The 57671-nt window shown below is 64.4% G+C and carries 55 protein-coding genes and 1 tRNA gene (1 of these 56 running past the window's edge); 39 read left to right on the forward strand and 17 right to left on the reverse strand.

Translation table 11 applies throughout. The annotated features are described in order from the left end of the window. Nucleotides 1-341 precede the first annotated feature (341 nt). From RMP10_RS17715 to RMP10_RS17725, 3 genes are all read right to left on the reverse strand, one after another. Entirely contained in the window at nt 342-884 is a 543-nt protein-coding gene (locus RMP10_RS17715; RefSeq protein ID WP_310571476.1) for a hypothetical protein, read from the reverse strand. Nucleotides 885-1040: 156 nt separating this feature from the next. Beyond that, nucleotides 1041-1301, reverse strand: coding sequence for a hypothetical protein (locus RMP10_RS17720; protein WP_310571477.1), 261 nt, complete (start codon nt 1299-1301; stop codon nt 1041-1043). A gap of 73 nt (nt 1302-1374) precedes the next feature. Then, nucleotides 1375-1989, reverse strand: a complete 615-nt coding sequence (locus RMP10_RS17725) for a hypothetical protein (RefSeq protein ID WP_310571478.1) — start codon at nt 1987-1989, stop codon at nt 1375-1377. Between the two features lie 649 nt (nt 1990-2638). Here RMP10_RS17725 and RMP10_RS17730 point away from each other — a divergent pair. Then, on the forward strand, nt 2639-2851 hold the full coding sequence (locus tag RMP10_RS17730) for a hypothetical protein (RefSeq protein WP_310571479.1): 213 nt from the start codon (nt 2639-2641) through the stop codon (nt 2849-2851). Nucleotides 2852-3327: 476 nt separating this feature from the next. On the opposite strand, the gene RMP10_RS17735 is transcribed toward RMP10_RS17730, so the two are convergent. Together RMP10_RS17735 and RMP10_RS17740 are read right to left on the reverse strand one after the other, a co-directional pair. Continuing rightward, nucleotides 3328-4566, reverse strand: coding sequence for a hypothetical protein (locus RMP10_RS17735; protein ID WP_310571480.1), 1239 nt, complete (start codon nt 4564-4566; stop codon nt 3328-3330). Nucleotides 4567-4606: 40 nt separating this feature from the next. Then, nucleotides 4607-6187 carry a DUF4852 domain-containing protein gene (locus RMP10_RS17740; RefSeq protein WP_310571481.1) on the reverse strand — a complete coding sequence of 527 codons (1581 nt, stop codon included), beginning with the start codon at nt 6185-6187 and terminating at the stop codon, nt 4607-4609. A 191-nt stretch (nt 6188-6378) separates the two neighbouring features. Between RMP10_RS17740 and RMP10_RS17745 the strand changes: the two genes are divergently transcribed. The 6 genes from RMP10_RS17745 to RMP10_RS17770 all read left to right on the forward strand — a co-directional run bounded on the left by RMP10_RS17745 (nt 6379) and on the right by RMP10_RS17770 (nt 13266). Further along, nucleotides 6379-6921, forward strand: coding sequence for an ECF-type sigma factor (locus RMP10_RS17745; RefSeq protein WP_310571482.1), 543 nt, complete (start codon nt 6379-6381; stop codon nt 6919-6921). After that, complete coding sequence (locus RMP10_RS17750) at nt 6888-9578, forward strand: serine/threonine-protein kinase (protein ID WP_310571483.1); 2691 nt, start codon at nt 6888-6890, stop codon at nt 9576-9578. The genes RMP10_RS17745 and RMP10_RS17750 overlap by 34 nt, the downstream gene beginning before the upstream one ends. 444 nt (nt 9579-10022) lie before the next feature. After that, nucleotides 10023-10406 (forward strand): hypothetical protein, encoded by a 384-nt coding sequence (locus RMP10_RS17755; RefSeq protein ID WP_310571484.1) that lies wholly within the window; start codon nt 10023-10025, stop codon nt 10404-10406. A gap of 38 nt (nt 10407-10444) precedes the next feature. Beyond that, on the forward strand, nt 10445-10906 hold the full coding sequence (locus RMP10_RS17760) for a hypothetical protein (protein ID WP_310571485.1): 462 nt from the start codon (nt 10445-10447) through the stop codon (nt 10904-10906). A gap of 221 nt (nt 10907-11127) precedes the next feature. Next, the gene (locus RMP10_RS17765; protein ID WP_310571486.1) at nt 11128-11853 is read left to right on the forward strand and encodes a PEP-CTERM sorting domain-containing protein; all 726 of its coding nucleotides are present in this window, start codon (nt 11128-11130) and stop codon (nt 11851-11853) included. A 51-nt stretch (nt 11854-11904) separates the two neighbouring features. Then, nucleotides 11905-13266: a S8 family serine peptidase gene (locus tag RMP10_RS17770; RefSeq protein ID WP_310571487.1), complete on the forward strand. Its 1362-nt coding sequence runs from the start codon at nt 11905-11907 to the stop codon at nt 13264-13266. 191 nt (nt 13267-13457) lie between these two features. Here RMP10_RS17770 and RMP10_RS17775 read toward each other — a convergent pair whose 3' ends face one another. After that, nucleotides 13458-13685 (reverse strand): hypothetical protein, encoded by a 228-nt coding sequence (locus RMP10_RS17775; protein WP_310571488.1) that lies wholly within the window; start codon nt 13683-13685, stop codon nt 13458-13460. A 283-nt stretch (nt 13686-13968) separates the two neighbouring features. On the opposite strand from RMP10_RS17775, the gene RMP10_RS17780 reads away from it, so the two are divergent. The 7 genes from RMP10_RS17780 (at nt 13969) to RMP10_RS17810 (ending at nt 19442) form a co-directional block, all read left to right on the forward strand. Then, nucleotides 13969-14340, forward strand: a complete 372-nt coding sequence (locus tag RMP10_RS17780; RefSeq protein WP_310571489.1) for a hypothetical protein — start codon at nt 13969-13971, stop codon at nt 14338-14340. Between the two features lie 146 nt (nt 14341-14486). Continuing rightward, the gene (locus RMP10_RS17785; protein ID WP_310571490.1) at nt 14487-14771 is read left to right on the forward strand and encodes a hypothetical protein; all 285 of its coding nucleotides are present in this window, start codon (nt 14487-14489) and stop codon (nt 14769-14771) included. Between the two features lie 553 nt (nt 14772-15324). Continuing rightward, nucleotides 15325-16596: a di-heme oxidoredictase family protein gene (locus RMP10_RS17790; protein WP_310571491.1), complete on the forward strand. Its 1272-nt coding sequence runs from the start codon at nt 15325-15327 to the stop codon at nt 16594-16596. Next, the gene (locus tag RMP10_RS17795; protein ID WP_310571492.1) at nt 16593-17093 is read left to right on the forward strand and encodes a ubiquinol-cytochrome c reductase iron-sulfur subunit; all 501 of its coding nucleotides are present in this window, start codon (nt 16593-16595) and stop codon (nt 17091-17093) included. Before RMP10_RS17790 ends, RMP10_RS17795 begins: the two co-directional genes overlap by 4 nt. Then, a complete protein-coding gene (locus RMP10_RS17800) occupies nt 17093-18352 on the forward strand; it encodes a hypothetical protein (protein ID WP_310571493.1) in 1260 nt (419 codons plus the stop codon). The genes RMP10_RS17795 and RMP10_RS17800 overlap by 1 nt, the downstream gene beginning before the upstream one ends. Before the next feature lie 17 nt (nt 18353-18369). Further along, nucleotides 18370-18846: a metal-dependent transcriptional regulator gene (locus RMP10_RS17805; protein ID WP_310571495.1), complete on the forward strand. Its 477-nt coding sequence runs from the start codon at nt 18370-18372 to the stop codon at nt 18844-18846. Nucleotides 18847-18965: 119 nt separating this feature from the next. Beyond that, on the forward strand, nt 18966-19442 hold the full coding sequence (locus RMP10_RS17810) for an isoprenylcysteine carboxylmethyltransferase family protein (protein ID WP_310571496.1): 477 nt from the start codon (nt 18966-18968) through the stop codon (nt 19440-19442). 82 nt (nt 19443-19524) lie between these two features. Here the strand turns inward: RMP10_RS17810 and RMP10_RS17815 are convergent, their stop codons facing one another. Genes RMP10_RS17815 through RMP10_RS17825 form a run of 3 tightly spaced genes read right to left on the reverse strand, consistent with a single transcriptional unit; the run spans nt 19525 to nt 21226 of the window. Next, a complete protein-coding gene (locus tag RMP10_RS17815; RefSeq protein WP_310571497.1) occupies nt 19525-19863 on the reverse strand; it encodes a YnfA family protein in 339 nt (112 codons plus the stop codon). A 50-nt stretch (nt 19864-19913) separates the two neighbouring features. Further along, entirely contained in the window at nt 19914-20726 is an 813-nt protein-coding gene (locus RMP10_RS17820) for a cation diffusion facilitator family transporter (RefSeq protein ID WP_310571498.1), read from the reverse strand. Next, complete coding sequence (locus RMP10_RS17825) at nt 20723-21226, reverse strand: metalloregulator ArsR/SmtB family transcription factor (protein ID WP_310571499.1); 504 nt, start codon at nt 21224-21226, stop codon at nt 20723-20725. Before RMP10_RS17825 ends, RMP10_RS17820 begins: the two co-directional genes overlap by 4 nt. Nucleotides 21227-21360: 134 nt before the next feature. Between RMP10_RS17825 and RMP10_RS17830 the strand changes: the two genes are divergently transcribed. From RMP10_RS17830 to RMP10_RS17860, 7 genes are all read left to right on the forward strand, one after another. After that, nucleotides 21361-21771: a hypothetical protein gene (locus RMP10_RS17830; protein WP_310571500.1), complete on the forward strand. Its 411-nt coding sequence runs from the start codon at nt 21361-21363 to the stop codon at nt 21769-21771. Between the two features lie 187 nt (nt 21772-21958). Beyond that, entirely contained in the window at nt 21959-23326 is a 1368-nt protein-coding gene (locus tag RMP10_RS17835; protein ID WP_310571501.1) for a TolC family protein, read from the forward strand. 3 nt (nt 23327-23329) lie between these two features. Continuing rightward, entirely contained in the window at nt 23330-24613 is a 1284-nt protein-coding gene (locus tag RMP10_RS17840; RefSeq protein WP_310571502.1) for an efflux RND transporter periplasmic adaptor subunit, read from the forward strand. A gap of 1 nt (nt 24614) precedes the next feature. Continuing rightward, complete coding sequence (locus tag RMP10_RS17845) at nt 24615-27860, forward strand: CusA/CzcA family heavy metal efflux RND transporter (protein WP_310571503.1); 3246 nt, start codon at nt 24615-24617, stop codon at nt 27858-27860. Beyond that, nucleotides 27857-28132: a heavy metal-associated domain-containing protein gene (locus tag RMP10_RS17850; protein WP_310571504.1), complete on the forward strand. Its 276-nt coding sequence runs from the start codon at nt 27857-27859 to the stop codon at nt 28130-28132. Before RMP10_RS17845 ends, RMP10_RS17850 begins: the two co-directional genes overlap by 4 nt. Continuing rightward, nucleotides 28129-29130: a HEAT repeat domain-containing protein gene (locus RMP10_RS17855; RefSeq protein ID WP_310571505.1), complete on the forward strand. Its 1002-nt coding sequence runs from the start codon at nt 28129-28131 to the stop codon at nt 29128-29130. Before RMP10_RS17850 ends, RMP10_RS17855 begins: the two co-directional genes overlap by 4 nt. Before the next feature lie 23 nt (nt 29131-29153). Next, complete coding sequence (locus tag RMP10_RS17860) at nt 29154-31586, forward strand: heavy metal translocating P-type ATPase (protein ID WP_310571506.1); 2433 nt, start codon at nt 29154-29156, stop codon at nt 31584-31586. A gap of 297 nt (nt 31587-31883) precedes the next feature. Here RMP10_RS17860 and RMP10_RS17865 read toward each other — a convergent pair whose 3' ends face one another. After that, the gene (locus tag RMP10_RS17865) at nt 31884-33854 is read right to left on the reverse strand and encodes an ATP-binding protein (protein WP_310571507.1); all 1971 of its coding nucleotides are present in this window, start codon (nt 33852-33854) and stop codon (nt 31884-31886) included. Nucleotides 33855-34122: 268 nt separating this feature from the next. Between RMP10_RS17865 and RMP10_RS17870 the strand changes: the two genes are divergently transcribed. Further along, entirely contained in the window at nt 34123-34599 is a 477-nt protein-coding gene (locus tag RMP10_RS17870) for a hypothetical protein (RefSeq protein WP_310571508.1), read from the forward strand. 575 nt (nt 34600-35174) lie between these two features. On the opposite strand, the gene RMP10_RS17875 is transcribed toward RMP10_RS17870, so the two are convergent. From RMP10_RS17875 to RMP10_RS17885, 3 genes are all read right to left on the reverse strand, one after another. Further along, nucleotides 35175-35705, reverse strand: coding sequence for a toll/interleukin-1 receptor domain-containing protein (locus RMP10_RS17875; RefSeq protein WP_310571509.1), 531 nt, complete (start codon nt 35703-35705; stop codon nt 35175-35177). A 99-nt stretch (nt 35706-35804) separates the two neighbouring features. Then, nucleotides 35805-36278: a TIR domain-containing protein gene (locus tag RMP10_RS17880; protein ID WP_310571510.1), complete on the reverse strand. Its 474-nt coding sequence runs from the start codon at nt 36276-36278 to the stop codon at nt 35805-35807. Nucleotides 36279-36339: 61 nt separating this feature from the next. Then, complete coding sequence (locus RMP10_RS17885) at nt 36340-37812, reverse strand: SIR2 family protein (RefSeq protein ID WP_310571511.1); 1473 nt, start codon at nt 37810-37812, stop codon at nt 36340-36342. 1470 nt (nt 37813-39282) lie between these two features. Between RMP10_RS17885 and RMP10_RS17890 the strand changes: the two genes are divergently transcribed. From RMP10_RS17890 to RMP10_RS17905, 4 genes are all read left to right on the forward strand, one after another. After that, nucleotides 39283-41583, forward strand: a complete 2301-nt coding sequence (locus RMP10_RS17890) for a hypothetical protein (RefSeq protein ID WP_310571512.1) — start codon at nt 39283-39285, stop codon at nt 41581-41583. A gap of 186 nt (nt 41584-41769) precedes the next feature. Next, nucleotides 41770-42408 carry a hypothetical protein gene (locus RMP10_RS17895; protein WP_310571513.1) on the forward strand — a complete coding sequence of 213 codons (639 nt, stop codon included), beginning with the start codon at nt 41770-41772 and terminating at the stop codon, nt 42406-42408. Nucleotides 42409-42764: 356 nt separating this feature from the next. Next, nucleotides 42765-43616, forward strand: a complete 852-nt coding sequence (locus RMP10_RS17900) for an HD domain-containing protein (RefSeq protein ID WP_310571514.1) — start codon at nt 42765-42767, stop codon at nt 43614-43616. 1 nt (nt 43617) lies between these two features. Further along, a complete protein-coding gene (locus RMP10_RS17905) occupies nt 43618-43938 on the forward strand; it encodes a hypothetical protein (protein WP_310571515.1) in 321 nt (106 codons plus the stop codon). 59 nt (nt 43939-43997) lie between these two features. Here the strand turns inward: RMP10_RS17905 and RMP10_RS17910 are convergent, their stop codons facing one another. Then, on the reverse strand, nt 43998-44156 hold the full coding sequence (locus RMP10_RS17910) for a hypothetical protein (protein WP_310571516.1): 159 nt from the start codon (nt 44154-44156) through the stop codon (nt 43998-44000). 1674 nt (nt 44157-45830) lie between these two features. Here RMP10_RS17910 and RMP10_RS17915 point away from each other — a divergent pair. The 3 genes from RMP10_RS17915 to RMP10_RS17925 all read left to right on the forward strand — a co-directional run bounded on the left by RMP10_RS17915 (nt 45831) and on the right by RMP10_RS17925 (nt 47921). Continuing rightward, nucleotides 45831-46172, forward strand: coding sequence for a hypothetical protein (locus RMP10_RS17915; RefSeq protein WP_310571517.1), 342 nt, complete (start codon nt 45831-45833; stop codon nt 46170-46172). Nucleotides 46173-46191: 19 nt separating this feature from the next. Continuing rightward, the gene (locus tag RMP10_RS17920) at nt 46192-47679 is read left to right on the forward strand and encodes a hypothetical protein (RefSeq protein WP_310571518.1); all 1488 of its coding nucleotides are present in this window, start codon (nt 46192-46194) and stop codon (nt 47677-47679) included. Between the two features lie 169 nt (nt 47680-47848). Next, a tRNA-Thr gene (locus tag RMP10_RS17925) sits at nt 47849-47921 on the forward strand. A 158-nt stretch (nt 47922-48079) separates the two neighbouring features. Here RMP10_RS17925 and RMP10_RS17930 read toward each other — a convergent pair. The 3 genes from RMP10_RS17930 to RMP10_RS23455 form a co-directional block, all read right to left on the reverse strand. Further along, a complete protein-coding gene (locus RMP10_RS17930) occupies nt 48080-49579 on the reverse strand; it encodes an ATP-binding protein (protein ID WP_310571519.1) in 1500 nt (499 codons plus the stop codon). A gap of 614 nt (nt 49580-50193) precedes the next feature. Further along, nucleotides 50194-50763 carry a serine hydrolase gene (locus tag RMP10_RS23450; RefSeq protein ID WP_345785826.1) on the reverse strand — a complete coding sequence of 190 codons (570 nt, stop codon included), beginning with the start codon at nt 50761-50763 and terminating at the stop codon, nt 50194-50196. Between the two features lie 17 nt (nt 50764-50780). Continuing rightward, nucleotides 50781-51356 (reverse strand): serine hydrolase domain-containing protein, encoded by a 576-nt coding sequence (locus RMP10_RS23455; protein WP_345785824.1) that lies wholly within the window; start codon nt 51354-51356, stop codon nt 50781-50783. Nucleotides 51357-51592: 236 nt separating this feature from the next. Here RMP10_RS23455 and RMP10_RS17940 point away from each other — a divergent pair, with 236 nt between their 5' ends. The 10 genes from RMP10_RS17940 to rpoB form a co-directional block, all read left to right on the forward strand. After that, nucleotides 51593-51964 (forward strand): metal-sensitive transcriptional regulator, encoded by a 372-nt coding sequence (locus RMP10_RS17940; RefSeq protein ID WP_310571520.1) that lies wholly within the window; start codon nt 51593-51595, stop codon nt 51962-51964. Further along, on the forward strand, nt 51964-53262 hold the full coding sequence (locus RMP10_RS17945; protein ID WP_310571521.1) for an amidohydrolase family protein: 1299 nt from the start codon (nt 51964-51966) through the stop codon (nt 53260-53262). Before RMP10_RS17940 ends, RMP10_RS17945 begins: the two co-directional genes overlap by 1 nt. Before the next feature lie 226 nt (nt 53263-53488). After that, nucleotides 53489-53641: a 50S ribosomal protein L33 gene (rpmG, locus tag RMP10_RS17950; RefSeq protein ID WP_309671425.1), complete on the forward strand. Its 153-nt coding sequence runs from the start codon at nt 53489-53491 to the stop codon at nt 53639-53641. Nucleotides 53642-53643: 2 nt separating this feature from the next. Next, nucleotides 53644-53877, forward strand: a complete 234-nt coding sequence (gene secE / locus RMP10_RS17955; RefSeq protein WP_171225359.1) for a preprotein translocase subunit SecE — start codon at nt 53644-53646, stop codon at nt 53875-53877. Nucleotides 53878-53885: 8 nt separating this feature from the next. Continuing rightward, complete coding sequence (gene nusG, locus RMP10_RS17960; protein ID WP_310571522.1) at nt 53886-54443, forward strand: transcription termination/antitermination protein NusG; 558 nt, start codon at nt 53886-53888, stop codon at nt 54441-54443. Between the two features lie 100 nt (nt 54444-54543). Further along, nucleotides 54544-54966, forward strand: a complete 423-nt coding sequence (rplK, locus tag RMP10_RS17965) for a 50S ribosomal protein L11 (RefSeq protein WP_171225357.1) — start codon at nt 54544-54546, stop codon at nt 54964-54966. Nucleotides 54967-54971: 5 nt separating this feature from the next. Further along, nucleotides 54972-55661, forward strand: coding sequence for a 50S ribosomal protein L1 (rplA, locus tag RMP10_RS17970; protein ID WP_309671423.1), 690 nt, complete (start codon nt 54972-54974; stop codon nt 55659-55661). 15 nt (nt 55662-55676) lie between these two features. Continuing rightward, nucleotides 55677-56180, forward strand: a complete 504-nt coding sequence (gene rplJ, locus RMP10_RS17975) for a 50S ribosomal protein L10 (protein ID WP_310571523.1) — start codon at nt 55677-55679, stop codon at nt 56178-56180. Nucleotides 56181-56246: 66 nt separating this feature from the next. Further along, complete coding sequence (gene rplL, locus RMP10_RS17980) at nt 56247-56630, forward strand: 50S ribosomal protein L7/L12 (RefSeq protein ID WP_206044686.1); 384 nt, start codon at nt 56247-56249, stop codon at nt 56628-56630. Nucleotides 56631-56798: 168 nt separating this feature from the next. Further along, nucleotides 56799-57671 carry the beginning of a DNA-directed RNA polymerase subunit beta gene (rpoB, locus tag RMP10_RS17985; RefSeq protein ID WP_310571595.1) on the forward strand. 3687 nt of this gene lie beyond the right edge of the window, so only the first 873 of its 4560 coding nucleotides appear in the window; its start codon is at nt 56799-56801; its stop codon lies beyond the right edge, outside the window.

The raw sequence follows: 57671 nt of genomic DNA on the forward strand, positions 1-57671 counted from the left end.
CATGATCGTGATGCACGTCGGTCGCGGCAGCGGCCTCCTTACCGCGTTCAATGGCTGCGTTGTGCACCATGGTCTCAGCGTTGAGGCCATGCGGTGGCTCGAGCGCCACGGCTACCTGCCGGGATCGGATCTCGATCTCGCCGCGTAGTGCGGTGACGTGCTAGCTGCGATCCCCCCGTGCCAGCTGATCGGTACGGGGGGTTCGCTCTGGCGTCAGCTAGACTCGCTTCGTCGCGCCATCCAGGCTTGGTATTACCTGGCGCGCGCCGGACGTGCAGGTGGTAAGCCCTTCGAGAAACGCCATGATCGGGGGGCGATCACGCGGAAGGAGTTGGCGCGATTCAGGCCCGCACCCCCACACCGTCATGACAGGCGTCGGGCGGGGACAGCGTGGGCTGTGCGCGCGCCACACGCTTCGTCAGTGTCTTCACTCGCGACTCGAGGTCCGCGCGAATCTCCGCAAGGCACTCCAGCTCAGCGTCCGTGTACAGCGTCCCATCGCGGCGGGGCTCGCCATCACACCCGCGCAACACCGCATCGAGCTGGCGTCGCAGCCGGACCAGCTCGAACGCGGGGCGCTCGCGTCCGAGCTTATCCACCTGCCCGGCGATGTACCGTTCGTATCGTGCCGTCAGCACGCGCAAGCGATTTTCGGCCGCGATCCGACGCACAGAGCGCGTGATACTCGCGTCGAGGCGCCTGCCGTGTTGCCGGCGGTGTACAGCTGTCCCTGATCCGGGGCCCGTGGGGAACGCAGCCTCTTCGGTGCGTTTCGTCTGTTCGGCGGCATCTATCGCATCGATTTCGGCCGCAAGCTTCGCGATTTTGGCCGCCAGCTTGATCGCATTGTGGTCGGTGGCGTACTGGGTCTGGTTGTCTAGCATGGTGGGGGCGCATGCTGCCTCGGCAGCGGTGACATGCGCAGCCTACCAGTCCCGCGCGCATCCGCCCACACATCGCACACACCCCCAAAAAACGCCGAGGGGCCCCCGAATTCCGCAGAGACCCCGCCACCCCTCTCCCGGTCTCTCAGGCCGGCCCTACAGTTTCGCGAGCTGCTGGAGCGCCCAGGCGGTCAGCTCCGGTGGCGCCCCCGCGCTGGCGACCACCAGGGTGAGCGCCTGCCGTCGGGGCGCCACCGGCAGGGCTAGAACATCCGCCTCGTACGCGGCTCTCAGGATCGGGATCTGGGTGGCGTCGTAACGGAAGTCCCGCCCGGCCGAGGCCGCGTACGCCTGCCGATGGGCGGTGCGGATCAGGTCGGCGGCGAGCTGTTCCGACGAGTCGTCTGGTCCGGTCATGTCCAGAATGTAGGGCGCCAGGCCAGACCCCGCCAATGGCCCGCCCAGCGTCGGTGGGTACCACGGGCTGATGCTATTGGTATCTGACGCGACCCACCCGCCATCCCGTATCCCACAATGTGATCTCTACAGCGCCGGTCTTCTGCTCATCCCACTTCCATCCAAGCGGCTCCGCCCACGGCCCCATCAGAGCCCGCCACGTGAATGTCGCCAAGTAGTGCTGCGCATCGATGCGCCGGATTCCAGTCACCTCTCCCATCACTGGTCGTTCGACACAAACGTATAGCCAATTCACCTCGCCACTGGGCGTGCGATCCACGAGCGGGCCGCATTCATTCGCCGCGTACGGGGGTGGGTGGAACCGTGGCAGGGCCTTCGCCTTCGCTGTGTACGTCAGGACGCATGATGGTTTGCCGTCGATGACAGTGTCCTTGTCGGCCAGAAACCCTTCGCGATACATCACGGCGTAGAGGCGGGCGATGTAGTCGTCGCGCCACTGTGGTTTCTCCGCGGCCACCACTGGCTTGCAACGGCCAAAAAGAGCCCCAAGCTTGGGCATGTTCTCATAGCTGCCGGGCTTTGCAAGATCGGCGGCTACCTGCGTGAGCACCCAGGCACGAGTCGGTGGAGCCTGCGCGGGGACCACAGCGGGGGCGGCGATGGCGAGGACAGCGAGGGACGCGAACATGCGCGCAACAGATTGCATAAAACTCCGATTGGGGTTGTCCGAGTGGGGCCGATTGCGCGCCGCAATACCCACGTCGGCGCGCGATATTCTTCTCACGTGGCGAGACAAACCGTTGCGGCGGGATATCCTGAGGTGGCCAGGGCTCCCAGCGACAGAGGCCGTCCCGCCAGACGTTCAGCTCCTCGCGCCAAGGCGGCGTCCAGTGGGAGGTCCTGTAGCTCCGCCCAGAGCACGCCGGCGCGCGAGTCGACGTCGGTCGGCATGTCCGGCGCGGGCCACTGGACCCTGAAGTAGCGGCGGCGCGTAGTTAGCAGAGGTCAGCATTCCGGGGTTGCAGGGCGCAGGGCAGGACATCGCGCCGGTAGGCAGAAAGACCCGCCGAGACCGGGGTTAGCATGGGGTTAACGGAGGGTTCATTCCCGGCCCCGACCGTCACGCTCCCAGAGGGGAAGCGCAATACAGCGCTAGCCTTCCAAGCTTGATGTCGCGGGTTCGAGTCCCGTCTCCCGCTCTGTGAAGATTGTCGATTCAGCATCGTGCGAACCGCCGGCTCCGATCTCATCGGGCCGGCGGTTTGTCGCTTGACGAGACTGGGAGCGCATTAACGCATTGAAGGAGGCCGGATCCTCGCGTCTTCAGCGTCCCCGCTATGCTAGCCTGTCCACGCGCTGCCGGCTGGCTCGCCACCGCGCTCCGCACGCCCATCGCGATGATCGCCGCCACCCTTGCCTTCGCAGCCGGTGGATCAGACAGCACCGGTCCACGGCAGGTCGGTTGCGGCACCATTCCCGCCGGTACTGTGACCGCCACGGTGGACGGTGAGCCCTTCACCGCCTCGCTGCTCGCCCAAGCCACTAGCTAGTACATCACCGAGAACGGCCCCAACGTGGTGCAACGCACCGGCGGCGAATGTCGGTCTGCCGCTGTCGCTAGTCGACAAATCCTGATCACCCTCGATCGGCTCATTCCGATCACGGCGGGAACACACCAGCTCGACTCGGCCGCCCAAGGAATATCCGCTGGCTCCGGCTACACCGGCATCGGGCAGTTGTCGGTCGCACCGAATCAGTGGTACACGAATCTGAGTGACGCAGCTGGTCCGGGTTCCGGATCGGTCACGTCCACGATGATTTCGGCGACGCGCATCGGTGGCACCTTCCAACTGGTCAGCGTCGACAACAGCGCCAACGCGGCGAGCGCGCGCCATCCCCTCTCACGTGCATCGCCTCCGCACAGGGCTTTGTCTCGGGACCGATCTCGTCCGGTCTCGGCTTCGATCGCTTTTTGTCCGACTTTGCATATCCGGGGGTGCGTACGACTAATCGGTCACGCCCGGCGCTACCGCACCGGCGGCTTCTTCTTCTTCTTTCCCGACAGCGCGTCCAGAATTCCCTTCGCCGCCTTGTTGGCGGCGTCGCTGCCGGCCGCCTTCACCGCATCACCGGCTGACGGCGTCACATCAGCGATCTGCACCGCGAACTCGCGTCCGGTGCGGACCTGTCGGCTAGGGGTGATTTCGAGCTGCACCAGAGTGGCGTTCCACGTAAACGACGTGCCGCGCTCGGCTCGCCCAGCATCAAAACGCGTCACATTGAACGTGGCGTTGCGCGATTCGCCGGGACGCAGGGCGAACTGCGGATCGGCCGCTTGGCCGGTCACCACGCCGATACCGCTCGCACTCACGTCGTGCGTGCCGGCGCGCCCGAAATAGTAGCGGTTGCCGAGGTTGTCGATCGCGCCACTCGACGTGCCCTTGTAGCCGATAATGATTGGATCATTCGACATGTTGCGTACACGGACATTCAAGCGCACGCCGTGGTAGCGCCCGTTGCCAATATCGCCGGCGCTCATCTGCACGATGTCCACCCGCACGGGTCCACTGGCGTAGCACCGCGCGACTCCCGCGCACACATCGATCTCGTCGGCCATGGCAACCTGCGTGGCGCCCGACATCGCGGGACCGCTCGGTGTTGGCGTCGGTGCCGCTGGCGCGCCCGCCGTCGCAACCGCCGTCGCGCTCGCGTTGCCATTGGCCATCTGCGCCGTCGCGCCCTTGCCATCGAAGCCGGTGAAGCGCAGTGCGTGTTCACGCCCAAGTCGCCACTGATTGCCGGCAATCGGGTTGATCTCGCGCAACGCGATATCCATGGCGTATGTCGTGCCCAGAATGACATTGCGAGATGCCGGACGGTACAGGAATTCCACGCGAGCGTCGGCGCGCTCGCCCGGTTGCAGTTGGAACTTCGCATCGAAGCTGTTGCTGGTTATCAGTCCGATGCCGCGGACTGATTCGGCGCTGGCCACTTCGTAGCGGTTGCCCTGGTCGTCGGTGACGACGCCGGATCCCGACAGATAGCCGAGTGTCAACGGACGCGGCGTACGGTTCTGAATGCGGATCGTGGCTGTGACCACACGGTTCGCGCCCGATACACTGGTGCGAAAGTCAGACACGACGGCCGTCAAGTTCGTGGTCTCGTAGCAGCTGGCTTGACCGGCGCACCCCGCGCTCTGCGCGCGGAGCGGCCATGCGGTGGCGACAGCGACGATCGCGGCCGCGGTGAAGAGCTGGTATCGCATGGTTCAGTCCTTGTAGGCGAGAGGGAAGGTGTGCAGTCGATCAGCGCGACTGTGTGGCGATCCACGCGGCGTCGGTCAGTTGCAGCGTCACGCGAATGCGAGGGGCGGCATTGAGGCTGCGTGACATCAGGTCCTCGTCTTCGTTCCACGTGGCGGTGAGCGCATTGTGCGGACCGCTTCGCAGGTACGCCGTCGTGCTGTCTGTGACGGGTCCCCACGCCAGCGTATAGCCGGTGCGCTGCACGGCGTTGGCCACCGGACCGTAGCGCTGCACTAACACGTTCCGGAACGTTTCGCCGTCGATGAAGGGGAACAGGCGCTCGATACGGATCGAGCGGACGATGCCGTCACGGTCGAGGAACGCGGTGGCGCACACGGCGCCGGCCTTCACCCGTCCGCGTCCGGGCATTGATGAACAGCCCATCTCGTTCACGACGATCACACTCGCGAATCCGGTATAGCCGTTGTCCTGCGCCGCACGACGCGCCGCTTTGCCGAACAGCCGTGACGCGGCACGTTCGAACAGATCGCCGTCGGTCCCCACGCCAAGTCCGGCAACATCGGTCGTCGCGATATCAAGCGCGGTAGGACGGCTTGCCGTCGGTGTGGATGCGGACAGCGCCGGTGAGAAGAGCTCGCTCTCCTGTCGATCGCGTACGTGCACCTCGACCAACTCGGCACGCACAACGCGCGCGCCAGTCACGGCGCCACTCGGATCACCTTGGCCGGTGACGCGGAACGCGATATCGGTGAGCACGCCGCGTCCCTGCGCGCGCAGCGATTCATCGAATGGTCGCGCCGCATCCTTAGGCATGTTGATGAAGCGCGCCGCGTCGGCGTTGGAGAACACGACCCGATACTCCTCACCGAAGACCTGCAACGGCAGAAACGTCCCGGGCTCGAAGAAGTGCACAGAGAAGCGCTGCTGTTCGTGGTCGTACTCCGACACATTGTCGTTCACGCGCACGCGAAACGTCTCGGTGGTGGGCAGGGCCGCGAGTCGTTGTTCCAGTCGCTGCTGCCACACTCTGGCCGAGTCGGGCCGATCGAACGCCGGGAGTTGTTGCAGTGCCGTGTTGCGAGCGGTCACACCGGCTGCATCGAAGGGCATTCGCGCCACCTTGTGCCACGTCAGCACCACCGCTTCATCGTCGAATTCCGGAGGTGCTTGCCTGAGGCGTACGCCGCTCGCGGCGGGGGAATAGCTGGCCCACTTCGCGGTCTGCCGACCGTCATCGAACTTCGTGTCGGCGGTTGCCGCGCTGGCACCGCGTTGAACGGACAGAGGGACCGTCGCCCCGCTCGGCAGATGCAGCACCAGCGCACTGTCGCTCCGGTCGATCGTGGCCTGCGCGCCGTTGGGCAGGGCCAGTGACCACGTGCCGTTCGACTGCCGCTCCATGCGCCGTCGCGTGGTCCCGGCGTACGCATCGTCGCCGTCGGTGAGCAGCACGTGGGCGCCGTACACCATCGCCTCCAGCGCCGCGGCGGCGGTGGCCCGATTCTCTGGTTGGGAAATCGTCCAGACGGTGCCGTCGTCGGGTAGCGCGCTCGCCACGTCGACAGCGGGGGCACGATCGCCGCCGCAGGCCAGCGCAATCGCACAGGCGAGCCCGACCATAGAGGCCTCATTTGGTCGAACTGGTTGCGACCCCCCCGAACGTGGTGATAGCCTCTTCATACAATTCGTCCGTGTCGGCGCCGTCGAGGCTGAGAGCAGCCAGAGCACGCTGGCGCGTACACGCGTCTCCGCTCCGCATTGCGCAGAATCCGCTCAAACCCCGTCATCCGGCCTGCATGACTCTTTCGGACGTGCACCGCGTACCTGCGAATGATCCGGATTCTCGCGCCGAGCTCGACCATCTCTTCAGCGTGACGTACGAAGAGCTGCGTCGCCTCGCCTCGAGTGTGCGGCGCAGTGATCCCCGCGCGTCGATCACACCCACCGCGCTGGTGAACGAGGCCTGGCTTAAGCTGGCCGGTTCTCCCGAGATAGCGCACACCTCGCCGATGCACTTCAAACGCATCGCCGCGCGCGCCATGCGACAGGTGCTCATCGAAGCCGCTCGGCGTCGTCAGGCCGGCAAACGCGGCGCCGACGAACTGCATGTCACCTTCGATGATGCCGTGAATGCCGTCGCGACCGACGCTGAAGGGCTGCTCGCGCTCGACGACGCCCTCACGCGTCTCGCGGCGCAGGCGCCGCGTCAGGCGCAGTTGGTGGAGAGCCGGTTTTTCGGCGGCCTGAGTGTGCCCGAAACGGCCGCCTTGCTCGATGTGAGCGAATCCACCGTGCTGCGTGAGTGGCGCTTGGCTCGCGCGTGGCTGGCGCGCGAACTGGCGGTCGACGCGTGAGCTGGGAGCGACTGCAAGCCGCCTTCGACGCCATCATCGACGCGCCCGCGCCGCAGCGCGACGCCATGGTGCGCGACGCGTCGAACGGCGATGCCGACTTCGAACGAGAACTCCGCGAACTGCTCGCCGCCGACACCATGGGCTTGCCGTTGCTGGATCGCAGCAACGCCGAGTGGGCATCGGCGCTGCTGAGTGACACCCCGTGGCCCGACGGCGAACTGCCGCAGTTCGGACCGTATCGCCTGCTACATCTGCTTGGGGAAGGCGGCATGGGCGTGGTGTATCTCGGTGAGCGTGTCGATGTGCAGCGCAAGGTGGCCGTCAAGCTGCTGCGTGACGCGTGGTTGTCGCCGGCGCGTCGCGCTCGCTTCACGACCGAGCAGCGGGCACTCGCACAGTTGGATCATCCCAACGTAGCGCGCCTCTACGACGCCGGCACTCTCGCCAACGGCACGCCGTGGTTCGTGATGGAGTACGTCGAGGGCGTGCCGTTGCACCGCTACTGCGAGGCGAACGGGTGCACGGTGTCGCAGCGGCTCCAACTCTTTCGCGCCGTCTGCAGCGCCGTGCAACACGCTCACGACCAGGCCATTATCCATCGCGATCTCAAGCCGTCGAACATTCTGGTCACGGCCGACGGTACGGTGAAGTTGCTCGACTTCGGGATCGCCAAGCAGATCGGTGACGAGCTGCGCGACACCGATCGCACGCACACCGGCCTGCGTATGATGACGCCAGCCTACGCCGCGCCTGAGCAGGTGCGCGGTGAACGCGTGGGTGTGTTTACCGACGTATACGCGCTCGGTGTCGTGTTGTACGAGCTGCTGGCGGAGCGACTGCCGCTCGACCTCTCGTCGCGCACGCCGGGACAGGCCGATGCCATGATTCTCGACACCGATCCGCAGCCGGTGTCCCGCGCCGCATCCGCGCAGCGGGCAACGAGCTCGACCTCGCTGCGGCACAGCGAATGGAACGATCTCGATGTGCTGTGCATGACGGCCATGCACAAGGATCCATCGCGTCGATATCGATCGGTCTATGCGCTGTTGCGCGATGTCGATCACTTCCTGGCCCGCGAGCCGCTCGAGGCGCACCCGGATGCACTCTCGTACCGCGTGAGCCGCTTCGTGCGTCGGCGATGGCGCGAAACAGTAGTCGTAGCGGCCTTGCTGCTGGTGGCCACCGGTGCGGCCGCGACGTACACCGTACGCGTGGGGCGCGCCCGCGATGCGGCCGTGCGCGAAGCCGAGCGTCGCACCCGCTTGCAGGAGTTCATGCTCGCGCTGTTTACCGGCGGCGACGAGGCGGGGCCGGCCGACAGTTTGCGCGTGGTCACGTTGGTGGACCGGGGCGTACAGGAAGCGCGCATGCTCGATGCCGACGCCGCCGGACAAGCCGATCTATATGCGACTCTGGGCCGGGTCTATCAGAAGCTGGGGCGCTTCGACCGCGCCGATACCATGCTGCAGGCGGCGCTCGCCGCACACACCAAGGCTCGGAATGGAGACTCGTTCACCCGCGCGGCGCTGCTGCTTACGCTGGGTGATCTCCGCATCGATCAGGCGCTGCTGCGCAGCGCTGATACCGCCCTCACGCAGGCATCCGCCCTGGTCGCGCCGCGTGTGGCGTCACGCGCCGCGGCACGCGATGACAACGCCGCGCTGCTCCACGCGCGCATTTTAGGCACGATCGGCCGACGGCAGGAAGAGCAGGGACTCTACGACTCGGCCACGGTCACACTGCAGCAGGCGGTCGCACAGTATCCCGCCAGCAACCGTGATCCGTCAGAACGGGCGTCGCTTCTGGGCGAGCTGGCGAACGTGCACTTCTATGCGGGCCGCTACGCCGAGAGCGATTCACTCAATCGCCTCGTGCTCGCGACGCAGCTCGCTCGATCGGGCGAACGGCATCCCGCGGTGGCGGAGGTGTACATCAATCTCGGCGCCACCGAATTCGAGCGCGGGCGGTTCACCGAGGCTGAGCGCTGGTACCGCAAGGCCATCGACATCGATTCCGCATTTTACGGTGCGGCGCACTTTCGCACGGCGGCGCATCTGTCGATGCTGGGTCGCTCGCTCGTGTCGCAGGAACGATACGACGAAGCCACCCACGTGTTGCAGCGGGCGTTGGCCATTCAGGCGGCAACGTTCGGTAGCGCCCATCCGCGAGTGGCCAGTGTGCTCAATGACCTCGGCAACGTGGCGCTGAAGCACCGGGCCTTCGACAGCGCCGACGCCTACTTCACGCGTATGGCGCAGGTGTACGGCGCCGCGAACGGCGACGCGCATTTCACGGTGGCCGTCGCCCTGTCCAACCGCGCCACCGTGTTCAACGAGCAGCGGCAATACGCCCGTGCGGAAGCGATCTATCGCGACGTCGTTCGTCGCTTCACGACCGCGCAGGGACCAGCGCATATGAACACCGGTATCGCCCGCATCAAGCTTGGGCGGTCGCTGGTTCGCCAGCAGCGCTGGGCCGCCGGTGCGGCGGAGTCGGAGGCCGGCTACGCGATTGTGGCCCGGCAGGCCGAACCCGGCGTGAGTTTTCTGCAGGCGGCGCGCAAGGACATCGCCGAAGCTTTGTCGGCGCTCGGTCGTCCCGCGCAAGCGGCGAAATGGATGAAGGAGTGGGAGGCCAACGCGCCACCAAAGCCGTGAGCAAGGAGTTGCCGAGGACCTCGAATTCGTCAGCGCTTCGCCTCTCACGGATGGCGCCGCCCTGTGGGGGTGCCCACACCGTGCGCAGGTCGCTCACATAGCTCAGTCGGCAGCGCACATCCTTGGTAAGGCCGGATGCTAGCTTGCGCGAGCTGTGCCCCAACGACCGGAACCGTCAATCCGACCGACTTTCTGCTGCGTTGGGTCCCGCTACCGGGCGGGATGTGAAATCCAACGGCGCACGCTTTACGTTGACAACGTAAAGGAGTGAACTACGTTCGCTGTATGGCGACCCGAACTGACTGGATTCAACGCGTCTGCTACATTGCTCTTGCGGCCGGCACGTATGTCGCTTGCAATCGATTACCGGAACTGCCCCGTAATGGGAGTGGGGTCTCTTCTGTGACGCAGGGCACATCGAAGGTTGGTACATCGAGCGATTCGGTGAGTTCGTCGGCGCCGCTGCAACTCGAAGTCGTCGGTGACGCGATCACCGCTGCGGCCGGCGCGTCGTTCACGGTGCTGGTTCGGCTTCGGAATGTCGGGCGGACGCCGGTGGAGTTGATGTTCACCAGTTCGTGTTCGTTTGGCATCGTCATCGCGACGAGCGACGGTCGGGAGCTGTCTCGTCCGGAGGCGCTTTGTCTCAGTGTCATTCGAGAACCAACGCTCGCGTCGGGCGAAGTGCTCGACGGATCGGTCGAGTATACGCTTGGTGAGCCAGGGGTCGTTTCGCTCGCGCGCGGCGCGTACCGAATCACACCGCGACTGCTGTCGATCAGCGACGTCGCGGTGACCGCGCGATCGGCTCGTCTCGACGTACGTTAGCAGTCAACCGCCACTCGTTCGACAGGAGGTCGTCGCAGATGCCATTCCATCGGTGGGTGTCGGTCGTGCTGGTCGCAGCCAGTGTGGCCTGCAGCGGTGAGGAGGTCACGAACAGCGGCGGGGCGGCTGACGCGCTCGTGGTGCAATCGCTAGCGCGCCCGGCATCCGTGACGGTTGCGTCGCCGTTCGATGTCGAGCTCACGGCGACGAACGTGACAGCCGCCCCCATCACGTTCACGCTGTCGAGTGGCTGCGCGTTCGCCTACGAGATTCGCGCGTCGGATGGGCGCGTCGTCGCGGCGCCCACTTACGCTTGTACGGCTGTTCTTCGATCCGTGACGCTTTCGCCAGGTCAAGTGCTGCGCGAGACATATCAATACCCCGCGGGCGAGGTGGGCTTTCCGCGGCTGCCGATCGGAACGTATCGGGTCGTGCCGACGGTCAACGCGGGGCCGATCCGCGGGCTCGTCACTCGCGCGGCGGATCTGACAATCCGCTAGCCTAGCGCGGGCAATGATCTGGGTTGTTGCACTGTCGCATCATCTGGTATGGCGGCCGTGCCTCAGATTGTTGGGGCAGGCAGTATTGAATTTTTTTAATGTATATGTGGGACATGGTGTTAACGGCTGAACCCGCCACTGGTCCCTAACTTGCTCGCCTCGGTCTCGCCGACGTCAGCTTTGGCGTTGCCCCCCCACCCTCCCTCCCCTCCGGAGTTTCAATGCTCTCATGTGTCGGCGCAGCCGCGCGCCGTGCTTTCGTTCTCTTTCCGTTCATCGGGACGGTTGCCGCCGCGCAAGCCACCCTCGGGGGCGTCGCGCTCCGGGGCACAGGCGTCGGTTTCAACATCGTGGACAACGCCTCGCGTTCGTCCTCGATCAACATTTCCGGATTTTCGGATGTCATCGGGCCGACCGTCAACAATCAGTCGGTCGTCATCCGCTTGAACAACCTGACTCACACGTGGGTCGGCGACCTACGGATGCGCGTGGACTTTCTGTCGGCCGCGCTGGGCACCACGACGAGTTTCGTCATGATGAATCGCCCCGGGCTCCAGACAGTCGCCGGTGGTTTCAGCGACAACTTCGTCGGCAACTACAGCTTCGGTGAGTACGACGACGCCAGCGGCCTCTTCACGACCGATCTCATCGACTTTATGGCGTTCGGCCCCAGCGCCAACGTTCCCAGCGGTAATTATTTCGCCTTCGACGGACAGGACTACAACAGCCCAGGTGAGAAGTTCAATGGACTAAATCCCAACGGAACGTGGTCGTTGCACATTGAGGACTTTGTCACTGCTGATGCGGGATCCGTCGTCAGCTGGGATCTCGCTTTCAATGTCAACGTGCCGAACACCACCGTGCCGGAGCCGTCGACCGTCGCCCTCATGGCTGTGGGTCTCATCGCGCTTGGCGGTGCAGCGGCACGTCGCCGTCGCACCGTCTGACGGTCCGTTTTCGCGACCTGATTTCCCCTCCCCCTTCTCAGCGAGAACGACATGTCCAAGATGTTTGCCCGGCGTAGCGCCGTGGCGCTCAGCACGCTGCTCGTCATCGGTTGCTCGTCCGACAATCCGGCCGTCGAGTCGATCGCCGGCGCCGATCTGCAGGCGCCGCGTCTCAGTTCCAGCCAACTCGAAGATCCGAATGGCGTGATTGTCACGGTCACTGCCATGGGAGCCGACGGCAGTGTGCCGCTCAACATTCTCGAAGAGCTTCAGCGACAGGGTGCGCAGGTGTCGTACGTCGACCCGTACAGCAAGGTCGCCGTGGTCCAGGGACTCCGCGACGAAATCGCGATTCGGGGCTTGGAGTCGGTGAAGGAAGTGTTGCCGAACCTCGGGTTCACGCTGCATACCGACCAGAGCGGCGCGAGCTTCTACGCGACGCAGCAGCAGAACCTGCCGCTCATCCGCGCGACCAATGCGTGGGCGACGTCGTTCAGCGGCGCTGGAACGAACGTCTGCATCATCGACTCCGGTGTCGATGACACGCATCCTGACCTGGTGGGCCGAGTCTCGAAGGCCATCTCGTTTCTCGACGTCGGCGACGGCGCAGCCAATGCAGACGGCAACGGTCACGGCACGCATGTTGGCAGCACCGTGTCCAGCAATGGACTCGGCATCGCGTCCGTCGCATCGGACGCCACGTTGATGAATGCCCGCGTGTTCAACGCGGCGGGCGGCGGCGCGACCACGGCCCGCATCTTGTCGGCGATCCGTTGGTGTGGCCGCGAAGGTGCCCACGTCATCAACATGAGCCTGGGCTTCGGCAACGGGCTCTCGCTCACCGATCCCACGGTTGCGCTGTTCAAGGCGGCCATCGATGAAGTACGTCTCGGAACGGACGTGGTGAATTCGGGTCCGGGTGGCGTCGTGGTCGTGGCATCGGCCGGCAACAGCAACCTCCGCTTCCCGTCGCAGTATGCCATGCCGGTGCCGGGTGGCATCGACGGTGTCATCATGGTCGGCGCCACTGCTCGTGGCAGCAACACTCGCGCGATCTACTCCAACCGCGGTCGTTCCGTCGACTTGTGGGCACCGGGAAGCAACATCCTCGCCGTGTGCTCGACCTTCACGACCAACTGCCTGGGCGGTACGATCCGTCAGCGGACGGGCGTTGTGGGTAATCCTGGTCGCTACATGGAAATTAGCGGCACCAGCATGGCGGCTCCGCACGTTGCGGCCGTTGCGGCAATTGCCTACGGCCGTCTCGGCACGACCCGCACTTCGACGCAAGGCGCCCGTATCGAAGCGTGCATGCTGACCAAGGCCCGCGTCACCGGCCAAGTGCAGATTTTGCCCGATCCGGCTGGCTCACGTGTCGACGCATTGCTCGCTGCGACCTCGCCGGACTGCTGATTCGCGGTACGTCGGTCATCGGTACGGCACGGGGCTTCGGCGATTTAGCCGAGGCCCCGTGTTTTTTGTTCGTGGCGGGTATTCGAGGATCACAGAGATATCGTCCGTATTGTGGCCGCCGGCGATCAGGCGCGCCACCCCCGCCGTGTTCTCGCGCGACCAAACAGTCCGGGTATGCGGGCATCCGCACGCTACTTCGGCGTGAGTGACCCGCTGACCTCGACGGCCGCTCCGTTCATGTCGAGGTCATGGCGCGTGCGGGCGACGGTCATGTTCACGGACATGCGCGTCGGTGCCGTGTTGACCTTCAGTTTTCCGCGAACATCGTCGGCTGACACTTGTGCCGTGTCGCCAACCGCAGGGTGACGCGATGCGCCCTGCGCCAGCGCCGATCGCGCGCCAGGCAGCCAGGCGTTCACTTTCTCGCCGAACGTTGAGCCCTGAGTCTATTAGCGTGCGGTCACGTCGACCCGCTAGCGTCCCGGTGCGTAGTCGACCTGATGACGTGCCTCGGCCGAGAGGTGCGTAAACATCGGCAAGATAGAGACGTAGTCGAACGTTCTCCTTCTAGACCGGACCGTCTATGCCTCGATTCCCTGCGCTCCGAACGGCAAGTGCCGCCGCGTAGCTCTGAGCTGGCTCTGGGCGAAGCTGAATGCGGACGTAACTGTAAACGATGTGATACTGAAGGCACGTCGAAACGTGCTCACCCGCATCGAGGATAATCTCGTCGCGTGCGCCGTACCTCGGTTGGATGCTCTCGATGCTCTGCACGACGGGCGACTTTCGATTCAGGAAGACCATTCGGCGCTATCCAAGGACAACGATGTAAGCGCGCTGGCCGCTCAATCGACCGAAGCGCAGAGCGCTCAGCGGCGCGCAATCGCGGTCGTGCCCCAGATTGTCGAGTGGCCGGCGATGCCGCTGGAGAAGGACGAGCGGCCGACCTCTGCTCCGATGGCCAATCAACGGGCTCGTCTGCGAACAATGGCGACGGAGCTTCCCCAAGGCGGATCGGTGGACAACGGCGGGCATCCAGTTGGTCATCTGTCCGAACACTGCGGTGTCCGATAGCGATCACTCGATGTCGATTGGCAACGGAGTCGAGCGGCGCATAGCAGCCGCCCGGAGCTTGAGATGCACTCTGATTTTCGGCCGTACGACGTCCGCCACAGTTTCGCGGCGCGGTATGTTGCTGCCGGAGCGGTGCTGCCGGAGCGGTGCTGCAGGTCGAGGCAAAGCAGTTGGGGCACTGCAGCGAGTCCATGGTCATCAAGCTCTATGGCCGCTTCCGCGTGAACACCGCAGCGCTGGCCAATGTGGAGTCCGTCGCCACCAGCGGCGGCGCGATCCGCCGGCCGAGCGCCGCAGCGCGCCAAGCGGCACAGCCGGGCGAGGACGGACGAGCGGCCGCGGATACCTCGGTGCCGCGCGACATGTCGGCCGCCACGCCGCGAACTGTCGAGACCACCGGGGCCAGCCTTGATCCGTCCGCATCAGGGTAGTACCTTCACCATCTACGGGTAGGGGCGGCACTCGACCAATGGTCGTCCGACCGCCGTGGAGATGTATTTAAGTCGTTGCCGCTCACATAGCTCAGTCGGCAGAGCACATCCTTGGTAAGGATGCTTTTCTCGAACTCGCCCAGCGCTCGACGCTCGGGCGAGTTTTTTGTAAGTAGCTGTGAATCAACTGGTTAGCAGGTAAATGCAACGCCGGCGGCTCTCTCGCAACATCCAGTGAGCGGCACGGAAGGCACCCGAAACGTCCGCAAGCGACACGTCGCATTTCCAAGGCATTTCCAAGCGGCGGCTGTGAGTAGCGCCCGCTTCGGACGGATCAGCCTGCTTTGGGAGCGGTGAAGCACCGGCGCGGGCTCCAGCATGATGAAGCGCCGCGAATCATCACCGACGCCGGAACGGCCAACCCCTCGCAATGCCAGACATCAGTTCGGAATTCGTCGGGCTCTTGCGATTAACTTAGGCTAACCTAAAATATATCTATTGGTCGTCGAAAACCGGCCGCTGACGTTCCTGCATGTCCACGTCGAGGTACCACGTGCGCCCACCTGTTCGCCTGTTCAAAGCCCTCGTCGTCCTTGTGTTCGCCACCACCGTGACCAGTTGCGGCGAACCACTGCTTCCTCCGCTTCCAGAGGGCGATGAGGCGCTTGAAGGCCCCATCGATGGCTTGTCGCCCCAGCAACGCGCTGCGTTCGTCCGTGGTGATCTCGAGTTCGCGCGGCGGTTTGCCCTGGCGGACGGGCTTGGCCCGCTGTTCATCGCGCAGTCGTGCGAGGCCTGCCACGTCGGCGACGGCAAAGGACATCCTCTGTTCGACATCACCCGTTTCGGCCGCACCGTAGATGGCGCATTCGATCCCATGCTCGCGCATGGTGGGCCGCAGCTTCAGAACCGCGCCATACTGAATTACCTGGCCGAGGTGCTACCGGCGGGCGTGACGGCCGTGGCCAGATTCAACCCGCCTGCCGTCAGTGGTCTCGGGCTCCTGGAGTCCGTCGACGATGCCACGATTCTCGCCATCGCCGATCCGAACGACGCGAACGGCGACGGCATCTCCGGCCGCGTCAGCTTCGTCGATTCATCGGATTTCATTGCCGACATCGTGTCGGTGGAAACGCTAGTGCGCACAGGTACTGCGACCCGTCATCTCTCCCTGAACGGCCAGTATATCGGCCGGTTTGGCAAGAAGGCACGCACGATCAATCTGCTGCACCAAACGGCATTCGCGTACTCGGAGGACATGGGGCTCACGACTGACCTGGTTCCCAAGGACGTGTTTAATCGGCAGGTCGGCGCGTTCGCCGGCGACAACGTGGCTGACCCCGAAGTGACGTCAGGCGTGCTGAATAGCGTCGTCTTCTATTTGCGCACGCTTCGGCCGCCGCCGCGTCGGCGCGCCGACAATCCCGACGTTGGGGCGGGAGGGCAACTGTTCGCTGGAGTCGGATGCGTCGGCTGCCACGTGGCCACACTCCGAACGGGCCAATCCGATATCGCCGCGTTGAGCCGGGTTGAGTTTCACCCGTACACCGACTTGCTCCTCCACGACATGGGCCCGGAGCTGGACGATGGCTACACCGAGGGAGACGCCCTGCCGGCGGAATGGCGGACCGCACCGCTCTGGGGCATCGGACTCGCTGAGCGCGCGCAGGGCGGCACCTCTTTTCTGCTGCATGACGGCCGAGCGAAAACCCTTCGTGATGCAATCCGGCTTCATGGCGGCGAGGGGTCAAAAAGTCGCGCGGCATTCGACCGATTGTCTCCCGCTGATCAGGAACGTGTACTCGCGTACCTGAGGTCACTATGAGCGACAATGCACGCAACAACCTGAACCGGCGACAGTTTCTCCAACAGGTGGAGCAGCTGTCTGATGGCGTCATTGCCGTCGCGCTGTGCGGCGCCCTCCCGGTCATGCTCAGCGCGTGTGGCGCGGCGCGCGCGGCCCGCACGCGCTACGTGCCGACCACACGCGTTGGAGATCGTCTCACGGTACCGCGGTCGGAGCTGTCTGGCGGTAGCGGCGTACTCGTTGAGATTCCCGGAACGGAACTGCCTCTGTATCTGCGAAGTGATGCGGTGACCGGCGGCTCGGAACACTTCTCGGCCGTCTCGACTCGCTGCATGCACAGGGGATGTCAGGTCGAGCCGACCGCCGACCGGTTGTCCTGCCCCTGCCACGGCAGCGAATACACGTTCGCGGGTGCTGTCCTGCAGGGCCCCACGGAGCTGCCGCTCGTGAGATATCAAGTCAGTGTGGATGCCGTGAACATCTACATCCACCTTCCGACCGCCGAGCGAGACTGATGCGCGCGAACCTCGTGATCTCACTGTTCGCCGCCACACTCGGTTTCGCCGCGCGTGGGCAGGCGCAGGCGGATTCGGTTCGCGCGGACTCCACACGCGCTCAGCCGCCAGCCCCTCCGCGTCAAGCGCCGCCGGACACGGCGCTGGTGCAAGGAGGCGTGTACAACCGACCGTTCATCACGTCGGTCGGTCGCACCAGCATCGGTGGCTACGCCGAGGCGAACACGAACTACTTCGTCGAGGATGGCGTCGGGGACGGGTTCTCGATGGAGCTCCGTCGATTCAACATCTTTCTGTTTGCGCCAGTGGGTCGACGCCTGCGGTTCCTCTCGGAGCTGGAGTTCGAGCATGGAACGCAGGAGATCGCCATCGAGACCGCGCAACTCGATTTTCAGATCGACCCTGCGTTGGTTCTGCGCGCCGGCGTCCTGCTGCCGCCGATTGGCGCGTTCAATCTCAACCACGACAGTCCGCGATGGGAATTCATCGACCGGCCACTCGTGTCCACGGAGATCATTCCGTCGACGTTGTCGGAAGTCGGCTTCGGCGCGAACGGCCGTGTTCTGGTGGCTGGGCGCGCGCGCGGCATGACGCTCACCTACGACGCGTATCTGACGAACGGGCTTGGCGACGGCGTGATCCTGAATGACGCCGGCCGAACACTGCTGTCAGCCGGCAAGCGCGACCTACAGTTTGCCGGGGACAACAACGGCTCTCCCGCACTCTCCGGACGTGTCGCACTGCAACAGCGGCGGCTTGGCGAGATCGGCGTATCCCACTATGGCGCGGTGTACAACACATTCAAATCCGAAGGTGAGACGCTCGATGCGCAGCGCCGGCTCTCGATCACCGCCGTCGACTTCAACACCGTGCTGCGGGCGATCAGCATCCGTGGTGAGTTTGCGGTCACGCGAGTCGACGTACCAGCCGATCTGGCGGAGCTGTTTGGTGCGCGGCAGTGGGGCGGGCACGTCGACGTGGTCGTCCCGGTGTGGCGGACGCGCGTGCTGGGCCTGCAGAATGCGACGCTCAGTGCCGCGCTACGACTGGAGCATGTCGACTACAACGTCGGCACGTTCAGCTCCACGGGACAACGGATCTTCGACGAGGTGACCGCCATCGTGCCGGGACTCAGCTTTCGCCCAACCGCGGGTACGGTCTTCAAGGCGAATTACCGCCGACACTGGACGCGTGATTTGCTGGGCAACCCAACGACGCGAATGGGCGGCTACCAAGTAGGATTCGCCACGTATTTCTGACATCTTGGGGAAGCGCGATGCCTCGTCCGGTGCCGGTGGTGAACGAGCTCTCCGCCGCAGCGGAAGACTGTCTCAAAGCGATCCACAAATTCGCGGGTCATGATGGCGCGGCCGCGATTCACGAACTGGCGCCGCATCTTGGCCTGGCGCGAGCAAGCGTGAGCGGGATGCTTGGACGATTGGCGGAAGCGGGACTGGCAGTCCGCCAATCAGACCACCGCGTGCAGTTGACAGCGGAGGGTCAACGGGTAGCTCTCCGCACGCTCCGCCGACACAACATTCTCTCCTGCTATCTCAGCGCGGTACTCAATTTTTCTCGTGAGGATGCAGATGACGAGGCAGAGCGACTGGAACACGCAGCTTCGGACGATGTGATCGACCGCATGGCGGCGTCACTGAGATCTGCACATCGTGATCCGTCTGGTACTTCAGTACCGGCGCCGACCGTAGCGCTCGCACAACCCCAAGGTTCGACGCTCGCGCCTGAACGCTGATGGTGGCCGAGACCAGCGCCGCGTCTTCTTCGTCTGTCGATGGCGCGCCCACCAAATGGCATCAGTTCGCGCAGTGCAAGCCCGCGCGCAATCGCTCCCGGAACTCCCATCTCACTGCAATGCGAATTCCCCCGATCCTCATGCTTTTCGGCGCCATGGCGTTGAGCGCCGCGTCTGCCGTTGCCGATCCCTTCGCTCGTCCATCGGGCGCGCTCCGACTGCTCGGCGGTCTCTTTGCCGCTGGCGGCCTGGCCGTGGCCGCCTCGGGCGTCGCAGCGTTCCGCCGGCAGCGCACGACCGTCGATCCGCGCTACCCGGAGCGCGCCACGACACTCGTCGCCGAGGGGGTCTACCGTTGGACTCGCAATCCGATGTACGTGGGTTTCGTGACCATTGCGGCCGGCGCGGCGGTGGCCTTGGGTTCGCCTCTCGCGCTGCTCGGGCCAGGAGTGCTGACCGTATACCTGGATCGCGTGCAGATCCCGGCGGAGGAGATGGCCCTGCGGGCGCGATTTGGTGCCCCGTTTGAGTCCTACGTTCGGACGGTGAACCGTTGGGCGGGTCGCCGCAGGCCCACTCGCATCGACGTCGTCTGAGGTTTCGGTGTAGCTCGACGCGGCTGTCGCAACTGACACGTTGTCGAGGTGCCGCGCGATGATTCAGCGGTGGCGCCATCCTCTATGCTGGGCGCGGCCAGTACATGATCACACCAACGCCCATGAGACAGATCGCGGCGCCCGCCACGGTGGCCGCATCTGGTTTGATCCCGTCGACTCGCCATCCCCACAGCACGGACATCACGACGAACACGCCGCCATAGGCCGCGTAGACCCGCCCAAAGTCGAAGCCCGCTGGTTGCAACGTCGGCAACACGCCGTACAGGAAGAGCAGCAGTCCGCCAAGGGCGCCGAGCCACACACTGCGGTCGTTCCGAAGCCAGAGCCAGACCAGGTAGCCACCACCAATCTCCATCAGGCCGGCTACAAGAAACAGTACGAGCGATTGAAGAATGCGCATGGCCGGAGTCTAAGGCTGAACAGAATCGAGCGCGCGATCCGCTGCTCGGCTCAACGTCCCAAGGTCAGTTCCCTTCGCGCATCCCGTACAATGCTCCACGCGGATTGCAGGAACAGCGCGGCGATAACGAATGCAACCACCAAGTCCGGCCACGGCGACGCAGTCCACGCGACGAGCGCCGCGGCGACAAGGACCGCCAAATTGCCGAGGGCGTCGTTGCGCGAGAATAGCCAGATGGCTCGTGCGTTGGCGTCGCCGGTGCGGTGCGGGATGAGCACGAGTGCCGCCGCGACGTTCACAGCGAGCGCCACGGCGCCGAGGATGCCCATCATCTCGGCCTCGGGTTGCTGCTGCACCAGCACGCGATGGATGGTGCTGCCAACGATGCCGACGCCGAGGACGCCAAGGAACAGCCCCTTCGCAAGCGCGACACGGGCTCGGCGATGTAGTGGCCACGCGAGTGCCAGTAGGCCGACGAAGCTGATCACGCCATCGCCAAGAAAGTCCAGCGCGTCGGCCTTCAGTGCCTGAGAGTCCGAGAGGAAGCCGCCGACCGCTTCGACGATTCCGTACCCGACGTTCAGCACCACGACGATCCAAAGAGCGCGCCGGTATGTGCGGTTGATCTGTGGCGGAGTAGTCGCTGGTCGCAACGTAAATCCCGCCGCCGCCGCCGCTCGCTCTGCATGCTGCAAGACCTCGGGACCCGACGTGGTCACCGTGAGCAGTCCTGTGGCGACCGACACCGTCACGGTCTCTATCCCGGGCACGGCGCGCACCGCCTTTGCCAACTTCGCCGCGTCGTCCGCGCAATCCATCCCGACCACACGGTACTTCTCACTCGACGGAACAGCCTCGTTCATCGCGACGCGGCTGTAGTGGCGGGAACGCGAGGTGATTCGCCCACGTGGATCAGCCCTTCGGAAATCAGCCGTCCTACGTGTTCATCATCGAGGCTGTAGTACGCGATCTTACCAGCCTTCCGGTAGCGCACGAGCCTCAGTTGGCGAAGCGTCCGGAGTGAGTGCGAGACAGCGGATTCCGAGACACCGGTGAGCGTCGCCAAGTCGCACACACATAGCTCCACTGCGGCCAGCGCGGTCAGAATTCGCAGACGCGTGGGGTCGCCAAGGGCCCGAAACATCTCAGCAAGCGTGGCGAGCGTGGCGCGCGCCGGCGCGAGGCGGAGGGCCCGTTCCACCTTTTCCAAGTCGACACAGGCGACCTCGCAGAGATCCGGTGCGCCGGAGATCGGCTCTGCGCCGGCAACCTCGTCTGCAGGTATGCTCTGCTCCGGCGTCGACGCGGTTGCGGTGGCCGTCGATGGGCGTCGGGTGGAGGAGCGGGATTGCGCGCCGGTCATGGAAGTCGTAAGTTCGTTGAACATCTGAACAGGTCTTCAGGTATCTGAAGGATATCGCCGACCTGGTCTGCGGGCAATCGCGGAGTTATCCGCTTCGCGCGATTGCGATTGGAAGTCCGCCACCTTCGCTGCGCATGCTTCGTACTCTACGCCGCACGTCACTGGCTCCAACGCTGCGCCGCCTCATCGCGGTGCTGTTCGGGCTGTGCCTGAGTGCCGCGTTCGCGGAGCCAATGATCGCTGACCAGTGCGACGAAGTGACGACGCAGTTGACGACCGTCGTGAGCGCGGGGAGCGGTGTCATGCAGAAGGTCGCTTTAGACGCCAACTCCGAATCCCCACGTGATGGGACAACGGTTCCGGATGGGCATACGCTGCACCTGTGTCACTGCGCTCACGCCCACGCGAGCACGCTGACGACTCGACACACCATGTCCGACCGGGTGCGGGCCGTGGTGGTGCTGATGGCAAGTCGGTCAGACCGCCGTCCCCAGAGCGTGACTGGTGAGCCGCAGCTGCGCCCTCCTCGAGTGCTGGCCGCCTAACCGCGTCAGCCTCTTCGCGCTCCTGTAGCGCCCTCGTAGCGAGCTGCTGACGCGCCTTCGCGTCCTTACCACACCCGTGCGAGTCGCACGTGGCCTGTGGTCTCGCTTCCTCGGGGAACCCATGACATCTGTACCACCAAGCGGCCACGCGTGGGTCGTTGCGAACGCCCTTTGCGCACCACGGTTTGTGCTGCGACGGCTCGCGCCACTGTTCGCGATTTCTGCGCTCTTTTCGCCCGATCCAATATCTGCTCAGCCGGCCACGGACTCGGTTCGCGTCGGTCTTGCACTGGACAGTGCCCGCGTGCGCGGCGCGCTCGAACGCCTGCGCACCTCGGCGGTCGCCAACAGTCCCGCCTTGCGTGCCGCGCGGGCCAATGTGGAGTTGGCAACGGCACGTGCGGCCGCCGCAGGCGCCATTGCCCCCGCCTTCTTTTCCGCTGGCCTCTCGGAAGCGCCGGCGAGCAATCTCGACCAGGGGAATCTCCGATTCGAGGTTGGCCGCGATCTCATGACCGGACGGCGTCGCCAAGCGGAGCAAAGACTCGCCGATATTGACGTGCAGGAGGCGAACGTCGAGGTATCGCTCGCCGAGCGCCGCGTAGACGGGCTGATTCTGCGAGACGTGCTGGGGGCGGCTGGCGCGCGTCGTATTGCCCTGCGACTCGCCGCAGAGGACGCGTTGCTCGCCGGTGCCGAAGAAGGCGTGCGCGGCCGCTTCGGTGTCGGACAGGCGAGGTATGTCGACGTACTGCGTGTTCGGACCGAACGGCTTCGAGTTCAGGCGGACCGAAGTGCCACTATCGCCGAAGCCCGCGCCTCGCGCGCCAATCTGGCCGCCGTGCTGGTAGGAAGTGAAGCGATAACCACCTTGGACGCTGCCATCGATACCATCGCCGGCGACGGACTGGATCAGGCATGGCGTTCGGTGCTGCCGGCACTGCCGTCGTTGGATTCACTGATTGCGCAGTCTGACGTGGCAAGGATGGCCGAGGTTGGCGCAGCCCGTACTGCCGCCGCCCGTGCGTTGCTACTCGCTGCGCAGCGTCCGCAGCTCAGCGCGTATGCCGGTATTCAGCGAATCGGTCAAGCGAACAATGGGCCGACACTGGGCCCCTCCTTCGGCGTCACTGTGTCGATGCCGTTCACTGCCGCGCGTAGCAACCGGCTGGCATTGGCGGCGGCGACACAGTCCAGCGCGACCGCCAGAATTGCACGAGATGCCAGTCTGAGCGAAACCCGTGGCCGTCTGGATGCGGCGCGCGAGCGATACCTCGCGGCTCGGGAGCGGCTCGAGACGTTCGACGCCGCTTTGCTCAGAGGTGCGCGGGATGAGCGCGAGAGTGCACTCGCGGCTTACCGCACCGGCAGTCTTTCGCTCATCGAACTGTTGGACTTCGAGCGTGCGTTATCGCGCGCTGAGATCGAGCGCAACCGTGCACTCATCGACGCTGCCGACGCGTGGGCGGACCTTCTTGGCGCTGACGAGCGCAGCGACCAGCGCCGCGAACAACGTCTCGACGGTGATTCCACTTCTCCGATCAACGGACGCTGACCTATGACAATTCTGATGCCACAGTCGCACAAGCGCCGCGCGCCGCGCCCGAGCGCCAACTCGCACCGTCCGCAGCAGGCCCTCACTCTTCTCCTTTTGCTCGCGCTGATGGGCAGCGCGGCGTGTAACGACGAGGCTCCCGCGTCCGCCGCACGCGCAACGTCCGCGCAAGCGGAGCCAAGCGCGCGCGAGCCATTGGCTGACGAAGCCGGCGAGGCGCACGGCGACGAGCATGGGCCGTCCGACAGGGTGACGCTGACTGAGGCTGCGTTCCGTACGGCGCAGATCGAGGTGCTCCCGGTACTTTCCGCCGCTGCGGTTGACGCGGCGAATGGACTCGAAGTGCCGGGGCAGGTGGAGCTCGATCCGCGCCGGGTAGCACTCGTTTCCTCGCGTATCGCTGGACGCCTTGAGCGTCTGTCCGTTGTCGAAGGGGACCGCGTGAGCGCCGGCCAATCCGTTGGCGCGCTGTTCAGCCCGGAGTATCTCACCGCGCAGCTCGATCTGACGCAGGCGACTCGCCGCGTGGAGGTGCTTTCCGGAACCACCGACGAGACCGGCGCGCGCGCACTTGCCGACGCCGCTCGGCGTCGCCTGCGCCTCATTGGAGCGAGCGAGGCGGAAATTGCTCGCGCGGCCGCCGGCGGCGAGCCGGCGAGCACGATGTCGCTTCGATCCTCAATCGGCGGCAGCGTGGTCGAGGCGCATGTCTTGCCCGGAGCCGCTGTCGAGGCGGGTGCCCCAGTATTCACCGTCGCGGATCTCTCGGTGATTGATGTCGTGGCCGAAGTCCCCGAGCGCAATCTTCCGCAAGTGCGGACGGGACAACGCGCCACGATCAGCATCGCCGCGTTTCCGGACTTGCGATTTGAGGGCCACGTGGAGCGACTTCGCGACGCACTCAACGCAGAGACGCGCACGTTGCAAGCGGTTATCCATGTACCGAACGGCAGCCGCCGTTTGCGGCCCGGTATGTTCGCGACCGTACGACTTGATGTGCCCGTTACACCCACCTCGCGCGGAGATGGTGCCCGTACGCTTACGATCCCGGAGAGTGCCATCGTCACGGATGGTGAGCGCCGCTTCGTCTTCGTCGAAACAGGGCTCCGGTCGTACGAGCGTCGTGAGGTCCGCACGATGCCGCTGGCTCCGCCCGGCTCGAGTACGCAGCGCACGGCGACGGTGATCGTACAGGACGGCCTTCGCGCCGGCGAGCGCGTCGTCGTCCGCGGCGCCTTCACGCTCAAGAGTGAACTCGCGAAGGCGTCGTTGAGTGATGAGCACTGAGATGAGAAAGCATTCCGAATCTCCGGGCAACGAGTCCGATTCACCGGACGGCGTCGTCGAGCGGATCGTGGCGTGGTCAGTCCAGCAGCGCCTCACCGTGCTGGTGATGGTACTGGCAGTTGCCGCGGCCGGTGTCTGGGCATTGCGGACGCTCCGCGTCGACGCGTTTCCCGATCTCACCGATGCGCAAGTGCAGGTCCTCATCGAGGCTCCTGGTTTATCGCCGGTCGAGGTTGAGCGATTGACGACGTTTCCCATCGAGGTGGCGATGAACGGCCTGCCCGACGTGACGCTCGTCCGCTCGGTCAGCAAGTACGGGTTTGCTGCTGTCACGGTGGTCTTCGAGGACGGCGTCGACATCCAGCGCGCTCGCACCCTGGTGAGCGAGCGGCTGCAAAGCGTGCGCGAAGCACTACCCACCGGTGCGGACGCCACGCTTGGCCCACTGTCGGCGGCCAACAGCGAGATCTACATGTACACCGTTGAGCATGCGGACGCCGGAAAGGCAGGTGATACACTCGATATGCGCGCGTTACGGACGCTTCAGGATCGAGTGGTTCGTCCACAGCTTCGTACCGTTTCCGGCGTGACGGAGGTCAACAGCTTCGGCGGTGAGGTGCGGCAAGCACAGGTCGTCGTGCGACCGGAGCGATTGGTCAGTTTCGGACTGACGTTGCACGATGTCGTCGAGGCCGTGGAATCCAACAATGCCGTGGCGGCCGGTGGCTACCTCGAGCACCGCGACGAGCAGTACATCCTGCGGGGACTCGGTGCCGCCGCCACCCTCGACGATCTGCGGAATACCGTTATCCGCGCCAGCAGCGCCGGTGTACCGGTGTTGATCGGTGACGTAGCCGACGTGCGGTACGGTGCCGAGCTCCGTCAGGGAGCGGTGTCACACGATGGACGCGGCGAAGTTGTCAGTGGCATTGTCATGATGCTTCGCGGCGAGAATGGACGAGAGGTCGTGGAGCGCGTTCGTGCCAGGGTTGAGGATATCAATCGTTCGCTGCCGCCGGGCGTCAAGGTGATTCCGTATTACGATCAAACGGACCTGGTCGCGGGGACGCTTCGCACCGTGCGTACGAACTTGGTTGAGGGCGGGTTGCTCGTCATCGCGGTACTCCTCCTCTTCCTCGGCAACGTGCGCGCCGCACTCCTCGTGGCCGTCACAATTCCATTGTCGCTGCTCTGCGCATTTCTTGGCATGCGTTGGCTCGGACTTTCGGCGAACCTCATGAGTTTGGGCGCCATCGACTTCGGCATGATCGTCGACGGGTCCGTGGTGATGACAGAGCACTTCGTGCGCACGCTGCACGGTGACGAAGAGGCGGGAAAGCTGCCATCCACCCGTGAAGGCATGGCCGCGCGGTTGGTGTCGGCGGCTCGCGAGGTTGCTCGCCCAATCGCGTTCGGCGTGCTGATCATCATGCTGGTTTATGTGCCTATCCTCAGTCTGCAGGGATTGGAGGCACGCATGTTCCGCCCTATGGCGATCACCGTCGCCATCGCGTTGTTCGGCAGCTTGCTGCTCGCGCTGTGCTTTATCCCCGCCGCGAGCACATGGGTGTTTCAACGCGGCGCGCGAGAATCAAAGATCGCGCAGCGAATGGAGCGCGTGCTCGACGCGCGGTATGCGCGAGCGTTGGCGGTGGTCGCCAAGCGACCCATGGCGACGGTACTCACGGCGCTATCAATCCTGGTTGCCACGCTGTTTGTCGTACCTCGACTCGGCACCGAATTCCTTCCGCAGCTCGATGAAGGATCACTCCTGATCGCCGCCACGAAGGACCCCACAATCTCGTTGTCGCGCTCAGTCGCGATGCAGGATGCGTTGGAGCGCACCGTTCGGCAGTCGCCCGAGGTCACGACGGTCGTTAGTCGCGTCGGTCGCGCCGAGATCGGCAGTGATCCGATGGGCGTGAACCAAGCCGATGTGTTTGTGATGCTCAAGCCGCGCGACCAATGGCGGCCGGGTCTGACGAAAGACTCGCTCGAACGCGAGATCACGGAACGGCTGGAGGAAGGGGTTCCCGGTATCGCCATCGGTATGACGCAGCCGATGCAGATGCGGCTCGATGAGTTGATCTCCGGGGTGCGCGCTGATCTCGCGATCAAGATTTTCGGCGACGATCCCATCGTTACGCGTGCGGTGGCGGAGCAGGTCGCTGGTGTCGTGCGGAGCGTACCAGGTGCCGACGAGGTACAAATCGAACAGACGGCGGGACAAGGCTATCTCAACGTCCGTCTCGACCGCGCCGCCATGGCGCGCTTCGGTATCCCGATGGCAGAAGTCCAAGAGGCGCTCGAAACGGCCGTAGGCGGCCGGCCGGTGTCACAGCTGGTCGAAGGCAGCTACGCCGTCGACGTGGCGGTCTACTATCCGGAAGCACTGCGCACGTCACCGGAGGCCATCGGCGCGATTACCGTTCCGGCTCCCGTTGGCGGCGCGTCCGGTGGGGCACGGATCGCGCTGTCGCAGATCGCCGACATCCGGCTCGAGAACGGCCCCGTGCAAGTAAGCCGCGAGCGAGCACAGCGCTACACGCTCGTGCAGTCGAACGTGGCCGGGCGTGACCTCGGTGGATTCGCCACCGACGTGCGGCGCGCCGTTGAAGCCGGGGTGAAGGTGCCGCCAGCGGTCTTCGTCACATACGGCGGTGCCTTCGAGAATCAGCAGCGCGCCATGGCACGACTGCAGGTGGTCGTGCCGCTTTCGATATTCCTGATTGCACTCCTCCTCTGGGCTTCACTTCGGTCGTGGTGGCTGGCGGGGTTGGTGCTCGTGAATCTCCCGTTTGCCGCGGTCGGCGGAGTGCTCGCATTGTGGTCGCGCGGGCTCCATCTCTCGGTGTCGGCGAGCATCGGCTTCATTGCGCTGTTCGGTGTGGCCGTACTCAATGGCCTCGTGCTGCTGACGACCGTACAACGCGCTCGCGCGCGCGGAGCTTCTCCGAGCGATGCTGCCATCGGTGGTGCCCGTGAGCGCCTACGGCCGGTGCTGATGACGGCGTTGGTGGCGAGCCTCGGCTTCGTGCCCGTGGCATTGTCACACGGCACCGGTGCGGAAGTTCAGCGTCCGCTTGCTACCGTGGTGATCGGTGGGCTCGTGACGTCCACCCTGCTGACCCTGCTGGTGCTGCCCACACTCTACGCGTGGATCGAAGGATGGCGTAGCCGACGCGCCGCGCGCGACGCAGACCGTGCCCTCGATCCGAACCTCGCATTCTCCGGGCGCGCCACATGATCGACGACATTTCCGAGGGGTCATCTCGCGTGCCGCCCGAACGTGGTCACTTGCACTTTCCGCTGCGTGGCCTGGCGAGCACAGGGGCAGAGCGGGCGGTCAAAGATGCGTTGGCCGGCATGAAGGGGATTCTGCGCGTCGAAGTCTCCAATGTCATGGCGGTCGCGGAAATTGAGTTTGATGAGCGCATCGTCAGCGCCGCCGAAGTGCGGGCACGACTTGCCCACGCGGGTCGTCAGCCACCGAAGTCTTTGCCGGACAAAGAGCCGTGACCACCATCTGGGCGTTGCTCACCAGCGCGATGCGCGCCGTGGCGGTGGTGTACAGCGTAGCCCTCGTCGCGGGATGTCAGGTTGATCCCGGGCACGGGGGACGCGCCAGCCGAGAATGGATCGAGCAGCTGCGGCGGGGCGATGCCAAGGGACGTGAAGACGCAGCCGTTGCGCTCGGGAACGTATTGGCCGTCAATCCAAAGCTGGAGCGACCGGTCACGGCGTTGGTCGCCGCACTCGCCGACACGATTGACGCTGTCCGTGTCGCCGCATCCTCTGCGCTCGCCCAGCCCGGAGTCATCGCCATCGACGCGCTTCCCGGGCTGGCGCAGATGCTGAACGATTCCGCGCACGCGTCTGTCAGGGCGCAGGGAGTGCGAGCCATCGGACGCTTGTTGAGTATGAGCGCGCTGGCGGAGCGCTCCAAACTGTTGGGATCTGTCGTTCCCGCTCATCGCGATGGCGACGCGGCAGTCCGTGCCGCAGTGGCGGACGCACTTGGCAGAATCACGAGCAGCGCAACGACCGACACAATCGTCAAGCAAACACTCGAGACGCTGGTGAGGGATTCGATGGCGTCCACACGACTGCGGGCCGTGGAAGCACTGGGTTCGCTACCTGCGATGGCACGGCGGGAGGCATTGCATACCGCTCTGAACGACTCGTCGGCCGCCGTTCGTCACGCTGCCGTCTTGCAAGTCAGGCGCGACACACTCGCGCTGGCGGAGATGCAGGCACAACTCGTAAACCTTCTCGCCGATTCGTCGGCGCCGGTCCGGCTCGCCGTTGTTCGCGCGCTGGGCTCGTTGTCGATGGCCAGATATCCGAACGTATCGACGGCGCTGCGCGCTCGACTTACTGATGCTGACTCCACGATTCGCACGGAAGCGTCGCATGCCCTGACGCGGTTCCATGCACAGGGCGGTCGCGATCCCTCGCACGAGCCGACGCTTCTCGAACGTTGCAAGCAGCTACCGCCGAGGACGCGCGGATGCTGAGCAAAACTCCAACCGACTCCCCGATGCAACAGACTACGCGACTCGATCTGCCGCTTGTCCTACCAGACGTGCCGGACGGCCGCGATGCATGCATTGCTCGTCTCACGTCGATGCTCGAGGCGCAGCCCGGTGTCGTGCGGGTGCACCTGCTTGACGTGGGTGACACAGAGCCAGGTGAGACGCGACCCGTCACGAGCCCAATGCTGTGTATGCACTATGACGCTGAACGTGTCACGCTCGCGGAGGTCGAAGGTCTCGCGCGCGTCGCGGGGGCATCGATCAGTGAGCAGTTCGCGCATGTGGTCCTGCCGATACATAGCATCGCGACTGAGGACGACGGCGTGCGACTCGAGTCGCTGCTCCGTGGTTCTCCGGGGGTGACGGCGGCGGCCGTGAGCATGGCAGCGCAGGTCGCGCGCGTGGAGTTCGACCGGCGCATTACGTCGCGTGCGAATATCGAAGCGGTGCTGCAAGAGACGCGCAAGCCGGATGCTCGCGAGCCCGATGGTGGCGAGCCCGATGGTGGCGAGCCCGAGGCGTCACGCACTTGGTATGCGCGCAATCGGGAGCTGGCGTGGAGCCTGATGTCGGGTGTCGCGCTCCTGGTCGGATGGTTGGTCGACCGTAGCGGAACAGCGCCGCGATGGATTGCCATCGTGCTCTTCGCGATGGCGTATGTGTTCGGCGCACGCGACAACGTCGGCCATTTCCTGGCGGATCTCAAGCGCGGCAAGTTCCACTTCAACATCGACCTGCTGATGGTGGTTGCCGCCGCCGGCGCGGCCGTGTTGGGGGAGTGGGCGGAAGGCGCGTTGCTGTTGTTCTTGTTCAGCCTCGGCCACGCACTGGAACACTACGCGCTCGGGCGGGCGAGGAAGGCCATCACCGCACTCGCGGAATTGGCACCGTCGCGCGCCACCGTGCTTCGCATGGAGAGCGGGCTGCGGCGTGAGATAGAGGTATTGATCGGCGACGTGAAGCCGGGGGATCACGTCGTCGTGAAGCCGGCTGAGCGCGTACCGGTGGATGGTACGGTGCTCGAAGGCCGCTCTGGCGTGAACCAAGCGCCGATCACCGGCGAAAGTGTGCCGGTCGACAAAGCACCCGGCGATCCGGTCTTCGCCGGCAGCGTGAACGGCGAAGGGGCGCTTGTCATCGACGTGACGGCCGCCATCGGAGATCGGACGCTGGATCGTGTCATCAAACTGGTTTCCGAGGCGCAGACACAGAAGGCGCCTACGCAGCAATTTACGGAACGGTTTGCACGCGTCTTCGTGCCGGTGGTGCTGATCGGTGATGTGCTGCTGATCGTAGTACCCCCACTTCTCGGAGTGCTCTCGTGGCCCGAAGCGTTCGCCCGCGCCATGGCGGTACTGGTGGCTGCATCGCCGTGTGCGCTGGCACTCGGCACACCGGCCGCGGTCCTTGCGGGCATCGCTCAGGCGGCCCGCAACGGCGTGTTGATCAAGGGCGGCGCACATCTTGAGGCATTGGGATCCATTCGTTCCCTCGCGCTCGACAAGACCGGTACGATCACGGTCGGTGAGCCGTCGGTGACTGACGTAGTGCCGATGGACTCGGTTGATGAGGCGTTCCTGCTGGCCAGTGCCGCGTCAGTAGAACAGCGCTCTCAGCATCCTCTGGCCAAGGCGGTCGTACGCCATGCTGCTGCACAGAAGTTGACGGTGCCGGAGGCGGGCGAGCTGACATCGGTCACTGCCCGTGGTGTACGCGCATCGGTTGATGGCGCCGTCGTGGAGATTGGCCGAGCGCTGCTGTTCGAGGATGCGGGCGTGGTCGTGCCGCCATCGGTGCGCGAGGCGGTGACGCGGCTCGAGCAGGCGGGACGCAGCACGATGATCGTACGACGCGTCGGCAACACGCCCGAGTTTCTGGGTGTCTTAGGTCTCGCTGATGAACCTCGAGCGAACGCGCGCGAGACACTCGTCGCGCTTCGGCGTGCAGGCATTCAGCGGATCATCATGCTGACCGGTGACAACGTCGGCGTCGGCAACGCCGTGGGTACCGCCGTGGGCGTTGATGAAGTGCGCGCTGGACTGCTCCCGGAAGACAAGGTGACGTCGATAAAGGAGCTGGCTGCGGCGGGGCCAGTAGCAATGGTCGGTGACGGTGTGAATGACGCGCCTGCATTGGCGCATGCCACTGTCGGCATCGCCATGGGTGGGGCAGGTACCGCCGCCGCGCTGGAGACCGCGGACGTCGCACTCATGGGCGATGACCTAAGCAGGCTCCCGTTCGCGATTGCGCTCTCGCGACAATCCAAGCGCGTTATCCGGCAGAATCTCTTCGTTTCGCTCGGCGTGATCGTCGCGCTGGTGATCGTAACCGTGAGCGGCGTCGCCGGCATCGGGCCAACGGTGATTGCTCACGAAGGCAGCACGCTGGTCGTGATCGCGAATGCGCTGCGGCTGTTGCGATTTGGTGCGAAGGGATAGGAGCGCTACTGGGTCCCGATCCAGTTTTCCTGCAACGACTGGTACAGTTGGGATGACAGGATTTGAACCTGCGACCTCCTGCTCCCGCAGCAGAGGCCCACCGATCTAGTGATGTCTGTCGAAGAGCGTAGGTCGGCGCTCGGGGCGTGAATATCAGGTAGGCAGGGAGTCTACGGACACACCGGTCGTCGAAGCGGGACAAAACGTCGCCATCGGCGTCGCCACCGGTCAGACCGCCTTTGCGGAGGACGACACGCAGGATCTCTGAGGGTCGCCGAGAATCAACGTGGCCTAGCGCTATGCCGGTGAGCTGCCGGCCGTGTCGGCTGCCGGGGGGTCGGCCGTCAGCTGCCGCAGTAGCCAGTCCAGTTCGGCCCGCGCCCGCGATATAACCTGCGCGTAAGACAGTACGGTCAAACCGGGGGGCACGTACGTGCGGTCTGAGCCCCGCTCCCACGCGCGCCCGATCACGAGAATGTCGATCCCCCCAGTGAGGGTGGCGATTAACTCGTCTCGATAGATCGTCGCCTGGGCTTCGTGGTGCCGCGTGATGTCGAGACTGGGGCGCTTGAATTCGATCAGCACATGGCTGCCCGAGACGCTCCCGAGGAGCAGTAAGTCAGGACGCTCCCGACCACGCGCTCCGCCATAGCCGCGGCCCGAGATCGCTTCGACCACGCGCCGGAGCGTCCTGTTTGACGCGAGGACTGCGTATTGTGCGCCGAGCACCCACAAGTTGTGCTCGAGCGCCGTATGCATCTCCTGCTCGCGCGTAGCTGGGTTGGCTATCAGCGCGTCGAGCCCGTCTAGAAACGCGAGCCGTTGCCGCGCCTGTTCACCCATGTGCGCCATGTCGGCGAGGCCGAACTCGGCCAACGCGGCGGCGAACGTGGCGACATCCGCTGTGCGTGCAGCATCAACAGCCTGCACGACCGCGTAATACTCGCCATGCAGCATGGCGTCGAGCGCCACGCCGGCGATGGCGTCAATACGCTCCGGGTTCTCGTCCCAGAACGTGGTGAGCACTTTACGGAGCCCGCGCTCGGCAAACTCGCGGGCGTGCTCAGGGAGGGCAGCCAGCTGCCGCCTGATCTGCTGCGAGAGCCGGCCTCGCGCGAGCTGCATCTCGTTCGCGAAGACCGTGAGTAAGGCGTTCTTTAGGTGGTCTGACGCCCACCCTCGCACGAGGGAATAGGCGCGCGTCTCCACGATGTCACCCCAATCGGCAGTGACCGAGTCGGCCAAACCGTCGGCATCCAGTTCGCCGTAGACCTTTTTGAGCAGTTTGGGTGGAATCTCGGCATCGTCGTCCAAGCCAAACGTGAGAGGCTTGCCGATTGTCTTGCCGGCAGCGCGCACCGCAATGCCCGATTGCCGCAGCGGCTTCCGGCCCTCGGACACCGTGAACTGCAGGCGCACCAGTCCCACTCCAGGCAGCTCCTCCTCGTGCTTGAACGGCGCCCCGGGGATGTCCTCGACCCCGACCGACTCGCCATTCACCGTAATGGCAAAATCGGACTGGCGTCCATACTCCAGCATCAGCAGCGGCCTGAATCGGTCAGGCGACGGCGGGTCAAACGCTTGCGAGAGTCCGGTAAGTGTGACGGTGGTTCCCCGCTCGTTTGGACTGCAGGCGCTCGTCTCGATGGGTAAGTCGATCCCTTCGAGGTCCGCCATCTCGGTGGGTGCAGTCGGGCCACTGCTACTCGCGAGGGGCGCCCCGACGAGCGACGCACCGCTGGCCCCAAGCAGATCCTCCTTGCGGATAACGAGCCGGGTGCACACGCCGCGGCATCGAGTCTCGACGGTCATCACGTCGGCGACCATCAATCCCGCAAACTTGCCAATGCCCTTCCGACCTTTCACGAGTCGATGCCGCTCGAGCGTCCGCTTACCCTTGCGGCTCTCCCGGCTCCGGGCAATCGCGAGATAGTCCTGCCGGACCTCTGCCTCGGTCATCCCCGTGCCGTCGTCCGCGATAATGACGGGGTCGCCGCTGACGGGGCCGGGCACGGTGACGCGCACGGCGCCGGCGTCCGCATCCCACGCGTTGTCGATCAGCTCCTTTAGCGCGTGCTCCGATGAGCGGTAACCCTCTCCGAGGAGGGCAGCCAACCTAGGATCAACGCGAAACCGCGCAGCATTGGGCATTCGTAGGAAGTAGGGTGAGCAGGTTGCAGAATATGCCCGCGCTCGTCGGGCCCAGCGAGCAAAGTACGGGCTGCCAGTGACATGGACCAGCAGCGGCGCGCTTCCGACTTCGCACATAACCAAGCCGCAGGACCCCCCCCCAACAGGCGTGCGCGTGACCGGTGATCTAACCCGGCGAGTCGAATAAAGACCGGTGCGAAACCGGTATGTCACCGGTTGAACACCGGTGTCAAACCCGTGACCAGAGACGGTTGAGGCGACGTATGCCGCCTCCTTGGGTTCGACCACCACCTCAACGGTCAGCGGCAGCCACCTCGCAAACCGCCTAGGCTGGTTTCGCTGCATCGAAAGGCGACGCGGCGGACCTAGACCTGAGAGGTGGGTAGTGAAGCCCGAGCAGCTGACCCGTGAATTCCTGCACGACGATGAGGCACTCGCGCTGCTCGAGCAGCGCCTACGCGCGGGCCTTCCCATCGGGGCGCGCGACATTCGCGCTCTGGGGTTCTCTCTGTGTACCGACCGATACAACGAGGTCCGGCGTGTCGCGCTGCAGGAACTTGGACTCGCGCGACGTCCGCGCATTCGCCGCTCGGCGCGCGACAGTTCTACGACGCCCCCGATGGCTTCCGGGATCTCCATGAGCCCCGTAAGCACGCAGGACTCGAAATCGGCGCCGAATCCCCAGTTAACGCCGATGCCCGATGCGGCCGTGCTTCCGACCGGCCGGAAGCCCCGCATGAGGCTCTCGTTCCGCTTTCCCCTGCTCGCAGCTCTGCGACAGTTGATCGTCGTCGTGCTGTGCACTATTCGCGAGACGGTGACGCGTCGATCCGCTGATACGCAGGCGTCAACACGCGCCTGATGCGGTCGTCTTGGAGGGCGTCCTTTGCCGACGCCGGCGCGGCGACCTCGGGCTGGGGCACAGGCAGTAGTCCGAGCGTCCGAGAATGGCACCGGCGTCCACGCCGCTGAAGGCATGCAGGACGCCGACCGGGCAGTCGAAATGCTCTCCGGAGACTACGTCTGCTGCGCCCGATGGCGGGTCAGCGTGTTCGGTGCGCTGGAACCACGCTGAGTTCAGCGACTTCTGCGCGTTTGATCGTCACCATGGACGTCGCGACGCTGTGTACGCTGTCGGCGGTCTTCAAGTGCCCGTTGGGGTGCTCGTCGCGTTCCTGCGGCCCACGCCGCATGCACGCGCACGAGCGGCTCGTCGTGCCCGTGCGCGGCCTCGAGTAGTGGCACGTCGTCGCTCGTGCTGACGTTGCCCAGCACAACCGCCGCGTTAAGCGCCAAACCGCGTCGCTTCGCACGCACCGCGGCGCTCCCCTTGAAGCGCGCGCTGAATCTTGGTGAGAAGCTCGCGCGCGCGTTGCGCGAAGCGTCGCGTATATGGCACCCGTAGACCATGGGGTGCGAGGCGCGGCCCGAAGTCGGCTACGGGGCAGCCAACCACGCAGCCAGTGACACGCTGGTCATCGTGGCGCCGGGGGCGTACACAAGCGGGTAGCCGGTAGCGCTGAGCTCCACGCGGGGGTAGATGCCGATGTACTCAGTGGGGGCATCGTGCAGACGCGTCAGTACCGGCAGGACAGCTAGCTCGTGATGCCGCTTGACGCCGTCCGCATAGCCGAGTTCCCATGGTACCCATCGCGACGCCATGCTCCTGTCGGTCGCAAGGAGGAGAAAGCGGCGGTTGCCGATGATGCGTCTCTGCAGCGCAAGCGCGGTGGTTGGGCTCGTGACCGCCGGCATGTTTGGATCGCGCCAGTCAACATACACGCTGACACCCTGGCCCCCGAGGTAAACCGTCACGGCGTCGACGAGATCGCGGTCATCGTGGCTGTGCGACAGGAAGACCGACGCCGCTGCGTTCGTGGGAGAGCGCTGCACGTTTGCTTGCGCCGCACTCCGCCACTGCGGGCTCGTACGGATGGTCTCCAGTTCACTGCGCGTGAGATAGGCCACGGTCGATGTTATACCGGTCAGTCATGATTCCATGTGACAACTCGCTTGCAGCGGAGTCGGTGCTGGCCGCCCAGCGCAGAGAGGTGACGCGGCGGCGCATCAGAAAGCCCCGCGCAGCAGACGAACACGCTGCGCCTGCTGATAAGCGGCTTCCACCCAAGTGCCCAAGTCCGCCGGATTGTCTCGCCACGTGTGGACGGGGTAACCGCCCGCGGCCAGCTTCGCGGGTACCGGACCAGCGAGGTTCGTGCTCTGCCGGGGCGCGAAGAGGTGATGGATGCGGACGCCGACCAACCCATTCCCGCGCGCGATGCTCTGCTCGATCTCGTAGTTCACGAAGCGGCGGGCGGCCGTGTGCATGCCGATGAGCACCACGGTCACCGAAGTCCCGACTAGGCCATCGTTGATCAGCTTCTTGACGGCGGCGTCGCTCGTGTTGCGCGCGCGCTCCCAGAGTGACGCATCGACGAAGCCGGCAGCCGCGTGCCCGACGATCACGTTGCTGTTCCGCACCTGATTGACGCGGAAGATGTCCTGCTGGTAGTGGAAGCTGAAGAACACGTGCCGTGCCATGCGTCGAGCCTCAGAGACGGAGAGTGATACAGCCGGTGACGAGTGCGTACATGGCGAAAGACTACGTGACGAGCGCGCGACGCACCTGATCCATGACGCGGAGCGTGGTGGCGACGAGCGTCTCGTCAGACTGTGCGGGGTCGCCGAGATCTGCGAATGCAGCTGCGAGATCGGCAGCGACGACATCGACATCTGGGAAGTAGGACGCCAGATCGCCGGTGACTTCTCGCCACAGTTCGAGAGCCTGGTAGCCGGTCGCCCCGATGGGGATAGGGAACACGCCTTGCCGCCGTGCGATCTCGAACTCCTCGCGGACCCCATGAGCCAAGCTCACGCTGCCCGATGCCGCGTCGCGGGCGTTCCCGGCGAGGAAGACCGCAAAGCGCGCTTGCCGAAGCATGTCTTCTCGGTACGCCGTCCACATGGTCGCCCGCGCCGCGGGATCGCCGGTTGGCTGCGGAAAGGGGCGAAGGGCGAGTCGGTCCTCGATCCGGAACTGTGGGTGGGCGATGACGCGCTCCACCGCGCCCAACAGGACGCCGGCGCCGATGCCGAGTCCAAGGCCGCTCACCACGCGGAAACCTGCGTCGATGAGCGATGCACCAAGCCGGAACGCCAGTCGCTCCAGGCGCTCCTCGCCAAATGCACCCGCTTCCGCTGCACTGCCCGAAACGAACACGCTGCGCCGCAGGCTGAGTCGCGCGAGCGTCGAGACAATGGACTCTACCTCGGCGTAGTCGTCGATCCAGACTGGATGGATGCCGTATCGCCGCAGGTCGGCAACCCGCAGCCTGATCTTGGTCGACTCGTACTCATGCCGCGCGCGGTCGGCCTGGTCATCTGCGCGAGCTGGCGCCGGACGCCGGACGATCCAGTAGTGCTCACGCGACGCGTCCCCGTGTGCCGCACGCACGCGTGCGAGGATCTGATCGATGTTGGGGTCGGTGAAGCTGAAGCCGAGGAAGAGGAAGTGCTTCTCAAGGAGATCGCCGTTGAGGGCGGTCACGAAGTCGCCGCGCGTGCGGTGATACAACTCGTAGTCGTCCTTGATAAGGACTGCGTCGTCCGGCCGCGCGATGTCGCCGTGCATCTTGTACAGCGTGACGTCGCGCTTCGGCAGCGTCGTGACCAGCTGCCGCGCATCCGCCTTGACATCCACCCGTTTTCCGATCTCGCCGTACGCTTGCTCGATCAGCGTGTCGTAGTTCGTGGTCCAGACCGTCCGGATAGACAGGCCCGCGAGCTGTCGGTGTGTCGCGGTAACCTTCGCATCGCGCGTAAACTCTTCGATCAGCGTTCGATTAAGCCGCCCACGGTGGCTGGCGCTGTTGACGTGATACTGCGCCAGTGATACGAGGTCCGACTCCTGATCGACCATGAGGCCCAACTCGTCGGCGATCTCGCGCAGCAGTCCGCGCCAATCGACGTAGCCGGCCGACACGGAGAGCCCGGCTCCTATGAACAGCGCGGCGTCACCCTGATCAATGGCCACCGCGAAGTGCTCAAAGAACCGTCGTCGCGCCCCGTCGCTCATCGTCGCACTCCGCCAGAGAATCGTGCCGAGCAAACCCCGAAGATGGAGTCTAGGGCGCGCTGACGCAACACCTGCCCGACGTCACCGGGAGGCTTGCCTCCCGACTAGAGCGCGTCCGTAGGCACTTCGAGCACAAGCGGCGCTTGCCCGCTGCAGGTCATGTGTGCTGACGAACTGGTGGCGGAAGGCCACCGTTGTTGTCTCCGAGCGCGCCTTCGTCAGGTCACGTCAAGACAAGGGAGTTAGCGCGCAACGTTGTACGCTCCGGACAACCTGATCATCGGCGAGATCCGGGTGACGGCGTCGTGGAATTGCGGCACGCCGAACGAAATGGGCATCGCATCGTCTGTTGGGCTCCATCTGCGACGTCCTCGGCCGGCGTCGCTGGTTACGCCTTCACGGCCCGATCAACACTCGGGCAAAGCCCTTCATCGTCAAGCTCTTCACGGCCTTCTACCTGATCATGCTCAAGGGAATGACATCCGCCGTGCATCGAATGCGCTCTCGCGCAGCGAACTCTGCGAACGTCACCAGCAACGGACCTGCACGTTCCGCCATCGTGGTCGAAACAACGTCATAGCGCCCTGATCACACCAGCGCGATTGGCATGCTGCGGGTTGTCCGACAGCGCATGACAATGATCAGGGCAACCGCGACGACGAAGCGACGCAACGCTCGATGCGGGACTCCCAACTGCCCGACTCGCGCTCGCTCTTGCCGCGCTGTTCGTTCAGCGCTGTGCCTTGCGTCGCTTGGCTCGCAGCGCGGCACGAGCCCTACTCGCCCGTCGTTGATCGACATCGGTTCGGCAAGCATCACAGAGGCGTCGCTGACGCCCACGATCTGTGCGCCCCAGCGAAGCTCCGCACGCGATGCGCTCGTCTTCCCCGCTCCCAGGGCAGACCTGCGCACCCTGCGCGTCAATTGCGCGTCGCCGATACGCACCAAGGTTCTTCGCGCGGTCGTAATCCCGCGTGCGATACGACTGCCACCACTCGTCCACCACGCGCCGGTCGTACATGCGAACGCCACGCTCATATCGAAACGTGAGCTGCGCTTCGTCTAAAAGCCGCTGGACGTGGCGTGATCTGAAGCCGGTGTAGACGGCAGCTTGTCGAAGAGAGTAGTCCATGAGAGATGGGGGAGAGGTGGTCCTCGCAGACGCTAAATGCGCAGCAACGCTCACCGCCATGACCCAGCTCTTCTTGACCCGTTACCAGAAATGCTAATGACCACCATAGCGCCCTTGGACACTCGGTCTTCACGCAAGTCCATACGTGTCATCGATGTTCATCAAACGTCACCGAATGTCGTGATCAACTTCGCGCGAATTACGGCCGGGGGCACCGCCATACCGCCAGTGGTAGTGACGATATCCGGCCCGTAATTCGGCCATGCAGGATCAGCAAATCACCATACATCACCGAATGTCAGCGACCAAACAGTAACGAAACCTCAACCGCAATCATCATGACGACCGCCCTCTTCACCTGCCGCCACCCAGTCACACGCGACTGCCTGTTCAAGCGACTCGACGAAACATTGTCACCCAGTTTCGCACGAAAGCTGCGGAGCCTGGTAGGCCGTTCCCCCGACGCGGCGGGCGTGGGTACCGACCCTGCCGAGGACATGCGCATAACGCTGTCCAACTTGCATCACCTCGCGTCTACCCGGGGCGTGCACGCAGACGCACCGGCAGCATGCAGGAAGGTCTTCACGCTGGCCACCGGAAGGCGCGGAAAGGAACGGCTGGTCGTTGTGCGCGGCGGAACGCTTCTGTCCGATCAGTGGCTCGAGCTACTTACCGTTGCTGAGTCAGACACCAAGCGCCGCGCGCACAGCCGTGTGCTGGCCTTGGCCCGCGTCGTGCACGCGCTCGGTGGTGGCGCGCAGGCCCCAGCCGTACTGCCGTCGTCCGCCGAGCTCATGAAAGCCGGGCCGCTGATCGGGCTCTCCGAGAAGACGGTTCGTATGTCGATTCGCACATACCGTCGGCTTCGACTGCTCGCCGCGGCGGCTGATCCGGAAGGCGCGAAGCGCTATGCGCCGCTTGACGATAACCGTCGCATTCGAGGCCGCAACGTGCTTTCGGTTCTCGCTGCGTCAGGCCCTTGCCCGCATCGCAGCGACCTTGATGCCATCGCCGATGTTGCCCCTGTACTCCACGCACAGCTCCTGAAGTACAAGACCAGTCCAATGGTCAAGGGAAAGCTGCACGTGCCCAGTACAGTGGCGGCCAACATCGAGGCGTTCTCGCGTTTGGTTGGAGCACTGCTTGAGCACGCACCGGAACTACTTCCGATCTTTTCGTGCAAGCATCTATGGAACCTGACGCGCCCGCTCGAATCCAGTGACGATGAGAAGGAAGTGTGGGATGAGGACACGTCGACGACCAGCGACGTCCCACTGGCGCGATGGATCATCGCGAAAACCGCACCGCAGATCCGCGCGCGCTGTGCGCCTGGGGTGAGCACGGGTTACCCCACCATGGTGGTGGCCGATCTCAAGGCATGGTTCTCCGTCACCGAATGGGCTCACGGCTTCAAGATGCGGGACAACCAATCTGTCGAGTGGGAGTGCTGGCGCGCCCGATACGGGGCGCTGCGCCAACACGTACGCGAGCGAGCGATTCCCGCAGAGCTTCTGCTGCGCAGCAAGGACAAGGAACGCATAGTCAACACCTACACGATGTCGCATATGTGGTGCGTGGATCTTCCGGTGTTGGCGATGGAGGCCGAGCGCCTGCTGAAACGGTTGGAGGCGGAGATCGCGGCTGTCAGAAGCGCGCGCCCCTCTGAGGATCCCATGAAGACCGCCGTGGTGATGCGCGCACTGGCCGCCTTCGAGGCGAGTGCTGAAGGAACGCTCGCGACATCGCTGGTCGTCTACGACGGTCTGCGGTGTGCGCAGTATCGAGGCGGACGCTGGGGCCTGAACATCAGTCCCGACATCGACGCTAAGACGGGCGAGTGGTTCGGCGTTAAGACCCGATGGTACGGACATCGGCTCGATGAAGCGCGAGTGAAGCAAGGCAAAGCCCGCGCTCGGCAGCTTGGGCCGGCGCACCTGCCGATGCGCGTGCTCCGCGCATATATCGACTACGTGCGCGCCCCGCGCCTCATGGCGGCTGGAGTGCACGTGGAAGACGCCTATGCGCCGAATGGTCGCTTTCCGTTGTTCGTGTCAACGGTGGGGAACAAGCCATCGCCCTTCTCGAAGGAGCATTTTCGCAACGCCATCGTGGGTCCCGTGCTGTATCGGATCGCCACACAGTTCCACGGCCACTCCTTCGGCGATGCCACCATCTACGATCAAGTGAATCGCTCGGACTTTTTTGGCGTGTTGGGTGTGCATGTCGCTCGCTATGTAAACGCCACCGGTTGCGCGCGGATACTCGACAATCCTGCTCTCGCGGTGATGCTGACGGGTGACGATCTCAAGACGCTCGAAGAGAGTTACGTCGTTGATACCTGGCTTCCCGAAGGGCGCGAGGGCACGTGGCAGAATGCGAAGAGTTATGTGCCTTGGTTGTTGCGTCTCGTTGAAGATGGGGCGCTCGACAACCCACTCGACACGATGCCGCCGGCACTGATACCGCCAGGTGTGGCCGCCTTGATGCGGGAATGGAGCAATGAAGACCGCTTGACGCAAATCAGAATGAAGCGCGGCGTGTACGGAAGCCCTTCGGGACGCCTGCGTCGGTCGCGGCCTGACGTGGCGGCGCGAAATCGAGCGCGAGCGGCTGCGGGGGCCATGAGCGCCAGCAGATAGCTGGCTGCACGCCGTCCACGGGCGGCGCGAACACGAAGCGGGTACTCGCGAGTAATCGCCGGGTGCCCGCTTCGTGTTTGCACGGATGCAATTGCGGCGGCCGCCGGCGCCCCCCGCCCGCCGCTCCGAGGCTGTGTGGCGCGAGGTCATCTGGCCTCGCCAAAACCTTCCTACGGAGCTCGTCGAATGACCCCGTTCATCTCGCAGTCCAACGCCCCTCACGCCGAAGATCTGGTCCCCCTGCTGCCGTTCGTGTGGGGAGCGGATACGAAACTCCGTCGCGACGCCGTCAAGCTCCTGCGTCAAGCGCTGACGCCGAAGCTCCAAGACATCGCTGAACCGTGGACGCGGTGCTGCCCGCCGACCATGACCGCCGACATGCTCTTCACGACAGTGATCGATCATGTCATCGAGAGCTTGGACTCGTGCACGGTCAGCACCCCCGCGGCGTTCGACCAGTGGGTCCGTCAGACTGCGCTCCGCTGGCTCATGACGTGGGAACGGCAGGTCCGCCGTACCGCATCGCGCTCGTCAGACTGTGAGACGCTCGGATCGCTGTTGGCATCGCTGCGCGAGGTCGTCGCTCCACCGCATCGCGACCGCACGATGAAGCAGCTGCTGATCGATGTGCTGGCGTCCTTGGATGCGACTGATCGGCGCATTCTAGAGATGCGTGCCGCGGGCCAGCACTGGCGTGCCGTAGCAGCGGAAGGTCGGTGCACCATCGCGGTGGTGAAGCAGCGTCATGCGCTCGCTTTGGCGACCGCGCGCGACCTCGCCACTGCGATGCTGCGTCGCATCACTCTGTCCGAGGAAGCCGCGTGAACGCGAATCTCCTGCCTCAGCCGTCGCTCCCATTCTCGCGTATTCCGTTTGAACTCGCGCAACTCAATGTGCGAGTTGTGGGGGTAGCGTGTGTTAGAGCCGTCGCCACCAAAACCACGAAGAGCGACAAGCCATTTCTCGACGTCACCGTGGGCCACCGGGATGGAAGCACGACGCTTCGGGTCTGGTCCGACGCCATGCCCGCCTGGGTTGGCATCGTGCCTGGCACTGCAGTGGAACTCGCGTTGCTGTCGAAAGCAGGTTTCCGCCCTGGAACGTTTGAATGGACTGTAGAGAGGGTGCAGCTGTTGGCGCGGGATCACCCCGTCTTAGCCGATCAGCTGCCGATGTGCCCCGTGCCGGCTGAAACCCTCGACGCGCGATGGGCCGCAGTTGTTGGGCGCCTTACGCACGCGGGGAAGACATTGCTGTCGATGGTGCTCGATCATGTTGGCGAGGACGCGTATCTCCGAATGGCGGCCGCTGAGCGAATGCACCACGCCTGTGTCGGAGGATTGCGCTGGCACTCCATTGAGGTGGCCGAGGGCGCGCTGGCGCTGGCCTCCGTCTTTGAAGGCGATGGGCCCCCGGCGTGTCTGGATAACCTCGTTCTCGGCGGCTTGTTGCATGACATCGGCAAACTGCGGGAGATGCAGGTGGACACGGTGGGTATCCGTCGGAGCGTGGAGGGGCGCTCTCGCTATCACACAACGCTCGGCAGCGAGATCATCGCGGTCGCGTGCGCGCTTGCCCCAGATCGTCTCGAGGCGGCCGGCGTGAGCCCGACGCTCATCGCGCACCTTCAACACGTGTGCGAAAGTCATCATCTGCAGAAGGACTGGGGGTCGCCCACCGCACCTCAATCTCGTGAGGCGATGTTCATCCACCTCGCTGATCAAGCAAGCGCAAAATGGCGACAGATGACCGACGACGCGGCCACTGCGAGTGCAGATGACGGCGGCTGGTGCGGTGCCGCAGATGGTCGCAGGTCACCCGTGTGGATTCCGTCTCGTGCACTAAACTTGCCGCCTGTCGGGACGAGCGTCAGGCCCGTTGGGACGGAGTTGGAGCACCGAGCGGAGACTGCATCGCGTGGCGCGGCGGACGAAGTACCGTCCGCGACTGAGCGGGGCGCCGATGCTGCCGCCCGAAGCGTCTCCGTCGTCGTGCTTCGCGATCACGTGCCATTTCATCAACAGGAGGACTGATATGCTTGATTTGGAACCGCTCAACGTGTGCATCGCCACCGAGCCCCCGGTCGCGCATGCTCTGACGACGCATCAGTGGCAGGTGGTGCTCGCTGAGAGCGACATCGTGGCATTCATCGTCGCCGTCGGCCTGCTCGCCCGCTCCGCCGCCTACGTGAGAGTGGCAGACGAAGCTGACTCCGCCGACGAGCTCCCCTTTCACCTCCGTCGAGATCGACTGCGTCTCGTCTCGTCCGCGCTATTCAGGCAACTCGATTCGGAGCGTCGCCGTGAGATCGCGCGGTGGATGCAACAGCTCTCCGACTGCTCCTCGGAGATGTAAGTGAAGTCGCCCGATGATGCTCGCATGCCGCGTCGACGTCGCGTCGACGCGGCCCCCCCTCACCCGGAGAGATCGTGACGGAGTCGGAAGAACACGGCTTGGATGGTCGCGAGTGTGCGGAAAAGCTCGTCGCGTTGCTGCGTGCACACGGCGGCGGGTTGCTCTGCCTTCAGCAGCTGCGTCGAACCGCAAACGTCGAAGTGCAGCGCGCTGCCCATCGTCAACTCCGAGAGCAGTTGACACGGCGGCTCTGGGGCGAAGTCCTCGCTCGGTCGTCGCTCAACGCGGCGTCGGGGTGTCTTCGCGAGAGTGTCGAGCTGGCGCTGCGTTCGATTCTCGTAGGCATGCTTGAAGCGCCTGTCTGCACGCCGCGTGCGTTCGGGAGATGGCTCGATGATCAGATACTCGACTCCATCGCCGACGCTCTCCAGCGCAGTGGTCCCTGCATGGAGTCACACCAACGAAAGACGATATTGTCCGCCCGCGCAATCAGACCGCCCTGCTGTTCGACGCGCCGGCGAGAGCGAGATGGCGACTACACACACGTCGGCTGATCGCGCTGCAGCAGCACTGTAGGGCAGAGATACCTGCGAGCCGGTGCTGTCACGTTCGGTATCGTTGCCGACGTCTCAGCGCCGGCAGCCAAGCATGCAACGGGCCCACCGCACGAGCGCTGGATGATGATCGTCAAGCAGGTCCCACAGTGCCGCGTCGCGAACACGGTCTTCCGAGCTCAGGATTGCCTGCATGGCGCGCCGACATCGGTGCGTGCGGCGGCGCCGTGCGTGCTGCGTAACGTGATGGTGGCGGGCGCGGGACCGGCGGATATACGCGAACGTGAGGGCAATTGCCAGTGTCGCTCCAGCCTCTTCGGGCGTCGCCTGCACATGCGGTGGCTTCCACTTCCAGCGCATCGGTGAAGGAGAGCTCGGCGGCATACTCTGCAACTTGGCGATGGAGCCGTTGCGCGCCATCGCCAAGGGCCGGATACGCATGCGGAGGGCCGCATGTCAGGCGTAGCCACCAAAGGCTGCGGGCATACTCCTCGCTCAAAGCTCCGGTAGCGGCCACCGACGGTGCCGTTTCAGCGCGCGGAGCGCTACGTCCTCAGGGGGCGCTATCCACGCGTCGTCAGGGCCTTGACGAAACGCCAGGTTGTTCAATTGGTAGGTGAGCATCGCAGTAAGGGCTGGCCATGTTGCGAAAAAGTCATCCTCCGAAGGCAACAGAATGAACCGATGAATTCCAAAAGCCACGGGTATCGACGTGGTGTTCCATCGCCGGACCACGACCCCATCGATGAGTCGCGGCAAGGTGCCCGTGGACATCCGAAGGCACGCCATTGACACTGCCTCTCGCGTGAGCCATCCGGGGCATCGCTTCAGCGCCACGCGCATCAGATGTAGAGGGTCCTTTCGCGCAGCGTGAGAGGCACGGTCGCGCCGACAATCATCGTCGGCCCACCGTCGGCCACCGGTGCCGTGTCGATCCCAGCGGATGTCCGTATCCCCGCGTTCGGCATTCCGCTTCCACTTGAGCACCGCCACGTGGCTGCACCCCAGAGCGCTCGCCACCGCCCGCGACGGCCACCCGTCGGCTAGCAGCGTCAGGCCGTCATTGCGTCGCTTCCTCATCTTGTCCGGGCTCATCTCGGGTCGCGCCATCCAGAAAGTCTACGTCGCAGCGCGGTAACTTGTAAAGCGTGCAATAGAGGGGTCGTACGCTGCCCCAATGAAGCAAAACATTGACTCCAACGCTGCCTCGCGAGCGACCGCCACGGCCCGCTTTCCAGAGGTGGTCGACGCGCCACGCGGTGCGGCTACGCGGCCACACAGCGCGCTCTCTCGCACTGCCAATCCGGCGTTGGAAACTCGCTCAACGCACGCCACGCGATGCGGCCGCTGTGGCGGCTGCCGTCATCCAGGCTCTCACATCAATGGCGCGCGCACGCGGTGCGTCCGATGGGGCCGGTCCTCGTGACGCGCGGACTGAGGCGCCACCCCCGCTTGGACGCGTCGACGCTGATGCTGCGCAGCGACGACGTCATGCTCACCAAAACGGAACTGGCCACCCGCCTGCTCGTGTCGACGAAGACCATCGAACGCTCGTGCTGTCCGTACCTGCAGCACGAACAACGAAAAGGCGCAACCGGCAAGCGGTTTCGTCGACGCTACGTCGAGCGCATCGCCTTGACGTTCTTCTCCGCGCGGATCGTGGATCCGCGTCCCATCTAACCGTTCACGGGACAGCCGCATGACAAAAAGTACAAACCCGCAGGAGACTCGCGCCCCTCGTGGTGTGGACCAGCCCACGTATACCGAGGCGCGTGGTCGGCATTGGGAGATCTGGCTCAAGGTTGCTACCTCTGGACCACGGCGGCGCGTGAAGACGTGGATCGAGGTTCGACACGACGGTGCCGGTGGCTCCCTCGTGGGGGGCGCCGAAGCTCGCGCGGTTCACGACGAGGTGTCGAAGCTTTGGAACTCGCGCTCGCCGCGTTGGGAGATCCTGCAGCACGTCGCACGGCCCGGGGCCGTTCTTACCTTGCAGGCGCTCTACGACACGCTCATCGACGAAGGTTTGGCTGGCGCCGATGCGCTGATGGATCGCTGTCGCGCCGATCATGAAGCCGACCGCGCTGTCGACGATGCGATGTCGGACGCGTCCGCACGCGTGACAGAACGCGACCTCATTCCGCTCGCGGAAGAATGGGAGCTGTCGTCGATGGATCGACAAGATGGGTTTGGCAGCATCACTGCTCGGACACGGACGCAAATGGTCTCGCGCATCATGCGCCTCCTGTCGCCCGAGACACTCGCGTGGCGCCAGGCGCGTTCACTGGCATATCGCGACCGGCGAACGCCGCCGTGCCGTCCGGACGTGCCGCCGTTTCCGGTGTCCGCGTTCAGCACGGAGCGCATCCGGCAGCATCTGCTCGACTCCTATACCCTCGAGCCGACCGAGCAGCAGGCGGAGCTCCTCTCGGATGCAGACCCGACGATAAGGACCCTTACGGCTAACGCCCTCAAGGGTCAGGGTGACGGCGCCGTGGCGGCATACAATGCGCTGCGCGTGTTCACCCGCTGGCTGATTGCGCGCGAAGTGCTCACCATGGATCCGCTGAGTGCACTCAAGCGCCCACGCGCCTCACAGAGCAAGATCACCAAGCTCGAGTGCACCGCGGACATCGAATTGCTGGCGTCGCGGTTGTCGAAACCCTTCGACGATGTCTGGCGCGTCATGTGCGGGACCGGTTTCGAGCCGACGGTCGCATTGACCTTGCGTGTCGCCGATGTCGATGGAAAGTCGCAGGAGAGCATTGGGAACGGGACGAAGAACCGCCTGCGTGTGCGGCGCGCCGAGGCGTCACCGCACGCGGGCAACGCACTCTTCAGGGCGGTGACGGCGGCCAAGCAAGAGGGACGCGCTGCGGTGTGGCCGTCGGCGACTGAACACGGAATCGGTGTGACGCGGTTTTCGCTCGCCAAGGCCGTCTCAGCGGCCGCAGGCGCACTCGTAAGCGAAGGACATGCGCAGTTCGAGGGTCTTACGCCGTACTCGGGGCGACACACCTTCTGTGTGATGGCCCTTCAGGGGGGCGCCACGATGCAGGACGTCGCCAACCAGCTGGGGCATAAGGACACCACGATGGTGATGCGACTCTACGGCGTCTGGGAGCCGCGGCAGGGCCGGATCCGCGCTGCCCTCGCGGCGCACGACACCACCACGGAGGCGGAATGACGTCTGCGCTGTCGACTTTGTCTCGGGGGTTGCCTGCGCTCGAAAGAACGTCTAGGCTTCCCTCGTGCGCTGTTGATACGCCGGCGGCATTTCCAAGGCATTTCCAACGCGCTTTTGGACGCCGGCAGAATGGCCCCAAAACGTCGTAAGTCGTTGCAGGATATAGGTCGCTCACATAGCTCAGTCGGCAGAGCACATCCTTGGTAAGGATGAGGTCACCGGTTCGATCCCGGTTGTGAGCTCTTTCCGGTAACCCCGTAAACCGTTCTGGTTTACGGGGTTATTGGTTTTGGACGTACTCGGGGCTCCCTGCGATTTGCTTCCGCTCCCCTCTACAGGGACCGGAATCTGCTGCTAAATCGTCGGATCAGCGCGGGGTCAGGCTGCGCCGGCCGCGCCACTACGTCATCGTGAAGAAGAACGTGGCGCCGTGCCCCGTCGCGCCTTCGGCCCAGATGCGGCCGCCGTGGCGCTCGATGATGCGTTGCACGGCGGCGAGGCCCACGCCTGTACCGTCGAACTCGTTCGGCGCGTGAAGCCGCTGGAACGGCGCAAAGAGGCGATGCGCCTGTGTCATGTCGAAGCCAGCGCCGTTATCGCGCACGAAGAAGACGTCTCGACCATCGACGGCCATCGTGCCGATCTCGATGCGTGCGTGCGCAGCCCGCGCTGAGTATTTCCACGCGTTGCCGATCAGGTTTTCCATGGCGGCGCGCATCAGGCTGGCATCGACATTACAGCGCAGGCCGGGCGCGACCTCGACCGTCACCTGGCGATCTGGGGACGCGAGACGCAGATTCGCCACGATCTCCTCGCACAGCGGCGACAGGTCGATCTCGGCGCGTTCGAGGGGCGCATTGCCCACCTGCGCAAGCGCCAGCAAGTCGCTGACGAGCTGGGTCATGTACGACACTGAGCGCTGGATGCGGGCCAGGCTGTCCACGACTGGCTGCGGCAGATCGTCGCCCACGGACTTCGAGATGACCGCGCAGTTCAGCGAGATCACCGAGAGGGGCGCGCGCAGGTCGTGGCTCACGGTGGCGTTGAAGGCCTCGACGTCATGCAACGAAGCTTCAATGGTACGGGTACGCTCGGCCACGCGGAGTTCGAGCGCGGCGTTGAGCTGCCGCACTTCCTCCTCGGCGAGCTTCCGGTCCGTGATGTCCTGACAGACGCCGACAAGGCGCGTAAGGGCGCCGTCGTCGTCGAGCACGGGATGCGCCCACGTGTGCAGATACCGCAGCGATCCATCGGGGCGGAAGATCCGCTCGTCGTGCGAGTACGGCACGTGCTCGTGGAAGACCCGGTTGGTCGCGTCGATCACCCGCTGCCGATCGTCCGGGTGCACCATGGCGAGGTAGGCGTCATAGCTTGGCGTGTAGTGCGCGCGCGTCATCCCGTAGATCTGGTAGAGCTCGTCCGACCACTCGGCGGTCGGCTCGCGGATGTCCCATTCCCACGTGCCCAGGTGCGCCACGCCCTGGGTATCGACCATCAGCTGTTCGCTGCGCCGGAGGCGGAGCTCGGCGCGCTTGAGCGCCGTGATGTCAGCGCCGATGCAGAGATAGCCCGTGATGGCGTCGCCCTCGCGCAGCGGCGAAGCCGTGTAGGTCGCCCACGCCCGCACGCCGCTTGCACCAAGCTCACCGGCGTCAAAGGTGGCGGCCACTCCACTGGCGAGGACCTGCGCCGAAAGGGCGACGAGGTGCCCGCGCGTCTCACCAGCGAAGAGCCCGGCGGCCGACGCGCCCACCGTGGCCGCTTCGCCCCAGCGCGCGCGGCCTGCGGCATTGACGTAGATGATGCGGCCGTCGGCGCCCGCGGCGTACACCTGGTTCGGACTCGAGTCGAGCGCCCACGTGAGCGCGGCAGTCCTGGAAGCGGAAGGCGGCGAGCTCATGGCAAAGGTTGGGACGAGGGATGCAGGGAAATTGGGAGGGACATGATGTCGAAGCACTCGGCACGCGGCGTGCCTGGCGAGGCGGCTGCCGCAAGATCCCGTTACTGCCGTGGTGTCTGCAAGTGTACTCGGGATAGGAAACTCGACCGGGGTGGTTGAGCATACACCGCGGTCGCTGGCCTCGTGAGCGGCGGCGCGTCGGCGTCGGCGTCGGCGCACGTGCGGGGGCGCGTGACGCCCATCGGCGACCTCGCCGAGCCAGGCTTGTTCCGCCTCGACTTGGCGGATGGTGAGGCTCACGACGAGCACCTGGTTAATAGGACTATTCGTCTCGGAGAGCACGGCCCGGTGCCGCCGCGGGCGAGCGCATGTGGCTCGGCGTCACCAAAATTCGCCCCGAAGCGACATTGCGGATTTCCAATCGATTGCCAGCGACGCTCGTAACCGCACGCTCCCGCCGCCCGCGCTGGTCAGCGGCACTCCATGCGCACAAGGCGAAGCAGTCGGTGGCGCGGGGCTATTGGGCCGGCCACTCCTGTGGTTCGAGTGGTTCGAGCGTCCATTCGGTGGTGAGGCGCATCGCGTTTGTGCTTCTGCGCGAGCTCACGCAAGCGTCAGCGAGCGCGACAGTGCAAGGAAGTGATGGCGGCCACTGAATCAACCCAGTCAAAACCGTCGTCGATCAAACGCGCCTCATCAGACGCATTCACCTGCATGGCGACGCTCACACCTAGCTTCTCGTACCACCGGACCCAACTCACATACCCCGGCATGAAACCGCTATGACCGTACGCGGATCCCAGCGATGTCGAGTCTACATGCACGCCCATACCGCGCCACTGGTGTACCTCTGCGGCAACGCCGTTGGGTTTGGCGATCGCTATGATCCACAACGAATCCGGGAAAATCCGACCACGCCTGAACGCGGTCATAAAATTCGCCAAATCCGTTGGCGTGGACGCAAACCCACCGCCGCCCCATTCAAATTGCGGATTGTAAATCAGTGCGCCGTTGCTCATCATCGCGTCCTGTCCGAACATGCTGCGTTCACCGTCATATCCCACCACAAGACGCTCAATCTTCGTGGATACCGATTGCGCGGTCGCATACAATTGCAACGGCGTGAGTATCTCCTGCTGAATGGCCGCGTACGCTCCCAACGGTTCAATCGCGTCCAGCACCATCGCCAACACGACATAATTCAGATCGCTATACCTGAACGTGCCCGTATCGGGGCAACAGGTGCATGCCGCCGGATCACATCGAGCCAATCATTCGTCTGTCGTTCCCGCGCTGGTTCGCGAATGAGGGCGTCCATAAACGGCCGATCGTACTCGCCAATGCCACCGGTGTGTTTGAGCAGCATGCGCGGGGTAATCCACGCGAATGCTGCGATCCCTGAAGCCGGGAGAAACGTTGCGACAGGGGCATCCAGCGACAATCGTCCATTGCCAGCGTCCCGCAGCGCTAAACCGGCAAAGAACATTTTACCAACGCTGCCGGCCAAGAACCGATCAGACGATGTCAGCGAGTCTCCACTGGCAAGTGATCGCACCCCGTGAACCGCGGTGACTGCACCGGGAAACATTCCCGGCGCGACAATCGCCACGCTGATTCCCGGCACCGGATTCCGTGCATGCATGCGTTGAACCAACGCCTTGGTACGTTCATTGAGTTGTGCGGTATCGCAGGAGGGTCTATGGCAGGCCGTCGTACCCAACAGGATCGCCGCGAACACCGGCGTCAGGGAAATGCGATCACCGCAGCCACGAATCATTTTTTGTACTCCGGCAAAAAGTCTCGGTACGTGGCTACTGCGCGCATGTATATCTGCGACAGCAGCCACCGGCAAACAGTTGTGCCGCTCCGGGGACGCACCTACGCAGCCCAGCAACACCGATGGGGAACGCATCGCGTTGACCGATGCACCGATTGACATAGGGGACAGGGGTATACAAACTTTCCCAAACGCTACCGAGGCGTTGGTCCACCTGCACTCCGGGAGTGATACAAATGCCCCTGACGCCCATGCCGACTTTCGATGACGCGGCGCTCCAAGCCGTCGCCTGCGGCTGCGGTACCCCGGACGAATCCGGACGGAAGGCCGTGGCCGTCGATCCCGACACCAAAACCCGCAATCTCAAGCGGCTCCGTCGCATCGAAGGACAGATCCGCGGGCTTCAAAAAATGGTCGAGGACGAGCGGTACTGCGCCGACATCCTCACCCAGATCTCGTCAGCACACGAAGCGTTGCGCGCGGTCGGACGGGAGCTCATGCGCAATCACCTCAAGCATTGCGCCGCCACGGCCATCGCCGCTGGCGGCGACGAACGCGACGCGATGTACGACGAGCTGGTCGACATGATGTACAAGCACAGCCGCTGATGAACACGCGCCTTCTCCACCCGTTGGGGCGCACGATCCTGACCGTCGCGCCGATGCTATTGGCGACCCCGGCCGCGGGGCAGGCACCGCCAGCTACGGCACCGATTACCGCGCTGCGCTTCGGGGCCATGGCCGAACCGACGGGGCGCACCACCAAGAACGTCACGATTCTCGTGCAGGCCGACACCGTGCTCCGGGTCGGCACTGGTACGGCGATGATTCCGAAAGGCGCGACCGTCATCGATCTTCGGCGCTACACGGCCATTCCGGGTCTCATCGATGTGCACACGCACGTCACCTTCGTGCGCGACAAGGCCACCCCGCTCGCTAACGGACCGCGCTCACGCGATTCGGTCATCGCGGCCGCCGCCACCAACTTGCGCCGCACGCTGGAAACGGGTGTGACCACCGTGCGCGATCTCGGTGCCAGCAATTACGCCGACATCGGCATTCGCGACGCCGTGAACAGCGGCGCGATGATCGGGCCGCGCCTGTTCGTGGCCGGGTACGGTCTCTCCAAGGTGACCACGCCACCGGTGGCCGGTCAGCCGTCGCTCGCGGCGCGCGGTCGCGTACGCGATACCATGGAGATCAAGGACGCGATCCAGGCGCAGGTCGACGCCGGCGCCGACTGGATCAAGATGTACGGCTCCACGGGCACCTACGCGAACACCACCGGAGTGCAGACGTTTACCGACGTCGAAATGCGGGTCGCCGCCGAAACGGCGCACCGGTTCAAGCGTCCCATTGCCATTCATTCCTACGGCGATTCCGGCGGACGTGCGGCGCTCCGCGCTGGCGCGGAATCGGTCGAGCATCCGGCGGGATTTGACGATGCGACGCTCGCCGAGTGGGCGAAACGCGGCACCATGTACGTGCCGACGATCGATCACAATCGGTTCTACGCGGAGAACGCGTCGCTGCTGGGCTACACGCGGGAGCAGGTGGCCGGCCTCGATTCCTTCCGGTTGTACAACCTCGAAACGGCCCGGCGGGCGCACGCCGCCGGTGTTCGCTTCGCGATGGGGTCGGACGCGGTCTGGTGGATGTTCGGCGAGAATACCCGCGAGTTGGGCTGGTTCGTGAAGGCGGGCATGTCACCGGCGCAAGCGTTGGCCACGGCGACGACCAACGGCGCGCTGCTGCTGGGGAAGCCCACCAAACTCGGGCGCATCGCGCCGGGTTTCTATGCCGATATCGTGGCCGTCGAGGGCGATCCGCTGCGCAGCATCAATGTGATCCTGGACGGCGTACGCTGGGTCATGAAGGACGGCCGCGTGGTCGTGGATAAGCGCTGAGGGCGCCCGCGCTTCGTGGTTTATTCGGGTTGCAAATCACGGGTGCATTGCAACCTGCTCTCAGCACGCGACTTGCGAGCGCGTCCGCGTCACACTACGTTGCAAGGCTCACCCCATTCGGGGAGAGATCCATCGGGGAGCCGGAAGACGGCTAAGCGCGCCCAGCGAATGCAGGCGGCGCACCCGGTGCAGAAGACGTCTGTGTGCTGTAGCACGGAGCCGGAACATGGCGCGCGAAAAGATCATTCTCGGTTGCACCGAGTGCAAAAACCGCAACTACTTCACCACCAAGAACAAGCGTCTTCACCCCGAGCGGGTGGAGTGGCAGAAGTATTGCCCGCGCTGCAATGCGCACAAAACGCATAAGGAAACGAAGTAGACATGACGGCTCCCGTCGAGGTTTCCCGTCCGGGACTCGGCACGCGGTTGGTCACGTTCTATCATGACGTGATCGCCGAGATGAAGAAGGTGACCTGGCCCGATCGCCCGCAGCTGCAGCAGGCGACGATCCAGATCATCATTTTCGTGCTGCTCCTTGGTGCGGTGATCGCCCTGGTCGATGTTGCGTTGCAGGCGCTGCTCGTGCGCCTGCCCGCGATGTTGCTCGGCCGCTGACCCCGCATATGTCCTTGTCGATGCTCGAGCACCGGTGGTATACGGTCCAGACCACGTCTGGCCACGAGAACAAGGTGCAGCGCCTGATCCAGCGAAAGATCGACATGGATTCGGCGGCGCCCGAAGATCGCCTGATTCGTCAGGCGCTCGTGCCCACGCAGGAAGTCGTGGAGATCAAGAACGGCAAGAAGGTCACGGTCGAGCGAAAGATCTTCCCGGGCTACGTGCTCGTGGAGATGGTCGCCAGCCAGGACACCTTGCACGAGGTCAACGCCATTCAGGGCGTGATCAAGTTTGTCGGGAAGGAAAAGGAGCCAACGCCGCTGCGTGACGACGAAGTCCGTCGTTTGTTGGGGCAGTCGGATCCGACCGAGGAAGCGCCGACGCGTGAGGAGATTCCATTCCTGATCGGTCAGGCGGTGGCGATTACGGAAGGTCCGTTCGCCGACTTCAACGGCACGGTCGAAGAGATCCTGTCCGACAAGGGCAAGGTCCGGGTGTCCGTCAGCCTGTTTGGCCGACCCACCAGTGTGGAGCTCGATTACCTGCAGTTACGCGGGTACTGAGTTCTTCGCAGGACGTCGCCACCACTCGACGAAAAACACCGTGGTAGCACGACCGCAGCGCCGGATGGTCCGGCCGCGGAACTTGCGATGAGGAAGACGCATGGCCAAGAAGGTCACTGGATTCGTCAAGCTGCAGATTCCTGCAGGCAAGGCGAACCCGGCGCCCCCAGTAGGTACGGCCCTCGGTCCGCAGGGTATCAACATCATGGGCTTCTGCAAAGAGTTTAATGCTCGGACGCAGGGCGGTGATATGATCATCCCGGTCGAGGTCACGATCTACGGCGACAAGTCGTTCACCTTCATTTTGAAGACTCCGCCGGCGGCGGAACTCATCAAGAAGGAGCTCGGCGTTGCAAAGGGCTCGGGTCAGCCGAATAAGGTGAAGGTCGGTACGATCACGAAGGCACAGCTCGAAAAGCTCGCCACCGTGAAGATGCCGGATCTGAACTGCGATTCGATGGAGAGCGCAATCGCCATGATGGCGGGTGCCGCGCGCTCCATGGGCATTGTGGTCAAGGATTGAGTCTCATGGCACAGAACGGGAAGAAGTACCGCAGCGCGAGCGAGCGCCGCGAACTCGGAAAGCCCTATGAGGCCAGCAAGGCGATCGAGATCGTGAAGCAGATGAGCTTCGCGAAGTTCGACGAGACGGTCGAAGTTGCGATCCGTCTTGGCGTCGATCCCCGCCATGCCGATCAGGTGGTGCGTGGCACCGTCGTGCTGCCCGAAGGCACGGGTAAGACGATGCGTGTCCTCGTCATCGCGGCGGGTGCCAAGGTGCAGGAAGCGCAGGACGCGGGCGCCGATTACGTCGGCACCGAATACCTCGCCAAGATCAAGGAAGGCTGGTTGGACTTCGACGTGCTGATCGCCACGCCGGACCAGATGGGACAGCTCGGCCAGCTCGGCCGCGTCCTGGGTCCTCGCGGCCTGATGCCGAATCCGAAGGCGGGCACCGTCACGTTCGACGTGGCGAAGGCCGTCAAGGAATCGAAGGGCGGTAAGATCGAGTTCCGCGTCGACAAGGGGGGCAATGTGCACGCCCCGATCGGCAAGGTCTCGTTCGGACCGGAGCAGCTGGCGACCAACCTCGCCGCGCTGATGGATACCATCGTTCGCTCGAAGCCGTCCGCGGCGAAGGGCGTGTACATTCGGAACGTCGCGATCTCGAGCTCCATGGGACCTGGCGTCACCATCGACACCACGCCGTACCGGTAAGAGGGAGACGCAACCATGAAAGCCAAGGCCAAGGCCAAGAAGAGCGACAAGCAGCTCCTTGTTGACAGTCTGAGCGCGAAGCTCGGATCGGCGCAGGCGCTGTTTTACACCGACTTCACCGGTTTGAACGTGAAGCGCATGACGGATCTCCGTCGCCGCCTGAAGAAGGCGGGTGTCGAGTACGTCGTGATCAAGAACACGCTGGCGCTCCGGGCGGTCAACGAGAGCGGGCTGGTGTCCCAGCGTCTGAAGGGCCCGACGGGGGTGGTGGTGGCCAAGGATGGCATCACTGCGGCCAAGGTCCTCTCCGATTTTGCGAAGGAGAACGATCAGCGGCCGTCCGTGAAGGGCGGGATCTATGAGGGCAACGCCGTAGACGAAGCAATGGTCAAGAAGTTGGCCTCGCTCCCGACGCGCGACGAAGCTCTGTCGATCTTCGCTGGCTACCTCAACAGCATCCCGATGATGTTTGCCCTCGCCCTCGACGCCCGCAAGTCGCAGCTCGAAGGCTCCAACTAAGTCCCCAGGCGTTCGCCTGATCACACGCCCCAGGCTCCCTGGGGGGCATTTACGGAGAGTACGACCATGGCTAACACGACCCTGAGCAAGGACGAGATCCTCGACGCGATCGGCGCGATGAGCGTCATCGATCTGTCCGAGCTCATCGAAGCGTTCAAGACGAAGTTCAACGTCACGATCGCCGCAGTTGCGGCGGGCGGCGGCGGTGCGGCGGCCCCGGCGGCCGCAGTGGAAGAGCAGACGGAGTTCGCGGTCATCCTCAAGGAAGCCGGCGGCAAGAAGATCCAGGTCATCAAGGTCGTGCGCGAGCTGACCGGCCTGGGCCTGAAGGAAGCCAAGGACCTGGTGGACGGCGCGCCGAAGGCCGTGAAGGAGAACGTCACGAAGGATGAAGCCGCCGCGATCAAGGCCAAGCTCGAGGCCGAGGGCGCGACCGTCGAAGTCAAGTAAGGCTTCCGACCGTTCTTCGTTTTAACTGCAGTTCCGTCGTTGTAACGCTCCTCCCCGGGGGAGCTGGTCACCGAAAAGTGACCGGCTCCGTCGGGGACGGAGCGCTTTGCGCCCCCGGTATCGCCGGATTCGGTGCACCCCGCACGTGGGTGAGCCCCTAAGGATATGATGAACCAGATCTCGTTCGCGAAGCTCGAGACGGGCATGGATATGCCCCATCTGCTCGACATCCAGACGCGCGCCTTTGAGTCGCTGCTCCAACTGGATGCTGCCTCGCAAGAGCGCGAGGATGTTGGCCTCGAGCGTGTTTTCAAGGACCTGTTCCCGATCTCGGACGTCCACGAGAATTTCTCGTTGGAGTTCGTTCGGTACAGCCTTGGTGAGCCCAAGTACTCTGTCGCCGAGTGTATCGAGCGCGACATGACCTACTCGGCGCCCCTCAAGGCCACGTTGCAGCTGGTCATCTTCGAGGATACCGGGGACGGCAAACGCCCCCGCAATATCATCGAGAAGGAAGTCTATCTCGGCGAGCTTCCGCTCCTGACCGAGCTGGGCACCTTCGTGATCAATGGCGCCGAACGCGTCATTGTCTCACAGTTGCACCGCTCTCCCGGTGTCGTGTTCGAAGAGAGCACGCACCCCAACGGGCAGCGGCTGCTCTCGTCGCGCATTATCCCCTTCCGGGGATCGTGGGTCGAGTTCACCGTGGACATCCACGATGTGATCTACGTCCACATCGACAAGAAGAAGAAGTTCCCGGCCACGGCGCTCCTGCGCGCGTTCGGCTACGGCGAGAACCGGGACATCCTGCGCCTGTTCTTCGCCGAGCGCGAACTCGATCTCACGATGAAGCGTGAGACGCGTATCGAACTCCGTGAGCTGCTCGGTGCCATTATCGCCGAGGACATCACCCTCGAAGGTGAAGTCACGCCCGATGATGCGCCCAAGGCCAAGACCAAGAAGGCCAAGGCCGAGCGCGAGCGCGCTGAGGCGGAGCTGCTGGTGCGTGAGGGAGACGAACTGACCGAAGAAGTACTCAAC

It is taken from the genome of Gemmatimonas sp. (assembly GCF_031426495.1).
Taxonomy (GTDB): Bacteria; Gemmatimonadota; Gemmatimonadetes; order Gemmatimonadales; family Gemmatimonadaceae; genus Gemmatimonas.

Coding starts and splice junctions, on each gene's coding strand:
- secE (WP_171225359.1), top strand. CDS start 53,644: ATGACGGCTCCCGTCGAGGTTTCCCGTCCGGGACTCGGCACGCGGTTG.
- RMP10_RS17915 (WP_310571517.1), top strand. CDS start 45,831: ATGCGGCCGCTGTGGCGGCTGCCGTCATCCAGGCTCTCACATCAATGG.
- RMP10_RS17760 (WP_310571485.1), top strand. CDS start 10,445: ATGCCATTCCATCGGTGGGTGTCGGTCGTGCTGGTCGCAGCCAGTGTG.
- RMP10_RS17930 (WP_310571519.1), bottom strand. CDS start 49,579: ATGAGCTCGCCGCCTTCCGCTTCCAGGACTGCCGCGCTCACGTGGGCG.
- RMP10_RS17890 (WP_310571512.1), top strand. CDS start 39,283: ATGACGACCGCCCTCTTCACCTGCCGCCACCCAGTCACACGCGACTGC.
- RMP10_RS17795 (WP_310571492.1), top strand. CDS start 16,593: ATGAGCGACAATGCACGCAACAACCTGAACCGGCGACAGTTTCTCCAA.
- RMP10_RS17810 (WP_310571496.1), top strand. CDS start 18,966: ATGCGAATTCCCCCGATCCTCATGCTTTTCGGCGCCATGGCGTTGAGC.
- rplA (WP_309671423.1), top strand. CDS start 54,972: ATGGCACAGAACGGGAAGAAGTACCGCAGCGCGAGCGAGCGCCGCGAA.
- RMP10_RS17740 (WP_310571481.1), bottom strand. CDS start 6,187: ATGGTCGGGCTCGCCTGTGCGATTGCGCTGGCCTGCGGCGGCGATCGT.
- RMP10_RS17805 (WP_310571495.1), top strand. CDS start 18,370: ATGCCTCGTCCGGTGCCGGTGGTGAACGAGCTCTCCGCCGCAGCGGAA.
- RMP10_RS17840 (WP_310571502.1), top strand. CDS start 23,330: ATGACAATTCTGATGCCACAGTCGCACAAGCGCCGCGCGCCGCGCCCG.
- RMP10_RS17815 (WP_310571497.1), bottom strand. CDS start 19,863: ATGCGCATTCTTCAATCGCTCGTACTGTTTCTTGTAGCCGGCCTGATG.
- RMP10_RS17910 (WP_310571516.1), bottom strand. CDS start 44,156: ATGGGCAGCGCGCTGCACTTCGACGTTTGCGGTTCGACGCAGCTGCTG.
- RMP10_RS17860 (WP_310571506.1), top strand. CDS start 29,154: ATGCAACAGACTACGCGACTCGATCTGCCGCTTGTCCTACCAGACGTG.
- RMP10_RS17715 (WP_310571476.1), bottom strand. CDS start 884: ATGCTAGACAACCAGACCCAGTACGCCACCGACCACAATGCGATCAAG.
- RMP10_RS23455 (WP_345785824.1), bottom strand. CDS start 51,356: ATGATTCGTGGCTGCGGTGATCGCATTTCCCTGACGCCGGTGTTCGCG.
- RMP10_RS17905 (WP_310571515.1), top strand. CDS start 43,618: ATGCTTGATTTGGAACCGCTCAACGTGTGCATCGCCACCGAGCCCCCG.
- rplK (WP_171225357.1), top strand. CDS start 54,544: ATGGCCAAGAAGGTCACTGGATTCGTCAAGCTGCAGATTCCTGCAGGC.
- rpmG (WP_309671425.1), top strand. CDS start 53,489: ATGGCGCGCGAAAAGATCATTCTCGGTTGCACCGAGTGCAAAAACCGC.
- RMP10_RS17765 (WP_310571486.1), top strand. CDS start 11,128: ATGCTCTCATGTGTCGGCGCAGCCGCGCGCCGTGCTTTCGTTCTCTTT.
- RMP10_RS17845 (WP_310571503.1), top strand. CDS start 24,615: ATGAGAAAGCATTCCGAATCTCCGGGCAACGAGTCCGATTCACCGGAC.
- RMP10_RS17735 (WP_310571480.1), bottom strand. CDS start 4,566: ATGCGATACCAGCTCTTCACCGCGGCCGCGATCGTCGCTGTCGCCACC.
- RMP10_RS17830 (WP_310571500.1), top strand. CDS start 21,361: ATGCTTCGTACTCTACGCCGCACGTCACTGGCTCCAACGCTGCGCCGC.
- rplL (WP_206044686.1), top strand. CDS start 56,247: ATGGCTAACACGACCCTGAGCAAGGACGAGATCCTCGACGCGATCGGC.
- RMP10_RS17945 (WP_310571521.1), top strand. CDS start 51,964: ATGAACACGCGCCTTCTCCACCCGTTGGGGCGCACGATCCTGACCGTC.
- RMP10_RS17720 (WP_310571477.1), bottom strand. CDS start 1,301: ATGACCGGACCAGACGACTCGTCGGAACAGCTCGCCGCCGACCTGATC.
- RMP10_RS17880 (WP_310571510.1), bottom strand. CDS start 36,278: ATGGCACGGCACGTGTTCTTCAGCTTCCACTACCAGCAGGACATCTTC.
- RMP10_RS23450 (WP_345785826.1), bottom strand. CDS start 50,763: ATGGTGCTGGACGCGATTGAACCGTTGGGAGCGTACGCGGCCATTCAG.
- RMP10_RS17940 (WP_310571520.1), top strand. CDS start 51,593: ATGCCCCTGACGCCCATGCCGACTTTCGATGACGCGGCGCTCCAAGCC.
- nusG (WP_310571522.1), top strand. CDS start 53,886: ATGTCCTTGTCGATGCTCGAGCACCGGTGGTATACGGTCCAGACCACG.
- RMP10_RS17825 (WP_310571499.1), bottom strand. CDS start 21,226: ATGACCGGCGCGCAATCCCGCTCCTCCACCCGACGCCCATCGACGGCC.
- RMP10_RS17800 (WP_310571493.1), top strand. CDS start 17,093: ATGCGCGCGAACCTCGTGATCTCACTGTTCGCCGCCACACTCGGTTTC.
- RMP10_RS17850 (WP_310571504.1), top strand. CDS start 27,857: ATGATCGACGACATTTCCGAGGGGTCATCTCGCGTGCCGCCCGAACGT.
- rplJ (WP_310571523.1), top strand. CDS start 55,677: ATGAAAGCCAAGGCCAAGGCCAAGAAGAGCGACAAGCAGCTCCTTGTT.
- RMP10_RS17885 (WP_310571511.1), bottom strand. CDS start 37,812: ATGAGCGACGGGGCGCGACGACGGTTCTTTGAGCACTTCGCGGTGGCC.
- RMP10_RS17725 (WP_310571478.1), bottom strand. CDS start 1,989: ATGTTCGCGTCCCTCGCTGTCCTCGCCATCGCCGCCCCCGCTGTGGTC.
- RMP10_RS17770 (WP_310571487.1), top strand. CDS start 11,905: ATGTCCAAGATGTTTGCCCGGCGTAGCGCCGTGGCGCTCAGCACGCTG.
- RMP10_RS17920 (WP_310571518.1), top strand. CDS start 46,192: ATGACAAAAAGTACAAACCCGCAGGAGACTCGCGCCCCTCGTGGTGTG.
- RMP10_RS17895 (WP_310571513.1), top strand. CDS start 41,770: ATGACCCCGTTCATCTCGCAGTCCAACGCCCCTCACGCCGAAGATCTG.
- RMP10_RS17820 (WP_310571498.1), bottom strand. CDS start 20,726: ATGAACGAGGCTGTTCCGTCGAGTGAGAAGTACCGTGTGGTCGGGATG.
- RMP10_RS17730 (WP_310571479.1), top strand. CDS start 2,639: ATGCTAGCCTGTCCACGCGCTGCCGGCTGGCTCGCCACCGCGCTCCGC.
- RMP10_RS17865 (WP_310571507.1), bottom strand. CDS start 33,854: ATGTGCGAAGTCGGAAGCGCGCCGCTGCTGGTCCATGTCACTGGCAGC.